A 57,671-nucleotide genomic window follows, 5' to 3' on the forward strand; every position below is an offset into this window, starting at 1 on the left:
ATGACGAGCTTGCACAACACCAACTTCAAGATGTCAGTGTTTTATTGGCACAAGGCGGTCAATTTGGCACAGTTAATGGCAAGCAAAGTGTTGAGAAAGGTCAGGTTATCATTGGTGAAAATGGTCTGAGCGCATATGAGGCAACTGGTGAAGTCATTATCGAGTTGGCATCATTTGCTGATGTAGATAAAGTTGCAGCAGCACACGGGCTAACATTGAAGCAAGCCTACAAAACATTTTATGTTGTCACGTCATCAGAGTCTAACCTAACGGCAGTTGTGAATACATTACGTAAGCAAGGTACTGTTATATCAGCTGACTTAGGCTTAATTGACTTGGGTACTAAGGTTAATTAATTCATTAAGAAGGCTCAGAAGCTTGGCTTTTGAGCCTTCTTAATTGTACGCAAGCACTCGTTTAATCGTATTACCTTCTTCACTTTTCTTTATTCGCGTTCGTTCTAACTTAAAAAGTATATTATTAAAGCGTGTTAGTTGATCGCAACGCAACCACAGTGATAACTTAACTGACGGAGTAATGTTACCTTGGTACTATGCACCTAGATAAGGGGGGCTAGGTAGCAATGGAGTGTGATGATATAAGCCGTGAGTGTTAACGCTAACTGGCAATTAAATAAAACTCAGGCTAATCCCGCGAAACAAAAATAACTGAGTACCTTAATACTCAGCCGATTAGATCAACATGTTTTAATTACTACCCCTGCTGTTTCTAACACCGTTTTTGCATCAGCCCGTTCAATGACTTTTAAAAGGGTTGTTTGAATCGTTTCATCTTTTCTTGCATCTGTTTTACTGGAAAATTTTTGTGCTTGTGGCTGCGCCCCTTCTTCTGCAATAAACTCGACAATGACTTCGTTTGCACAGTCACTCGATGCGCCATAATAAGCGAGTGAGATTTGTGGGTAGCCTTGAAATCCATTTTTAACTCTTTTAGCGATACGTTTTGTTGATTTATCTAAATTCATAGCGGGTATCCGAAAGTGAGATTTGTGCTGATAATATCATGACCCTAAAGTAACAGCACTGAGTAAAATAGAGTCATCATTTAACGTGAGTCATTTACGAATAGCAAGGCTAATCATTATCAACGAGTATTTTGCTATTTTTCGAAGTTGTTGACATTTTTGGGTCCTTAACGACAAAATAGACTGCAAAGGCTGCACAAATAAAGCCTGCGATACCATAAATGTCGAATGTTTCACCAAATGCTAACCAAGCTTGTAATGCCGTAACTGGCGGGACCAAGTAAAACACTGATGCGACACTTTCAGACTCTCCCTGCTTAACCATATACAACAGCAGTAATATTGCCGCGACCGATAGCACCAATACTAACCAAGCAAGTGTTGCTATAAATTCGATGGTCCACTGCACTTGCATTGTTTCAAATTGCACGGCCCATGGAATAAATAAGCAGCTTGCAGCAATGTATTGGACCAATGTGGCGCCAACCAAATCGACATTTTTACAAAATCGCTTTTGGTATAAAGTACCCAAAGTGATTCCGGTTAATGCTAATAGACTCATACCGATAGCAAATTGACTCTGTGCAGCATCTTGCCATTGAATGTTGCCTTGTAATACTAAAGTGATCCCGACAAAACCCAGTAATAATCCAGTCCATTGAACAACAGAAAAATGCTTATGTGACAGCACTAATAAAATGATAACGGTGAGAATAGGTTGAATACCGACTAAAAGTGCATTGAGTCCCGCAGGCATACCAAGTGAAATTGCTTGGAAAGAACCTCCTAAGTACAGGCCATGGATCAGTAAGCCAACAACACAGCTGTGTAGGAATGCACGTCCTTTAGGAATGTGCCTTTTTAATAGTGCGACTAAGGCAATGAAGAAGATAATATTGATGATCATGCGAATTGACAATAAGGTTGCTGGTTCTGCATAAACGAGACCAAACCGGGCCCCAATAAAGCCAGAAGCCCACAGTACAACAAACAAAACGGGTATAAATTTAATGAGCATATGAAACAACTGGCTTAAATAATTAACTTATCGTAACTTTAAATGGGCACAGATAAAATAAATAGGCACAGTTTTGAATGATTTTCAGGGTACAGGTAGTAAATTGGGTAACCCTAATCGCGGTCGGTTTAAGTATCAAAAAGTGGTTGAGTATATTAAAAACGAAATTGTACAGGGAAGTTTATCGTATGGTGAAAAGCTCCCGTCAATTCGGGGGCTAAGCCAATTACTTTGTGTGAGTAAGAATTCCATAATAAAAGCATATGATATGTTGGAAGCATTGGATGTTATATATAGCGTACCGCGATCGGGTTATCGAGTTAAAGAGCTCATTATTGAAGAGGTAGCCAATTTACCGCAGCCAAAAGAAGTCGATTTACTGTCTATTTCTAAAGAAGTGCTTAAGTACTCTACGCTCCGTCATAGCATGCCTGCAGGGTCAGCACATCCAAGTAGTGAGTTGCCAGCGGTTCGACAACTTTACGCTGAGATTGGGCGCCATAGTCGTCGCCAAACACACACACCAAGTTATTATCAACTGCCACCAGGGGATGATAACTTACTGAAACAGCTTTATAAAATAACTCAACAACAGGGCATTAACGTTAAGCCGGCAGACATTGTAGTAACCAATGGGGCACAACAAGCTATCAGTTTGGCACTTCGTGCGATCACTGAACCTGGTGATATTGTTGCGATAGAGACCCCATGCTACTTTGGTTTGTTACTAATGCTAGAGTCACTCGGCTTGAAAATCTTGGAGATCCCATGTGATACACACAACGGAATGGATGTCAGCGCTTTAGAGCGTGCGCTTAAGCAATGGCCTGTCAAGGCCGTGTTAGTAACCCCCAATTTTAGTAACCCGACAGGGTCATTAATGCCGCTTGCACAAAGAAAGCTGCTGCTAAGCGTATGTGGCAATACGCCGATCATTGAAGATGATGTGTTTGGTGAATTGACTTTCTCAGGTTCCTTGCCGAGTTTAAAAATGCTTGATAAGTATAATACGGTGATTTATGTAAGCTCCCTTTCGAAAACACTCGATTCTCGATTGCGCGTAGGGTGGGTCATATCTGCACAATATCAGACTTGCATTAGTAAGCGCTTGATCAGTGAAAGTATGGGAGGCCATAATTTAATTCAGTCCGCAGTGGCTGATTTTTTAGTCAGTGGTAAATACAAACAGCATCTCAAATGTGCAAGAAAACAATATCAAGAAAATTTACACGTATTTTGTACACGCTTAAGACAAGCGTTGGATCATCATCCACTATTGAATGGTTGCTATCAATTAACGCATCCGCAGGGGTCATTTTTGTGTTGGTTAACATTACCAGTACGAGTGTGTGCTTATCGTGTATATGAAGATGCTTTGCAACACGGCATAAGCATATTACCGGGTCGTTTATTTGCAACAAATCATCAGTTTGAGCATTGTATTCGCTTTAGTTTGGCCAACTTTCATGACACTATGCCATGGCGTAAAGCCATTACCGAATTAGCCGCAATTATTGTGAAACAGCTGAAATGAACGGCGATTAATCGCATTGCTGTGTATATTGGATACAATAAATGTTATTACAGCATCAATGTATTATAAATAACTCAAACAAGAACATAGAAACGTGCTAAAAATAACAATAATACTCGTATGTTCATCACTCCAAGGAATTCTACTATGATCAAACAAAGCCTACTTGCATTCGCGGTTATTACTGCACTAGCTGGATGCTCCAGTGAACGTAGTCAATCGCAAGCTAGTAATGTAGAAAGTTCGGCAAATCAAGTCGTCAGCAGAGTAAGCGTTGATAAAGTGGTTACGCAATACACCCGTAATTTTATACAACATCAACCAGCACTGGCGACCTCATTGAAATTGACTGATGATCTATATGGTTCATACGCCGACCGATTACCAGACTATTCAGTGGCGGGTATGCAAGCATTACAAATTGATATGAATAAGGCAGCAGAGCAGCTAAAGCAACTTCAGAGTAAAAACTTATCAGATAATGACAGGCTGCATGTCAGTGTTAACGAAGTTATTGCGCGTTATTATGCAGGGGATGCAAAGTTCAGTGGCGGTTACATCGATACATGGGGTGGGCACTTACCTTTTATAATTAATCAGTTAGCAGGCCCTTTGGTTGATATACCCAACATTTTGAAAGATCAGCATAGTGTAGCAACAGCGTCAGATGCAGCAGATTATATTAAGCGCTTATCGGCGTTTGCAATATTGACAGAACAAGTGAGAGAAAAAGTACTTGCGGATGCAAAAAAGGGCATAGTGTTACCTAAACCTTTATTTGAAAACACCTTTGGCTATTTGAATAATTTTACCGCCCCGAACGCGTCTGATCATCCATTAGTGAGTTCATTTGCGACAAAACTTGCAGCTGTTGACTCGATTGATAAACCTGCGCAGCAGGCTTTATTGGCAAAAGCGCAGCACATTGTTGAGCAAGAAATTTACCCGGCATTTAACAAAGTGGTTAAAACAATGCAGGTACTTGAACTAAAAGCGCCTACAGAGGTTGGTATTTGGGCACAGCCCAATGGTGCGGCTTTTTATCAGCATGAAATTACCTACCTTGCTGATTCGGATATGACTGCAGAGCAAATTCACGACATCGGCTTGCAAGAAGTTGCACGCATTACGCAGCGTATGGATGAAATACTTAAAGAAAATGGTTATAGCAAAGGCTCAGTGAGTGAGCGTATGCAACAGTTAAATGATGAACCACGTTTTTTATATGATGACACAGATGAAGGGCGTGAAAAGTTATTGACTTTCTTACATGGTGAAATTGAGACTATTAATGCCAAGGCACCAACGTTATTTTCAACTTTACCGCCACAAAAAGTAGAAGTAAGGCGTATCCCGAAAGCGGTAGAAGCGGGCGCTCCTGGTGGCTATTACAACGGCCCGTCACTTGATGGTAGTCGTCCTGGGGTATTTGCAATCAATCTAAAAGATATGAAAGCGGTTCCGAGCTTTGGCATGAAGACGTTAACTTACCATGAAGCTGTACCGGGTCATCACTTTCAAATCGCTCTGAACATGCTGCAAACAGATATTGGTTTAATGCGACAAAATGCATCGTTTAATGGGTATATTGAAGGTTGGGCACTTTACTCTGAGTTAGTTGCCTATGAAATGGGCATGTATGAAAATGACCCTTTTGGTGACTTAGGACGATTGCAAGCAGAAGCGTATAGAGCAGCGCGCTTAGTTGTTGATACAGGGCTACACTACAAAAAGTGGACTCGCCAGCAATCGATTGAATACTTTGCGCAAGCAACCGGCTCTGCTATGAGCGATGTAACAGCGGCCATTGATCGCTATATTGCTTGGCCAGGACAAGCGTTGGGTTACAAGTTAGGGATGTTAAAGTTTGTTGAGTTGCGCAATAAAGCGAAAACGGCATTGGGTAGTCAATTTGACATCAAAGCGTTTCATGATTTAGTGCTATTAAAAGGCGCACGTCCGCTTGCAATTGTAGAAGCCGATGTCGACCAATGGATAAAAACGCTTGGCAATACTTAATACCCAGCGTGAATTTTATTAACGGGGGCTTTGCCCCCATTTTTATTTAAGGAAACCCAGTGAAACGACTTTCTTTATTTGCGTTATCAATGATTGCGTGCAACGTACAAGCAAATTTACAAGATGCTAGCAAAAGGGTCGCTGACTACGCGGTGGATACTTATCAGCAAACGCAAATACACACACTTGCGAACATGGTGTCATTTAAAACAGTCAATAAACAAGGTATTAAAGCGCCTGAAAATCCACAGTTTATTGGCTTTAAACAATTATTGAAAATGAAAGCTGCAGAACTTGGTTTAGATTATCAAGATCTGGGCTATACCGTATTAATTGGACTGGGGCAGCAGCGTGAGAAGGTGACCATTGTAACACATGGTGATGTGCAGCCAGCAGATGCAAAAAAATGGCAGAAAAGCCCTTATTTACTTGATATGACGTCACAGCCAGGCAAATTAATTGCCAGGGGCACCGAAGACGATAAAGGCCCTATTGCGACAGCGCTGTACGCAATGAAAGCAATAAAAGACAAAGGCATTGCGCTAGAAAACCGTTTGGAACTGATGATTTATTTGGCTGAAGAGTCGGATTGGGCACCGCTTAAAGCGTTTATGAAAACTTACCAACAGCCTAAATACGCTATAACAATCGACGCAAGCTACCCTGTTGTGGTTGCGGAAAAAGGCTGGAGTTTAGTGACTCCGACATTTAATGCTACATCCGCGCAGACAGGTATTTATGTATCACAATTAACGGGGGGCGCTTTTAAAAGTCAAATCCCAGAGGATGCGAGTGTTGTTTTGCATAATGCAAGCGAGGATGTGATCACACAGTTAAAAGCAAAGGCAATGCAGCTAAGCGCAGCTAAATTTGCGTTTAATGTGGTCGCAGATGGTATAAAAATTTCGAGTAAGGGGGTATCAGCCCACTCTTCAGAACCAGCTGCTGGTGTCAATGCGATAGCTTACTTAGCAGCGTTACTCTCAGAGGTTGAACTTGAAAAAAATAGCGATGGCCAAGCACTCACCTTTGTAGGACAACTCATCGGCTTAGATTTACATGGTAAGCAATTTGGTGATATAGCTTATGAGCATGACTTTATGGGGCCTATGACAGTGTCGCCCACACTCATTGAGCGCAGTGGTAATATTGTGGAAGTGGCTATTAATTTACGCCGACCTGTTGGCAAAGAGAAAGCAATATTGGCGCATCAAATTAGTACCGCGGTGACAAAATGGCAGCAACAACACGGTGTGACACTTGCGAATATGACGGTTGATATAGGCGAACCGATGTTGCTTGATAATGCCCCTCATGCACAAAAGTTACTCGATATATTTAAACATTATACCCAAGATGAAGATGCAGGGTTTGTATCAATAGGGGGGGGAACTAACGCCAAACTGTTTGATAATGCGGTGAGCTTTGGTCCATCCATGCCCGGTAAAAAATATACTGGTCATTCTGAGCATGAATATTTAACGGTGAAACAAATTAAGTTAAATCTACGTATGTATACAGCAATGATGATGGAGCTGGGGAATATGTAACTGACTGTTATGGCCAGTTAGCCTGAACGCGCTAACATCTGTAAAGTCAGCATGTTCTGTTAAAGTATGCTGACTTTTTTGTATCTGGTAAATTGATGATATATAACCTGTAATCGACTGTAATACCCAAAAAACGATTTACTTGCTAAAACCATAGTCAAGCATAGGGGCACTATGCATTAACCATAGCAGGAGCAAATTATGTCGGATTCAGCAAGTAATGAGCAAAAACCGTCTCAGCGGGTGTTAAAAGCGGTAATGGGTCAAGAGGAAGCACTTGGCCCATTTTCTAATTTACCGGGAGTGTGGAAAAATACGGGGCAATTTAGTGGTCATGGTTGGAATATGATAGCGCTACCGTTTCCTACTGGTGAACTTGATTATCGGCTTCTAAATAATCAGTATAATGAAACACTTACCTTCCAATTGGTGGATAAAAACGTCCCGAACCGAGGTATGAATGGTGACCAAGAAGTAGAAACAATCGATTATGTGCAACAAATAGAACAAATTGCAGCAGCTGATTTTCCTGATTCAGGGCTTGCTGGTGGATCTGGGCTTGCTATTCATCATGAACCGGGGCTGTGGCTGTATATGAAAAACCATACCACGGATGATCTCAATATCGCTCGATTATCAAGTATTCCCCATGGCGATTCGTTGATGGCGTTAGGCCAAAGTGCACAAAGTAAGACTGGGTTTGAAATCCCCAAGATTAGTGGTTTACCGATAGGAGTTGATGATAATTTAGAAGAAAATCCATATTTGATACCTTACTTACATTTTCATAAACATTTATTTGAAAATGTGTTCGACCCGACGCAGCCTAATGATTTGCTAAATAAAGCAATTTTGCCTTTTTTCCAACAAGGTAAAGTGGCTAATGTCACACAGTTGAAAGTAGACTCTAGGCTCGCCAGCGGTGGGGTCAATAATATTCCATTTGTGGTACGCCAAGCCAATGCCGATCAAGTTGAAGCAACACTTTGGATATATGAACTGACAGAAAAGCACCCAAATGGTGAGCCTAAAATGTTACTGCAATATTCACAAATTGTTATGCTTGATTTCTTTGAGAGACGGGATGGTCAAGGCTTAATCAAATGGCCACATGTGAGCATTAATACGCTTGAAAAACAGCCAACAAGTTAACTTGCTGAATACAGAGTGCCTCAGTATGGTTGTGGAACACGATTAAGTGAGTCATAGCTTTGTTTTTTGGTACTCATATTGAACATGGTTTTCAAACACCGAATTCTGTAGTTTTTATATAGCAAGGTGTCGCTATGAATTTCCTGATAGGCTTATACTTTTTTTGCATCTGCTACCTCTGCCGAGAGGTCTGGATGCAGGTGACTTAAAACGTTAAACTAATTGAGTTTGAATACTTTTATTTAAGGCCGAAGATGACCAACAAGATGCAACCGAGTAACCATGGCTTTGTTGATGATGTGTCAATTTTGATTGCGCAAGCAAAACAACGCACAGCAATTGCAGTAAATAATGAACTGACGCTACTGTATTGGCATGTTGGTCAGCGGATCAGCCAAGAGGTGCTTGCAGGAGAGCGGGCAGATTATGGCAAACAGGTTGTATCTACTTTATCTAAGTCGCTAACAGCACAATTTGGTAGAGGTTGGGAACAACGCAACTTAATGCAAATGGTTAAATTTTATGATGTTTTTAGAGAGTTATCAATTGTGCAGACAGTGTCTGCACAATTGAGCTGGAGCCATTTTGTTATTTTAAGTAACCTCAGGTTTGGATAAGGGTTTTGGAATAGGAAATATTTTGAAAACAAACTTGCGTACAATCAAATGATGATATTTTGTTCAATATCAAGGCGCTTTTATGCAGTAATAGCGGGCTATTACAAATGAAAGCAACGCCGAGAGTGAGAAAAATAGCTTTATTGGGCAAATTCACTTATCCAGAGCTGAGGTTAAGTAGCATTCATGACCCGATAAAGCGTGATTTCTATACTACGATGGCAATTTAAGAACGTTGGTCAACACGGACACTTGACGAACGAATTGGCGCTGTTATGTTTGAACGCACGGCCATAGCCAAAAAGCCGGATGATGCTATTGTGTCCACACTTGTTTATTGGTGGTGCACGCTAAGTTGATGCTTGAAATTTATTTGGTGTATGAGCGTCAACGTCATCGTTTAAAAATACGGGTATGAGCTTGTTCAGAATGCGTATGATTAATGGTAAGTTGAACGTATCTATCGTGGTGTCAGAACCACTCAAAAACACTGGAAAGTTAGATAAAAAACGGTGCTAATTTAGCACCGTTTTTTCAAGTATACAGCTCATTTGTAAGCGGAGGAATTATGACTTATTGCATCATAATTATGCTTTCCCATTTGGGTTGAGTGTTTTAGAAATCAAATAAATCAGTTGTTCCTTATGCGCAGCGCTGACCGTGTCACCTTTACGGCGCTTGATCATATCTTTAATTTCTTTCAGGTTGTAACGGGCCAGTGCTTGAATGCTTTGCTGGCTTGCACCTTGCTTGTCGTTATTGGCAATTTTTATTAAACGATTTACATATTCACGTTGTAGATTGCGTCTAAAACTATTAACGTCTTTTCTTGCATCGACTTTGAAAATCGCATTCGTCAATTCAGCAAATACTTCATCTAATTTAAATTCGTTACCATACAGTTCGGTATCTACAATACGTTTTAACACAACAGGGTGAAGCACATGATTGAGCACCGATTTTTGTGTGCGTAATGCCATATCATGAAACTTTGGATCTTCTGTTTTTGAGTAGTTAAAGAAGAAACGGCGTTGAGTTTGCAGGTGTTGTGCCAGCGCTTGATCGACAGAGAATGCATTTGGTGCGAACACAAAATTACTTAATGCTTGCATAGCACGTCGTTGTTCTTTTTCAGGCACTGGTGTGAATGGGGTCTTTGCATTTTTTTGACCCGCAAAATCACGTTCTACGTATACGCCGCCAATATAGCGAGAAATTACACCTACATTGTTGTGATATTCACGGTTTAGTAGCGCGTAGTCGGTCACTAAGCCTTGATAAGATTCACCTTCAACAATAGAGCGATTTAATAAATCGGAGACCAGTATATTTACTGTTTCTAAACGATCGGTGGCGTAGCCGATTGCGTCATTTGATAAGTCATAAATATTAACGCGTGGGTCGATGGCTTTGCCTGGTGCACGCATATCATCCGCATCGTTGCCAAACGCATTACCCAGTTCAGTTGAGCGCGCTAAGATTTTATTTAAGCGTTGTTGCTCTGCGTGCGCATTGTCTAGTGCACTAGAGTAACCATATTCAATGGCCCAGTTATCATATGGGCCAGCCATAGTGGTGTAGTACAACCCTTGCTTCTTTCCATGCGGGGCAAAGTTAATCGCCGGATATTCCATGACAGACCCAGTCAGTGGAAGGTTGTCACTTGGCATAATTGATTGCACTTTGTCTTTTGAATGCAATTGGCTTGAACGCATATTGTGGTTTAACCCAAGCGTATGACCCACTTCATGTAGCACCAAATAATGTAAGTACTCGCTGATAAAGCGTGCTTTATCAGCACTGCTCGCTGAAGAGGCATTTAAGGCTGCTTGTCCAAATTGTGCTGATTCGAACAATGCTGAGTGGTCATGATGGTCGTTAGATGTTGTTGCTTGTGTGCCACTGAATAAATCAAGTGTATCTAAACGGCGTCTAAAGCTTGATAGCTCAAGCATAATATCTGACCCTAGGATCTGGCCTGTTTTTGGGTTTGCAAAACTAGGACCATAGCCTGAAAAGCGCACTTTTGGAGACGATGTCCAACGCATTACATTGTAACGTAAATCTCCTGCATCCCATTTAGCATCATCAGGCTGTACCTTCACTACGATGGCGTTTTTAAATCCCGCTTTTTCAAATGCAGGGTTCCACGCTAATGCTGCCTGTTTGATTGTGTCTCGGTATTCTAGTGGTGTGGTGTTCTCAATCCACCAAACAATGGGCTCTATCGGTTCAGATACTGCGGCGTTTGGATCTTTTTTCTCTAAGTGCCAGCGATTAATGACATCACGATATGGGGTCGGGTCTTGAAGTGATGTCATATCATATTTTGTTTGACCAAAATAACCAATACGGGGGTCATCAAAACGGGCCTTGAAACTATTTTCCGGCATAGGGACTAGGCTGTGGCGCACATGAATATTAATACTTCGATCGTCAGTAAAGGCAAAATCCGCGCTAGTTGGTCTGGTAACCGTCGGTCTTACTGGGGCACCGTTATCATAAACATATTCAATGCTTAAATCGGTATTTTTAGGGTAGTTATGCAGTGCTAAATATTTTGTTTTATCTTTGCTTAACTTACCAAGTGTCCGGCGTTTTCCCGGTTTCTGCTTGGGGTTTTTAGATGGTTTTATTTGCTTAAGGGCTTCTGTCAAAAAAATACTTTTGGCATCAATGAGGATATCGCCGCTTTTTTCATCGTGTGCTTTAATCTTTACGCTGGCAACAATTGGGCGGTTAATATTTGCATCTTTGGCACCGCTAACTGCGTTGTTAGGATCAAAATAAAAATGTTGATTTTCAGCGCGAATTTCAATGCGATTAAAGACGCGATTGAATGTATAAACAGTGCCGCCGCGGTAGTTTCCTCTGAACCCAAAGTCACCAGAACCATCTAGTATTTGGGCAAAGTGTATAAACTCGCTGTTCAGTTGTGATTCGTTTAACTGTAGTAAAACGGCGCCTGATTTATTACTTTGAAATAAGGTAAAAAGACCTTCGTGCTTAGTATGGTTTTTAGTGAGGTCAGCAATCGTTTGCTGCTTCTTATTTTCAGCTTTTGTGGTTTGTTTGTCAGATGCATAAGCTGGCAGGCTGCATAGTGATGTGCTGATGCATGCAGCAATGCCAAGTGCGATCGTTTTTTTATGAAAAGTCATAGATATTCCTAACAGGTACAATATCTAGAATATAACGTGTTATGAGCCTAATAGGTGAGAAAGTACGGCGAAATTCATAAAAATAGGGTGAACTGGGAAGCTTGAATATTAACTAACCGGATAATGATGATCAGTGCTAGACCAATCATCATTAAGGGTGGGTTACATTGGGCTGTTCATTATTTAGTGGGGTTAAAATTTACCAGATGGCGGCCAGTTTGGATTATCTATTTCATCCTCACCCACAGCTGTATCTGCTTCCATGGCAATGGATTTCGGCACATTGTCTTTTGGGATCACCACCTCTACCAAGAAATTGGTATCTGGATTAGCACGAATTTCCTCCATAACATTGAGTAATTCTCCTAATTGACTGACTTTACGGCCTTGTCCACCAAAAGCATCGGTTAAATTGGCGATATTCCAACTTGGCAGCTCATTATAAGGGTACACTTCATCTAAGAGTGGGTCTTTATAATCGACTGGCGGTGTTCTAAAAGGATTTGGATTAACTAGGTATTGCTCAATACCATAAATGCCATTGGCAATAACAAATACCACCGTATTTTGTCCGTAGGCATGTTGATCTGCAACGGCCTGACACGTTTCATGAAATGCGCCATCGCCCACTACTACAATGGCGCGTTTGTCTGGATAAGCGCATTTAACCCCGGTGCCAGCTGGCACCGAGTAGCCAATAGATAGCCAAGAAGCTTGCGCTACAAACCCATTTTGACTTGGAATTTTTACACTTTGGGCACCGATAAGTGGAAAGCCAGCATCTACCACCATGATATCATCTGTGCAAAGCCATTGGCCTAAAGTATGGTAAAAATTATCATACCCGAGTGTGTTTTGAGCATGGTACTGGGTGGCTAAGAGGGGAGGCTGTTGTTTTAGTCGTAGGCCCGAAAATGGAGCGTTTTTTTGTATTTCGAGTTCAGAAAAAGCGACAATAAGTTGATCTAAATAGTCGCTAAGCTGTACTGATGGATAAAACTCAGCACCAACATGTACACCGTCATGGGCTGCCAAAATCGTTTTGTCGCTGCGTATGTCTTCATTACCTGTATCTTTTCCGGTGGTCCACGCGCCAATACCAATGAGTGCGCCTTCATCACCAACCAGTGTATCAATTTCTTCATTTTTAAGTGTGACACAGCCTTCAAACCAAGGATGAGTTTCAGCAATGACAGACTTACTCATTGCAGACGTCACGAAATGAATATGGTTTGCCGGCAGTGTATGGCTGGTGTTGATCACATCTAACAAAGCCAAAAACTTATCTTGTAGCCCATAACGTTGTAGCTCTACGCCAGCCCAAAAAATACTTTTTGGCCGTTTTAACATCATATTAATGGTTGCTTTTGCTGCATTAGCCGCTTCACTAATGGTGATTGTGGCATTCACACCACTGCTGAGTTTTCCTGTTGGTTTTACGCAGGGGGTTCGCCACACATCTTCAGCGACTTCAAAATAGATAGGTCGCTTTTGAGTGAGCATAGCGGTAATTGCAGAGTCTATTTGAAAAGGGGCTTGCTGTGCGTTAGTTATACGCTCAGCGGCTACCGTAATAGGCTTAAACATATGAATATCAACAAATTGATACCCGGTTGTATGTGAATAAAGTAAACCAGTTTGTTTTGATATTTGATCTTCTTTATTGGTTGGTGCGCCATTAATAAGTATGACCGGGACTTGTTCAACAAATGAGCCCGCGATGGTATTTAGTAAGCTAAAAGCACCAACGCTATAGGTAACATACAATGCACTGACACCTTTTAGCCTCGCATACGCATCAGCAGCAAATCCTGCACAAATCTCATTAGCATTACCGGAAATAGTAATTGGCGTTTCTTTATCGGCTAAAATAGTATCGAGCAAAGCGGCTGTATAATTACCTGCTACGCCAAACATTTGTTCAACACCAATTTCTTCGAGGCGATCTTTTAAATAATCAGCAACACAATATTCATTGATAACGTTATTCATTGCAGCTCCTTGAATTGGATCAAAAAAGGCGGCAAAAATACCGCCTGTTATCGAGGGAAGTTATGGTTTGTCAAAATAGGTTAAATTCACCCCTATTACCGTGTGTTCGTCGAGGTGTTTATCAATTGGCGCATCACTTGCTGAAAATTGACCATCAATGTATTGGTTGATCAGTTTTGCTGAATTTTCTTCATATACAGCTTTGATTGCGGTTGAAGGAGAAACATGTGTTGTGCTTTCATATGCTTCACTTAAAGGCGCCAGTCCAAATCCACGTTCAAGTACCAGATCCGTTGAGCGCAGTGCACCTTCAACCCAACCTTGATAATCAGAAAATGCTTCACCGCAGGTGAATAAGTTAGGAAGGGGCTCAATTAAATCTTCCATGACTTGTCTGTCGTTTGCGCCTACGGCCCATTGGTGTACACCGTAGCCAAATTGTTGGCTTACAGGAATATCAAAATTTACGCTGCCTTCCCAAATTCGTGCACTGGTTAGTATAGGCTCTGGCACATAGTGGGTATTGAAGATTTCTTTGAAGAACTTAGTTGCCTGTTGCACCACGGCAACTGAAGCGGGATACATGTCACTGGGGACACTCTCTACCGATTGTTCTTGTTTCGGGTTATGATAAAGTTCGCCTTTGTTTTGTAATGCACTCCAAAAGTTAATGTTTAAATAATCACAGTAAATGGTGAGTGCGGCGGGGCGTTCGTATTTTTGACTATTGATAGCATCAAGTTGATGTTGCACACTTTTACTGGGGTCGGTATCTCTTTCTTCATACATAAGTGCCGCTGCAAGCTCATCGTTTACCGCATAAAATGGATAAACAGATCCCGTGGGTAAGTCGGCAAAGTTGGGTCCAAACTCAACCGCAGGACGGCCTGTTATCCCTCGACCCCACCAAGCATTATCATAATATAGATTAATTTTCAGCAATGGCTGATTGGACGCGGTTTGCAGTGTATTCCAGAGTTTTTCACTGTGTTCTTTAGGCAATCGATTAAATGCATTTGATTTTACAAACAAGCGTTCTAACGCTAAGCGTGGTAATCCTAGAATAACTTTTTCAGCATGGACTTGACTGCGATGTTCGCCACCTTGTTCATCTATGTGGATATAGTGCAATATATATTTTCCAGATGCCTCGTCGTGATCAATTTCTTCAATACTGGTCTGTAAGTGAATGCGCTCAGTACCAATCTGATCAACGAGTGCGTTAGGTAATGTACTAAAGCCATCTTTAAAAGTTCTAAATTGTACATCTGCAGGAAAATCTTCTAACAATTGATAAGCGACACCAGCATTCATTTTCGATAAAAAAGTGCCGTTGAAGCCCAATACGCGATATAGCATGGTGATACATTCTTGGCTGTAACCCATATCTGAGAATAAGTCCCATAAAGTCCATTCATTCAGACCTTTATCTTGCCACTGACAATCTAAGCGAAATGCCTGCCAAAATTCAGGACCGCGTACTTCAGGGCGCGCATCAAAATGTGGATTAGCTTGTAAAATTCGGTTAAATACTACATTGATGATGTCTTTCGGATTAACGCCTTGTTCAGATGGCGCCAAATTGTACAACTCGGACCAAATAGCATAATTATCTTGCTGTGCATCTGTAACAGAGAAGCTCTCGCCACGAAAATATAGACGGTTGTTTCCATCACTGTTCATAGGAAAAGGAACTATTTGATCCTGTAGATCCAACGACAAAAAGAGTGCCATTAAATCATCCATTCCCTCGAATAAGAAGCGCATGCCGCCTTGCTCTTCTTTGACGGTAATGAACTCAGGTTGACCTTCTCCTGTATGTTGGTTTTTAAAGTTAATGAGATCGGAGTCTAAGCGACCCCCTGTTCTATCTGAGCGTTCGAATATCGCGAAGTCTTGTGTTTTATGTTCTTTTTCTAACCGCCACGCGCTATATAGACCTGACATACCAGCACCAACAACCGCCACCTTTACCGATTTCGGGATCGTTTTAGACTTTATCTCGTTACCAAATTTATAATGGGTCATGATAGTTCCTTATATGGATGAGAGGAGATAACACATTGATGTAGATAGCTCCTTGTTGTTAATTTTTGTCCAGTGTTTCTATTTTTTAGATTTGTAACTTTACCTTTTGTTTACAAATTTTTGAGCATATAAACTTTAGTTCATACTTAGCGAAAAAGTAATTACAGCAGGTTACATTTTTATATTCTTGCTTAGGCTATTGTTTTCTAATGAAATATATATTTTGATTTTAAATCAAGGTATTATGTTTTTCGGTATGTGTAGAAGTAGTGAGAATAATGAGCAGTCACATTGCTTTTATTATCCTAGTCATCGATTGATGATGAAGTTAATTACAGAAGGAAACACTCAATACAGATGGCTTCTTTGGTGATAAAACGTGCACTAAAGCAGTGTGTTTCGTTATACCTTAAATATGCAGCTAACATGCTGGTTTACTGCATCAAATAAGGGTAATTAATACATAGTTGGGCCGCCGACTCACTTTTCTTTTAATAAAACCAATTAGGTATTAAATGCTAAGGACTAAATATGAAACTATCACTTTATCAAGTTGATGCATTTGCGACTCAAGCTTTTGAAGGTAACCCTGCCGCTGTTATACCGTTGACAGATTGGCTAGATGATGTGCTATTACAAAAAATAGCGGAAGAAAATAACCTATCTGAAACGGCTTTTTTCGTTGCCCAAGGGGATAGTTATCAGTTGCGCTGGTTTACACCCATGGAAGAAGTTGATCTGTGTGGTCATGCTACATTGGCCACTGCACATGTATTGTTTACACATTTGGGATATGACCGTGAGCAGATTTGTTTTTTAACGCGCAGTGGTCCACTTCACGTTAGCAAGGCAACGGGTGGGTATTCAATGGAGTTCCCTGCGACTATGGTCCACCCAATTGATGCACCTGACGTTTTGTTAAAAGGGCTAGGTAATATGACACCTTGCCAAGTAAGATCTGGGTTTGACTATGTGGTTGTACTCGAGAATGAAGCAGCGGTGAACGCGTTGAACCCAGATTTTAGCGCATGGCAGCAGCTTGACAAACGAGGTGTTGTCGTCACAGCTAAAGGAGACCATGTGGATTTTGTGAGTCGCTGCTTTTTTCCTAAACTACGTGTAAACGAAGATCCTGTAACAGGCTCCGCACACTGTGAATTAGCACCTTTTTGGGCTGAATTCTTCAACAAGACAGAGCTTGTTGGTAAGCAGCTTTCTGCAAGGACAGGTGTTGTTGAGTGCAATGTGAAAGGAGAAAAAGTGGTACTGTCAGGTCAAGCCATCGATTATTTGCAAGGTGAAATTAGCGTTTGATGTCAATGTAAACGCTATGTTTGAGTGCTTTTAGAGTTTTAGTACACAATAAGACGAATGTTAATAAGGATAAATATGTTAAAGAAATGTATGTTACTTGGTGCGATGTTTGCTGGCACTTGTACAGGGCTTGACTATTCTTACATTTCATTGAGTACTAAACATACCTCTAGAGCCGATGCTTACCTTACTGTAGGTGCGTCGTTATATCAGCACAGCACTAAATTTGATATTTGGCCTTATTTAGACACGCGATACAGTGGTGCAGAGCAAGACCAGCTGCGTATTTATGTAAAATAAGTGAGTAGATGATTGGTGTTAAAGTTGATGAGGTTTTAGTGCTGTAGGGTGTCACCTTTTATCAGATAACAGTAGAAGCTGGGTTTAAGTAACCCAGCTTTTTTTATTGCAGTGTGGATATCTTATAGCGATTATTTAACACAGCCCCTAATACAACTGATATTATTTCGTTGCTTTATATTTTAGTGTGACATTTTGATAGGGGAATATGCCGCGAATACCAAAGTGCCACGTACCGCTCTGGGCATTGATTAAGGTACATTGTTCATTGCTGCCCCAAAGATATGGACGACAATCAAAGCTGAGAAAGTAAGGCTTTTTATTATGTCGAACATACAAGTCGGCTTCACCTTGTCCCTCAATATTCACTTCTAAAGTATTATACCCTTCAGGAAGTTCAATAGAAAAACGTTGCCACCATAACCAGCCATTGATATCTGTAAATTCTCCTTCAATGATATCTTGGGCAGGCGTCGTATTAAGTTCAATCACAATGGGATCGTGATCAGAAGAGCGATAAGCATGCTCTGAATACAAACTTGCCTTGTGCTTATCAGATTTATACTCAGTGTTATAGTCAAGTGCAGCTGGTTCATCTGCATTAATATGCCAATCAGATACGGCTATGACTTTATTCATAAGCTCTGTACTGGCAAAGGCATGGTCAAGGCTTCCTATTCGACCTTTATAAACATATGAATAGTCAGCTGTATTGCCATTTAACTGTTGTTTGATATTGGTATACCCTTGCTCAGTGAAGGTACGAATAGGATCTTCTTGGGCATAGGCATTAATATCACCTAAGATCAATGTATCAGGATCAGATATGCCCGTTGGTTCAGTTGAAACCCACGCTGAGAGTGCTTTTACTGCATTGATACGAGTAAGGTTCCAGCAACCTTGCCCATCATTTTGGTCTTGATCTAACCCTTCAGCACGGCTACAGCTCCCTTTGGATCTTAAATGTGTAATAACCACATTGAACGCTTCTTGACTGGCCAGCGACTCAAAAGTTTGCATGACAGGTGGACGGTTCCCGTAATCAAATGGTTCGGCTTCAGTAAATGACGGATTACCTATTTCTTTGACTTTATTACTTCGGTATATGAGTGCCGACATAATGGCATCGCCACCGACTTGTGCGGTGTTCAAATTGACATAAGCATATTGATTGGTGCTATCTTGTGCATTTAATGAAGAGGTTAAATCGGCCAGTGCACTGAGTTCATCAAAACCATCGTTCTCCATTTCTAAAATACCGATGATATCGGCATCTAGATCAAGCATAGCAGTGATTATTTTGGCTTTTTGACGGTCAAATTCTTCTTGAGTGTCGGCCCCTCTGGGCGTTGGAAATCCGCCACCTTGGCCGTCACCGTTAAAGTAATTTAAGACGTTAAAACTGGCAATACGCAAATCTCCCCGCTCGGCTACATGAGGAGCTTCAGTACGGAGATTCTGTTGTATAAAGTTCGGTTGCTGTACTGGGTGAATACGATACTGCCCGTACCCAAAGCCTAATACGCCTTGAATATTGTTGACTTTATCTCCTAGCCTCATAGTATTGTAAGCATCAAGCTCTGGAGTTGGATAGGGGATCACTTCTGGGTTTTGAGTTGAAATACCATCATCGAGGGTCAGCTCTTTTTGCTTATTTTGTACTTCTAATGCATTAGCTGGCTCACCGGGTAGGGCGAGTTGAGTTGCTTGATACAGTCGCTCACTGGCGAGCTTCACTTCACCATAACGTTTTAAACCATATGTATCATTTACAATGAGTTCATTGGTCACATTAACCAACATACCTTCGTATGCTTCTAGGCTTGGAAGTACTGGCATGGTGATATCCGTTGAAGATACCGGTGCTGTGCCACAATTGGCAATACCATTGACAGAATTAATTTGAGTTTGTCCGTATTCTTCGTGCACTTTCCCTGAAAGTTTGATTACATCTCCAGCAGTCACAGTGGAGCCAGTATAGGCTACAAATATTCCTTCTGAAGTGAGAGGATCATTATCATACTGAGTGGTTTCTTCTTGTATGAAAAAACCTTTGAGTTGGTCGTCCCCTTGCAGTGCTGTTGTAATAACACCCTGTATCTCAACATATTCTCCTAATAATGGGCTCTCATCGGTGTTACCTTGAATTGTACTTATGAGTACATTGTTTTCGTTACAAGTGAGCGTCGGCGGTTCTGGTGGTTGTTCATTATTATGTTTGCCAATATTAGAAAAGTCATCTTTTGCCAATGCTGTCCATTGTTCAGAAGGAATAAACGCGTCGCTATCGTCACTATCACCTTGTGAAATACTGCTAATGCGTATTAAAGTGCGATCTTTAGTGCTCACACCTGAATCAGACCAGCTACTACCAGGATCAACCCCTTTTTGGCCTAAGCTATCGATTGTATTACCTGCATTACTCAGTATTACGGCATCATCACCATTGTACCAACTGCCACCTGAGAGTAGTTGTGCTTTATTCGCAAGTTCTGCCGTTGCGCTAGTGTGTGCAATAACAAAGGTGGTATTTGCTGCTATAGAGCCTTCAAGGTTGATGGTTCTGCCTGCGGTCGTTTTACCATTGAAGTAATAAGAGAGTGCATAACCGTCTAAGTTAATAGTATCTGTGCCAGTATTATAAAGCTCAATAGCCTTATTATTACTACTGCCTTCTATATATTCAGAGATAATGAGTTGTGCATGTGCTGGTACGCATACTGCTGAAATGAGTGATGCTAAAATCGCTTTTTTTAACATTTTCTTATTGTTCCCGTGTTAGATTTATTATTTTGAATAGAAAATTTAGCGTAGATATTCTACTTTAATTTTGTTTCTAAAATGTGTCAAATGTTTTTATTTTGTTGTATTTTTGGTTGGGAGCCTTGTTTTTTAGCATGGGATTAGAAACGTTTGGTCGGGCTGTGTTGGTATAGTCGCTGCCGAATAAGGTTGGTATGTATGGATTAGAGTGAAATTGTAGGCTCTTACTTTTGAGTAAATTTGTCTATTTTAAGTATGTGCTGGTAAGTGAATAACTTTACATGGATAGTAAGTACACAATAGTGAAGCTTGAGTGTCGCAAGTGAGCATCACGACATTTAAGTCGTGATTATATTCGTTAGCAAATAAACCTTTACGATTGAGCTGTAATTTTAGCTGAGATAATCCCTTTTTTGTTCTCATATCGGTTATATTAACCGGGTAGACTGATGCTCTAATGCGCTTCTAAGAGAAAAATAGTCACCGGTAGATACGGCCAATTTATGGATTAATTTCAGGAGATGGTTTTACTCACTTTGTCTATTTTTTCAATGGCTTGTTCCAATTGTTGAGTGGTTATATATGGTGCAGGGCCTAATCTCAACTGATCCCCACGACTATCGCATTGCACGCCTTGAGTAGCTAATGCACTGACCCACTGAGCCGCTACTGGGGTTGTCAGGGCTAAAAAACCGGCATTGTGAGTTAGTGAGTGAGACGAAAATTCAAAGTGTGCATTCAGCTTTGGCTGTGATTTAATACCGTTGGCTAAATACAAAATTTGTTGTTGACTAACAGCCCTTAATTTTGAAGGGGTTAGCTGCTGCTGAGCAAAAAAATCAAATACGGCAGCGGCGCGGTAGTGACTCGTTGGATCGTAAGTTGAACCATCAAATGCGCTACTACCCACCCCATATCGTACCTCACCCGGCGATTGCTCTAGCAGGCTAAACTCTGCAAACCACCCAGTAATGATAGGGCTTCCTTGATGACTTGGTGGTATGCGCAACATGCAGTTTCCTTCACCGGCTTGGCAGTATTTATATCCGCCAGAGACAATAAATGCATGCTCTAAGTCCCACTCTTTTAGGCTAAATGGTACGACATTGAGCGCATGATATGCATCGACTAAACAAGGAACCGTGAGCGTATGGGCGTAACGTGCAACATGGCCTATGTCATTGAATATCTCGCTGGTACCGTAAAATACAGCGGAAAGCATGACCGCGTCAGTGTGTTGATCAATTTCCTCAATAAGTCGTTCAGCCAATGTTTCACTCGGTTGAACAGGTACATTCACTATCTTTATATTGAGATCTTTTAGGCGATTCAGTTGTCGTCGCATAGAATGGAATTCACCATCAGTGGTAACAATTTTGATAGGGCGTTTTCGTGGTGTTTTAAAGCATGATAGATCAGATAGGAACCTGAGTAATAGCTCATGAGTGGATGCGCCCAATGTAATTTGGGCAGTGGGATCATCGAGTAAAGATGCATAAAACGCTTTCACTTGAGCTGCTTTTTTAAAAGCCAGCTGCCATTTATCGTCTATGTGCTCAGCAGCGTGTTGGTAACACTCTAAGACCCCTTGCTTGGCAACGTTTGGCCACGCTTGATGAGAATGACCTGATAAGAGGATTCGTTTGTCAACTTTAAAATCACTGTAGTGCGGCTGCAGTAATTTGGCGAATTCTGTTGTCATTATTTTACTCCAATAAAAGCAGTTATAGGTGAGTACGTAACTCAAAGAGCTCAGGAAAAAAACTGATATCAAGTGCTTTTTTTAAAAAGCTTACCCCTGATGAGCCTCCCGTGCCTATTTTATTTCCAATAATACGTTGAACCGTATACATATGCTTAAAACGCCACTGCTGGAAGCTATCTTCAATATCCACTAATTTCTCGGCAAGCTCATATAAGTGAAAGTACTGCTCCGCGTTTTGGTAAACCGTTAACCAGGCATTTAAAACACTTTTGTTTGCTTGATACGGCAGGCTAAAGTCTCTCTCTAGTACCGCCTTATCGATTGGTAACCCGTGGGATTTGAGTGCAAGCAATGCTTCATCGTATAAACTTGGTTGATTGAGAATGTATTGCAGTTCTTGATGCACTTGAGGGTTACTTTCGTGTACTTTTAGTAGCTCAGCGTTTTTATTGCCTAACAAAAATTCGATCTTGCGGTAACCATAAGATTGAAACCCCGAAGAGTGACCGAGTGTATCGCGAAATTTTAAATAATCTACAGGGGTTAACGTCGATAGAATTCCCCAAGACTGAGTGAGCTGGCTAAGTATTTGTTTTACTCGTGCGATTACTTTAAAGGCATGTCCAAAATCGCCACTTTTGATATTTTCTACCGCTTCATTGAGCTCATGTCCTGCGAGTTTAATCCATAACTCACTGGCCTGATGGATGACGATAAATAGCATTTCATCGTGCTGGTTAGAAAGAGGGTGCTGAGCATTCAGTACTTTTTCTAAATTTAAATAATCACCGTATGACATGTCATCTTTAAAGTCAGTATGAATGTTGTCTTCAATTGCTCGATAGTTGGTTTGACCTTCAGGGTCAGTGGGCTTATTGCTGTACGGACAACTCATTGCTTTTCCTGTTTTATTTGGTGCTACTAATTGGTTATTTTAGTTTTTTCTAGTGCAGAATAACAAGCAATGACCATTTCAACAAAATACACGTGATTTGAGAAAAGATGAGCTATCCATATTTATCATTTTGACATGGCGAAATATGAATATAAAACCGGTAATAGGCCATACTGTTAGAATGAGTATGGCCTACTTTTTAAGTTAGTATGCAGTAAGTTGGTAGTCACTTCCGTCTTTGGCCGTATACTGTTTAACACTGGAAGTGTTACATAACGCATGTTGAACACCGGTTAAAAAGCTCACCCAAAGACGTTTTAACTGTGGCTGAACATGTTGATTATCTAACGCACTTAATGCTGTTTCGAATTGAATATCATCGATATGCGCGACATCACTTTTACCTGTATTTCCACAGCGGTTAAATGTGAGTTCAACGTGTAATCCATCTGCTTTTTTCAGTAAAATAGCGGTTGGATCATCTTTATGTCCACATAAAGCAACAAATTGACAGGGCTGTTTTAGCCCACAATGAGTCCCATCTGCGAAGAAAGCCATTAGATGATTGTAGTAAACAACGTAATGCGTGGTTTGCATATGTGAGCCGTAATCTAATGGGCAATGTTCATCTAAAAATCGTTTTGCTAGTTCTAGTTTTTGACAACCTTGTACAGAATTGTCGATGGGTGAACGGGTAAGTGCTGTCATGGTATGTTCCTCATTCTTCGAGTCAGATAAATATTGTGAGAGTGGACAAATTCAGTGTAGAAGAATATTTTTTATAATTTGACAAAAAGAATTTTACAGTGTGAATTTTACAAATAATGCTAAGGTTAATGTCTATGCAATGTAACTGAGGTCAAATAAAAACAATGAAAAATAACCAAAGTTTGATGCGGAAATCTCATTTTACGGGAACAAAAATTCGTAATTTGCGAAAACGAAATAATTTAACGCTTGAAGATTTATCGGCACGCTGTATTAGAATTGATGCAGGTTCAGCACCCTCGGTTTCATATTTATCAATGATTGAAAGAGGAAAGCGAACCCCGAGTATGGACATGTTAGACAATTTAGCGGAGGTGTTTCAAAAGCCCATTGATTGGTTTTTAGACAATGATCCTGAACCCAACACAATCGCGCCGATTAAGGGGAATCACGGTGGAATTGAAGGTATGGCGTTAGAGCCTAATTTTTTATTCTCTAATGAGATACTACAAATTGCTATCCCTGAGATGCTGTCGCAAACGGGGATAAGTGGCCGTCAATTTGCTCATTTATTGATACGTGCACATCAAGAGCACCATCAAAATCATTTCCCTGATTTAGAGCGTGCTGCCGAAGAAGTGGGAAAGAAAAACCTCTATTTAAATGCCAACGATTTACTCACCATTGCCAAGGAAAAAGGTTTAAATATCAAGTGGTTTGATAACGCACCAAAAAATTTATTAAATCAAGAGAGGACGGTAGATGACGTATTGGTAACATCCTATTTCACACCACCAAATACTGTAAATCTAAATACACTATTGCATCAGCGAGAGAGCCGTTTAAAGTATGATCTGGCTGTTCATATTGGTCATGCCGTGTTACATAACTTGGAAGGCTTACACTGTGTATTAAAAATAGGTGGCAGCGATGTTGAAGTACAGACTGAGCTGAGTACACCTAATGCACAAGATACACTGAATGCATGGCGAGATTTTGAATCTAGTTTTTTTGCAGGGGCTTTGTTGTGTCCTAAGGCCCCATTTCGTCAATTACTCGATAGCTGTGGATATGAGATTAAAGTGCATGAACAGCTTAATATTTCAGCATCTGTTGTAATGCGCAGAATGACGGTGGTGTCGTCTTATCCTCATTGGCATTATTTTGATGCTTATCAACCAGGCAAATTAAAAGCGGTGTACCGAGGTAATGGGATCCCATTACCATGGGGTAACATGCGTGTTGTCGAAGACCCTTGCCAACATTGGGCGGTGTTTCGTAAGTTTACTGATGACTCAGGGGGGAGTAGTGCGCAATTGTCTGTTTTAATGGTAGCAGGCGAGCCGAAATTATATTGTTGCGAGTCTATACAGGTACATGATTTAGCTGGAAGTCCTCATATTTTATGTGCTGGTATTGATCTCACTCCTGCAATTGCAGCGCAAGGCTTTGATGCCCCCGAGATAATACGTCAATTGCAGCAATTATGTATTAAACATGGGGGATCAAGTGTTGTGCCTCACGTATTAAAAACACAACTTATGAGTGTTGCTAGAATCTTAAACATAAATTGGATAGAGCGTGGAATTGAAAATGAAGTAAGAGTTATTTGTACTCGCGGTAATACGTGTCCTAGAGAGCCAAGCTGTTATAAGGCTTAGCTTGAATGGATGTACCTTATATAGTACCTTGTTTTGGTTTTAGTTATAAAGGACATTAAATGAAAGGCTCAATAGTACGGTTAACTTCAAGCTGTGATGGGGTGAGTGAGATTTTTTCAGAAATAGATAAATTGATGCACTCATTGTACCCAAGCGAACTCAACATATTGTTGTCCGTCGATGAAGTTGACCAGAGTAATAGTGAGTTGTGTGGAATTTATATTGAAGGGGAGTTAGCCGCATGTGGTGCTGTTATTTTCAAGCAGGAAGACAATGCTAAATATGGGGAGTTTAAGCGAATTTATGTCAAGCCTCAGTTTAGAGGTTTGGGTCTCTCAAAAAGAATACTATCACACTTGATTTCGCTGGTAACAGAGCGGGGTTTAAATAAAATTATGCTTGAGACTGGGGTTAAACAATATGAAGCAATCGCATTGTATCGTTACTTTGGTTTTTACGAGCGGGATAGTTACGGAGCATATAAACCAGATCCGGAATCTATGTTTATGCAGTTGTATGTGGCGGATAAACCAATTTTGGCACAAACATAATTGTATTAAAAATCAAGTATTTTAATTTAAATACTTAAATATCTAACTTTTTGTCACGCAAAATGATTTTTATCATTTTCTTTTAGCTATAAAAATTGTGATTCATGATTCAATATAAAACGCTCTGTTTTAGGGCTTTTACATTGCTATTTTTACTAACTTTAGTAATAGTACCTTTAGGTACAAACTTACGATTCCTTATTTAAAAGCGAGGTGTTTTACATGAAAACGGTTCTTATCACAGGAGCAAACCGTGGCATCGGATTTGCTTTAACCACGTTGTATTTACGTGCAGGATGGCAAGTGCTTGCGACATGTAGAGACCCTAAAAGTGCTGAAGCGCTTCAATCGCTTACGCTTCGCTACCGTTCGTTAACTATTTTTACTTTAGATATAACCAATTACGCACAAGTAACTCAGTTGGCTTTGCAACTACAAGGCCAACCAATTGACGTTTTGTTAAATAATGCCGGAATTTACGGCCCTCAGAATTATGGCTTTGGCCATTGTGACACACAGGCGTGGCAAGATGTTTTTGAAACAAACGTAATTGCACCGATTAAACTAGCAGAAGCATTTGTGGCACATATTAAAAGCAGTGAGTTAAAAGTCATTGCAGCTATTTCTTCAAAAGTAGGCAGTCATACTGAAAATACAAAGGGTGGGGGTTATATATATCGTAGCTCTAAAGCTGCACTCAATTCAGCGATAAAAAGTTTATCGAATGATCTTTTACCGGAAGGGATCAAAACGGTGTCATTGCACCCTGGCTGGGTAAAAACCTCAATGGGTGGCCCTAACGCTTTGATTGAGGCTGATGAATCAGCGCAAGGGCTCAAGTATATTATAGATAACTTGCAAGATGCCCAAAGCGGTGGTTTTTATAGCTATACTGGTGACGAGATACCTTGGTAAGTATCTTTGCGGCTTTAGCTTATTAACCTTTGAGTCGCTGCGAGGTTAAATGCACTAATTAAAATTTAACCAGTGTAATTTGTAAACTGATTACGTCATCAAACCCCATATCATTGAAGTAGTGGCTATATGCGAATTGAACGCTTAAGCGAGCAGTAAATTTATATTTTATAAATGGTTTTACATAAGTTGAGTTTTCAAATTGATACAAGTCTTGTTCTGTACATTGCTCACAGCGTAATATTGTTCTGGAATATTAATATTAATTTAGTTCCATATATGGTAACATTCGACTGTTTTTTTGAAATGGAATAATTTAGATTTTAAGCTTTAAAGGATGATTTTTCATTACATTATTAAAGCTAAGCCCACTTTTTAATAGAACAATATCATTTAAATTATAAACTTAATCTTATGGAGATTTTTATGAGGCATATATGCCTTTTTTTCATGCTTTTTTTTAGTAGCTTTGCGTTTGCTAATTGCCAGGTTGAAGGTTCAACTAAAGCCCAAGTTAATATTTCCGATTGTCCTAGCTTTAAAGGGAATTATTCTTATATCGATGAAGCAATAAAAAGTGCAATCAATATTACAGATAATATATACATTCCAGCTGGTCACTTTAAACTTAAAGGTAGCGAGCCTCTTATACTTGCGAGTGGCAAGAAACTCTATGGTTCTGGTAAAAAGCAAACAGTCATTACTGTTGATGAAAACACCAGTAAGACAAAAGATGAAACTCCAACATCAATATTAGATGTTAGCGTAGGCGCATCTTTATCTGACCTAACTTTACGAATTGAGTGTAGTGATTTGCAAGATCCAGATTTTAGTCATACATGCATACTTAGAGAACATATTGCAGTGCAACTGAAATCCGATAATAATTCCGAAAATCGGAATATCTTGCTGGATAATATAGATATATTCGGTTTTAAATATGCGCTAAAAGGTGACTCGTTAGCAAACGCAAATGTTAAAGTAAGTCACTCAGCGTTTAATGGCAATACATTTGGTGTATCTCTATCAGGAGACGGGACCGGAACGGTACTATTCGATTTGTTTCGAACGCGAGATTCTATCGATTATGGGAATATATATGAAGATGTTTTGGTTGGTATAGACATTGATAATATACCCGACATCAAGTTATACCAAAGCGCCTCAGAATCAACAGAAGTGTCTGTTAGAATAAAAAATAGTAAAAATGTTTATTTTAAGAATTACTACGCTGAACACGTAAAAAATATAATGTTGGATTTACAAAACATTGATTTTATGCACCTCGATAGTAGCTTTTCCCAAGGCCCTGTAACCAAGCCAAAAAGTGGTACTTTTTTATCGGCTAAAAATGTTGACTTATTAAAGCTATCCGGTTCTACAGGACAAGAGTACTGGAAAACTTATTACTCACTTTGTAATACGACTGTGTATGGTATGCCATATCATGGAAATGGCCAAATTGTTTTAAGTGATGATTTAAAATGTACGATGGAATCACACATTGAATACCTTTTACAACCTAAAGATGCTACGCCCAATAAGTTTACATATTTAACACAATATAATCGTACGGAACAGCCTTTCTTGCTTAGAAAAAATAGCAAATACAATGTCGCTTATACATGCAACTCCTCAACGGGTATTAAGGTGGGTAGCATTGATTTTAAAACCAATAATGAGGCTAAATTTACATCAGGGGAAAGTGAATTAAAGGAAAAGTTATTTTCTTTGAACTCCGATTATCCTGATTCGAAGTTAGGGATAAAAAGCAACTGCTCCGGCAAAGCGGCTGTTTATTTAAAGCAAATAAGTAATAATGGACAATAGATAATGTATAACCTTGTAAATAATCATCTCAGATACAGCTTTGTGATATTTTTATTACTTTTCCCTCGTTTTATATATGCCGCAGAGGCACAATTAGTTTTAACTTGGTCACCTTCCACTATAGCCCCAGGCCAGCAAGCAACTTTAGCTTGGACAGCTCGTAACGTAAAAAGCTGTTTACTTGACGGTGTAAACCATGGTTTTGGTGGCGGATGGACTGGTACTTATCATGAAGGGTGGACATCAAACTACGAGTGTTTGACTCATGATGGGGACAAAGTTTCAACCTCCGCAACTTTGACAGTCAAAGAGCCTCCGCCAACCGTTTATTTAACTTGGTCACCTTCTGTTATCGAAGCAGGCCAAAAAGCGACATTATCTTGGAGTGGTAACAATGTAGAAAACTGCTTACTTGACGGTGTAAATCATGGATTTGGAGGTGGCTGGACTGGTACTTATTTTAATGATGTGACAGCCAACTATGTGTGTAAAGGCAAAGATGGAAGTACCGCACAAACCTCTGCGACTTTGACTGTCAAAGAGCCTCCACCAACCGTTTATTTGACTTGGTCACCTTCTGTTATCGAAGCAGGTCAAAAAGCGACATTATCTTGGAGTGGTAACAATGTAGAAAGCTGCTTACTTGACGGTGTGAATCATGGGTTTGTAGGTGGCTGGACTGGTACTTATTATAATGACCTGACAGCCAACTATGTGTGTCAAGGCAAAGACGGAAGTATCGCACAGATCTCAGCAACTTTGACGGTTAACCCACCTCCGGCTAAGCCCAGCGTTACATTATATTGGTCACCTTCAGTGATAGATTATGCTCAAGAAGCGACGCTTACTTGGCAATCTAGTAATGCAACTAGCTGTAAACTTGATAATGTTGATCACGGTTTATATGGTGGTAGGAGAGCAAATTATAACAAAGGACATACGTCAGAACTTGTTTGTTCTGGCCCTGGAGGTACAACCAGTACTACGGCCAAACTTATAGTGAAGCCTCAGGCCATACTTGAATGGGTTCCAAATCGAATTAAAGAAGGCGGATCAGCTAACCTTGCATGGAGTTCTAAAAATGCGATTAGTTGTCTATTGGATGGGGTCAATCATGGATTTGAAGGTGGTTGGGCTTCACATCCAACAGAAGGCAGAACATCTACTTACGAATGCCTAGGCCATGATAATACTAAAAAAACCGTAACAGCAACGCTTATCGTAGTGCCAAAAAGTCCAACTGATTTTGAGCTGATCAAACAGGCAAAATGGTTAAATGAACATGTAGAGCACGGTGGTAAAGGAGTATTTGCTTGGGAAAGCATTGCTGAAAATTGTCAATTGACAACAAAAAAACCGACTAATGACGTTTCCAGTGAAGAAGTTAATGGAACCGGCAAGAAGGAATTTTTAGGTCTTAAGGAAACAACTACAGTGACGTTAGAATGCAGCATTAATGGCGCAACGTCGAAGATTTCTAAAACTATAAATGTCGCACCCCCTACGAGTTTCCCCGTACCTAATGATTACGTGGTAGTTAATGGATTCACGACTACAGCAATAAAAGAAGCCGTACAAGGCGCTTTAAAGGAAACGAATAAAGTTATTTATTTTCCTGAAGGAAATTACACAATAGATGAAACTATAAATATTGCACAGTTCAAGAAAGAAACTAAAATAGTGGGTTCTGGCGTGGATAAAACTAAGATTGTTATAGATTCTGCAGTGGATGTGGCCTTCAAATTATCGAATTTTTCTGACGTTTCAGGAATTAGTTTTGAGGGGCAAATGGAAAGTGGAAGTATTGCATTAAAATTAGCTCGCGAAACACTCCGCGGACCAGCTGGAAACGGTAATCATGGTGGTAGATTTAATAATCTTTCGTTTAAAAATCTCGGTGAAGGTATTAATGCTGAGTATTCACTGTTCTCTGAGTTTAAGCATATTACTATGGATAATGTTACAGTTGGGCTAAATTTACATTCAAATGAATCTCCCTCGAATTGGAACAGCTTTAATGCTTCTGATGGGGCTTGGTACCATAATGTGGTAACGATTGACGATATTGAGGTAAACAATGCACATACGGCGTTGTCTCTCACGACGATGGCCACCAATGTTAAGAATGTGAAAGTAACTAATAGTAATACAGCTATAAAGTTTAACTGGAAAGAATCGACGAGTGGATTGTTTAATAATTCAGTTGAAGGCTTTGAGTCAATTGATAATGTGGTTGGTATTGATATTAACACTGCTGAATATTTAGATATTACGAATTCAACTATTTCTTCAAAAGACTCCGGTGTTGCTTTGAAGGCAGTTAGAGTTAGTAAAATTAACACTAATAATTTACGCATTGGGAGTAATCAAAGAATAGAAGCAGAAAATGCCTTTATTGAATTATCACAGAGCATAGCACTTGATACAGATTCAAGGTATAAGTTTAAGCTTTCTAAACCTTCCGAATCGGAAGGTAAAAGAGGACTCTATGTTAAAGTCGAACGTGCAGGGGGCGGCAAAACGCAATACCTATTTACGATAGATAATGCGTTAGATAAGTCGAAGGAGCACACTCTCCTTCCTTTTAGTGGTGATAATCGTGAACATACTGTTGTCATTATAAAAAACACTGAAACTGATGATTTTGATTTTGATTTTGATTTTGATTTAGAGATTAGATCGAAGCAACAGGCTATTTATAAGGTAACTTATATAATGCAGTAGACAGTGAAACTTATAGACACCATTTAAATACTAGGTGGTGTCTAGTGAGTAGCGATTTAGCCACACTCAATTCAGCGACAAAAAATTTATCGAATGATCTTTTACCGGAAGGGATCAAAACGGTGTCATTGCACCCTGGCTGGGTAAAAACCTCTATGGGTGGCCCTAACGCTTTGATTGAGGCTGATGAATCAGCGCAAGGGCTCAAGTATATTATAGATAACTTGCAAGATGCCCAAAGCGGTGGTTTTTATAGCTATACTGGTGACGAGATACCTTGGTAAGTATCTTTGCGGCTTTAGCTTATTAACCTTTGAGTCGCTGCGAGGTTAAATGCACTACTTAAAATTTAACCAGTGTAATTTGTAAACTGATTGCGTCATCAAACCCCATATCATTGAAGTAGTGGCTATATGCGAATTGAACGCTTAAGCGAGCAGTAAATTTATATTTTATAAATGGTTTTACATAAGTTGAGTTTTCAAATTGATACAAGTCTTGTTCTGTACATTGCTCGCAGCGTAATATTGTTCGGGTCAAATCGGTATACTGATACCCTCCCAATACACCGAACTGCAGCGCATTTTGATAAAGAAAACTGGTAAATACACCTGCTTCTACGTAGATAGCTTTTCCAAAAATACTAGACTCTTTTTCAGACAACTCGCCAGTGAATTCATTTCTTACAGACTCTGAAAAGGGGAGTTTATCTTCTATGTAAATGAAATCAATTCCTGCTGAAAATAGCCCGAAGGACTCGTATTGGCCACTATAAAAAGCGCCTAAACTAACGCCAAAGTCTTCTAACAATAAGCTTTGTTCAGGGTTATTCGTTTTATTATTTACGCTCAGGTAACTCGTTTTTAACCCGATATGATACTTATAAAAATCTAAATCGTTGGCTTGGGTTTTTACACTATGTGCGAGTAATAATATGAATATGGTAATTGAAAAGTATTTCATAGATTAAAGCTCCTTTAATTGAATTGGCAATCTCGTACTAAATGTACGGCATGCTTTTCGGTCCTATCACCATAAAAAATAATGCTATTTTGATATTGATAATGGAAGGTTTTTTCAGTCTCTTTACTATGTGGCGTTGCGCTCCAAACCTGTGTCATCGGTACATTTGCAAATGCAAAGGGGTTAAGCGCAGGTTCTTCACATTGGTTTTCTATGGTTCTTTGTAGCTCCTTAATATTAGGTAATCGCCAGGGGGTTTTGTTGTTTGTTTGTTCTTTATTTTGATTTGCATATTCGAGTGCTTCCTGCCAAGTTAGGAGTGAAGCTTCTCCTTCTGCGCAATTTTCACCACTTTGTCCAGCAACACAGGCTTGCCAGATAAGCCCTGTAAATGTATCAAATATCTCTCCAGTTACATCTCGTTTAAATCGAGCGATTGGTGCTGTGGGTGATACTATTGAGTTACAGCGTTGTTTAGGGGCAACTTGATTTCTTAATGAGGGGTCTAACTCACGTACTGTTGCTTCTGGCAATTTGTTTTCGAAGCGTTTACCTCTAACAAGCCGTATCATTTGTTTATTTGAACTAATCCCTCCGGCAACTGTGCCAAAGTTAAAGTTGATTGACCAGATACTATTTGTATCATCGGTATCAAGAGTGCTTGTCCAATAATTACCAACTTTGGTATTTGGAAAAGCGGATACATCAATAGCCGGTTGTACGGCGCTATAATCTACAAGGTCTTGTAATTCTATTTTTGAGGGCAGTCGCCAATCATTGTAACCACAAAGATTTTGGTTGTTGATGTAAGCAATATATTTTTGAGTATCACAGTTACCTAGGTTATTACATTCTCCTTGATCATAGGTCGAATACTCTGGGTGTTTAGGATCTGCATAGCTATAGGTTTGGTCTGATGCGTTAAAAAGGCCACTCGTAGGTTGTGTTTTAACTTCCCATGTTAAGTTGGTTAGGTTATCTCGAACACATTGCCATGTAGCAAAATCATTAGGTAAAACCTGACCATCGTTTGCTATTTTAGAATAATCAAAACTGGCAGCACCAAACCCGACTTTAATTAATCCAGTCGCATCGGCTAGGAAATCTCGGCCTACTTGGCAATCTTGTAAAAACGGGTCTTGTATGTTGCAAGAAGCTAAGTTTTCAGAGGTATATCCTGCGCTATATTGAATCCCTGTGTCATTTCCTTTTAGCACTATTTCGTCACAACTGCATGAACCATTGCACAAAGGTAGATCTGGAAGCTCAATAGTTTGAGGGGGTTCTGGTATATCGATATTAGGAAGGCTATTATCCGAATCGTCGGGTTTATAATTACAACCTATTAATGCAAAAAAAAGAATTAACAAAATAAATTTTATCATTCTATTTAACCAAAAATAACTCATTCTATTTTCGCTCATAGCTATCCTAATTTCGCTAAATTTGTAAAAGCTCTATTATTTATATAACTGCAAGAGATGAAGGGTGGTAGCAACATCTATTTTAGATGATGATTTTATTTTCATCAAAAAAACGGAAGTATTCACACATTATTCAGATAGAATTTTTGCAGTTCGCTATGTTAGCTCTATGCTTAGAATAATATATTTAGTTTCATATCATGCCACGATGAGCTGAATATAGCGTATTAGCTCATAGAAACAGAAACAAAAAGGAAATATTTATGGAGTCAGTAGACCCACTTTTAATTGCATTTCTACCGAAAGATATTCGTTCGATGTTTTTCCCATATGCGAGTGTTCAATTGGGGGCGTTATTGCTTAACTTGCTACTGGGGTTTGTACTTGCATCCATTATTGGTTACCACTTTCGTAAATATTCTTCGGCATTTTGTAATCGGCAGGACTTTTCAAGGTTATTTCCACTATTGATGTTAACCGTTATTTTGATTATTACGGTTGTTAAGGCATCGTTGGCCTTGGCGCTGGGTTTAGTTGGCGCCTTGTCAATTGTACGTTTTAGAACACCTATAAAAGAACCAGAAGAGCTTATCTACTTGTTTTTAAATATTGGAATTGCAGTTGCACTGGGGGCAGGGCAAACTTTAGCGGCTATTGTGGCATGTGTGGTTACGTTGGTACTAGTGACTTTAGCGAAGAAGCGTCATGCCAAATCGTATGAAGAGAATGGCTTATTTTTGTCTTTGAGTTATTTAAACCCTGAGTCTGGTACTTCAACAAACGTGTCTTTAGACGCTTTAAAGACGACCTTGGAAAGGTATTCCGTGCGCATGGAAATGCGGAGATATGATACTGATAATGATAGATTTGACGCAACATTTTTTATTTCAATCAAAAATGCAGAGCACGTTGACAAGTTAGTTGATGACTTGAAATCTCAGTATAATGGAATAAATGTGTCGTTATTAGAGCAGCATAACATTACAGGTGTATAGCGATGCGTTTAGATTCAACTCACGCGCGTACTTCAAAGGCTGAAAAGCTAGCACTAATAGGTGCGTTATGCGTTATTGTCATTTTATTATTGCCATCGGTGAATATGGTTAAAACGCTGCTGATTCAAAGTGGTTTTGTATCTTTACATCAAGACAGTAAAGAAAAAGCCATGCAGCTAGTCAGTGATGTAGTGCGAGCGCCTTTGAATTGGGCTATGGCTGATAGCGACCTCCCTGTGTTAAAAATAGACATTAAATACCAAGATTGGTTGTTGCTTGAGAAAGATCGGGATACTGCATTTACGCACGGGCAAATTCCAGAACAAAGAAGCGAGGTGGCTGGGAGTGTATTTTTTGAAAACAAGAAACTAAAAGCGACGATTAGGCTTCAAGGCGATATGTTAGATCATGTGGCGGCATATAATCGTTGGTCATTGCGTGTTGAATTGAAACAGAAGCAGGCTTTATTCTCGGCAAGGCGTTTTTCTTTATTGAGCTCTAATGTTCGAATACATCAAGGGCCCATGTTATTTTCTGAAACGTTAAAGCTGGCGGGCTTTGATATCATCACTCCGACGTATAGGCCTGTAAAAGTGGTAATTAATGGCCAGAACTGGGGTGTAATGATGTTTGAGCAAGCGTTTAGTCAAGATATGCTTGCAACAAATAACCGCACGGAGGGGATGATTGTTCGGTTAGATTTACATCAGCAAACAGCATCAGAAAATTTGCAATTGCAGCGGGTATTGAAGCCACGAGTTATCCAAAGAAATACGGTACTGAAAAATGCCAGCCTTAGCAAACAGCGACAAATAGCGTTGGCATTGCTGAGCGACTTTCTTGATGGCAGACGCACTGCGAGTGATGTTTTTGATGTAAAAAAGCTAGGGCAATATTTGGCGACAGTTGATGTATGGGGGGCATGGCATGCGTTAACGTGGAATAATTGGCGCTGGTATTACAATCCACATACAGCGAAGTTAGAGCCAATTCAAAGTGACGTAGCTGTTACTCCCGCTGAGCATCACTGGCTTATGCAGCCACCTTCAAATGACTTTTTGATCAGTAAACAAATGCTCGCAGACCCTCGCGTGAAACATGCCTATAACCAAGCATTACAAACATTAAAACAGCAATTTAGTCGTGGTGAGTTGTTGGCAAAACTGTCAGAACGCCAGCAGCATTTTATTCAACGCATTCACGCTAGTGCCCCGCTTGTAAATACATTTAATTTAGCATTGCTAGAAAAGCAATTACATTGTATTGAAAATGGGTATTTAGATGAGCCTTGTCAAAATATTCAACCGATGGATAGCGCGCTTCATCGACATATGACAAGTATGGTAGCGCAAAGAAGTTGGGACCTGGTGAGTGGTTTTACTAAATCCTCAGGGGTATCTGAGGTGACTATACGCAATCCGGATTCGCAGTCTCTTGAAATAAAGGGGATCAGTGGTGTAAATAAATTTGATTTACAGTTTCCACTCGAGAATATAAATGCGCAATTACCGGTAATGCTTACAGCCGGCTCTGAATTGACCTTTTCACTACCGCAGGAGTTAACACAGGTAGAAGTGACCGCGGGTTTAAGTGGTAAAAAGAAAGCACGGTTTACGTTTATAGAGAATATACAACCATTGAGCTTTATACCAAGACCAACACAGCACTTAAATCTTAAAAAGTATCCATTTATTGAAGTGGCAGAAGGGCACTGGAAAATTAAAACGGGTCATTGGACTATTGATGACTATATTGTCTCTACAGATGATATTGATTTAGTCATTGACGCAGGTACGCATTTGACGTTTACCGAAGGTTCGGGGCTTATGATATTTGGAGGAGTGATGTTAAAAGGAAAGCTTGAAGCACCTATTGTCATTACACGTGCTGAAAATGCCTCATATTGGGCCGGAATTTCAGTATTTAATAAAAATAGTCGCTTAGGCTCATCAATCACACATACTCAATTGAGTCATGCAAGTAGTCCTAAATTAGGTTTGTGGCAACCAAGAGGCTCAGCCTATTTTATTGGTGGGAAAGTTAATATAGATGGCTTAAAAATAAGTGACAATTACTCAGAGGATGCACTAAATATCATCAATGGCGATGTAACAATATCGAGGTTATCGATACGAAATGCCTTATCAGATGCATTCGATTGTGATTTTTGTACAGGAAGCGTGAGTAATTCGGCTTTCAATGATGTTGGGGCTCGTTCTGGGGGCGATGGAATTGATGTGAGTGGGTCTAACTTAAAGATAAGTGGTACGCATTTTACTAATATACGTGATAAAGCTATCTCGGCTGGGGAGCGAAGCCAATTAGCGGTATATGATAGTCAGTTTTCTCGGGTGAACTTTGCCTTAGTAGCAAAGGATGACTCAACGATTGTAGGAAGTAAATTAACGGTAATGAACGTAAATCACTATGCGTTAATGAGTTACAGCAAAAAACCATATTTTGGGCCTGCTAAAATGGATGTTTCAGAATTTACTTGTAAAGATGTAGGTTGTGGTCAAAAAATGGTGAGTCAAATTGGGAGTATGCTTAGTGTAAATGACAAGCAGATAACACCACAGCCTTTAAGTGTTAAAGGGTTGTATCAAACAGTTATGAAATCGGATAAGCCAAAATGACGCAACAAAATAGACGGTTTGAAGTTAAGATACCGATACCATTAAATCGGCTACATAATATTCAAGCATGGCTTAAAACACATTTACTTGGGTTTGAAGAGAGTTTTCCTGAGCGTTATGTTAACAGCCTTTATTTAGATGATGCTCATTTGGAGCGATATGAAGAGAACTTAAGTGGTATTAGTTTTCGCAAGAAAGTTCGAATTCGTTGGTATCATGATTTGGTACAGGCTGAGAAAGCAAAGCTAGAATTTAAACACCGAGAAGCAGGGAAAGGGTATAAAGTAACTTTTCCATTAGATTTTGACTTAGCAAATGGGCAAGGGAGGTGGCCGGACATATTGCGCGTGGCTCATAAGTCGCTGCCTCATCGAGGGCAACTGCTATGGGGGAATGAGCAGATGCCGATTTTAGTATGTCGTTATCAAAGACAATACTTTGAGTCAAAATGCCGGCGAATACGGGCGACATTTGATCAAGATATGCATGTGTTTGATCAACGGTATCATACTAGTCTGAATTTACGTAAGCAGATATCTTTAGGTGCTTATGTGTTGATGGAGCTCAAAACAGATGAGTTATATGAACGTCAGTTGTCGGCGTTGGTAGGGAGTTGTCCACTAAGACCTTCTCGACATTCAAAATACGTGAATGGCATACGCATGTTGACGTGGTATTAATAGAGCGCATATTTTTAGGGTATATGCTGAATTTAAATAGATAACTAAGGCTTTTTTGAGCCTTACCGGTTTCATTAATGAGTTTTGCTGGATTTTTTAAAAAAGTACTTTGAAACGAAGGTTACAACCAGAGTTATTACGTTGTAATTTAAATATAAGAAGATAAAGAACTTATATTTAAATATACATAGGCTAAAAAATCATAAGGGTAATGTTCTCTGCGGCTAAGAGTCTGTTTATACTTGATGAGTTATTTTCAACTACCTCATCGTGACAGATACCTATACATTTGCAATTGTTGTGAGAAAGATAAAATATTGGCACTAATGTGAATTGAGGCAAGGTGGGTTACGGGTGCCCTTGCTTTTTTTTTCGCCAATGATTGAATGATTTTCATACTTTTTTTACTCGCTCCGTGATAATTCGTATATTCACTTTCTTGGCTGATTAGCTGTAAATAAGCATCACGTACTTCGATTACACGGGAGGCTAACGGAGAGTTTAAGCGAGACAATGTTATTCTGGTATTATTTAGAGATTCATCCCAGTATGCAAGGGTATGTTTAGTGTGTCGGATCATTGGTTTCATCATCGGAATGACAACAGCAGGGCTAAACAAATTAAGGTTATAGTTTGTTATTGTATAAAGCTCATTTAACTGAGACACACTTGCTGTGGAAAAATCGGCAAGCTGCTTTGTTAGTAATAGGTCTAAAGTAGCTTGTAGTTGATCAACCTGATTTTGACTGGCAGTGATTAGCTCCTTTATTATTGGGTCTTTTCGAGTGTTCTTTGGGAGTTGAGACAGTACCTGAGAAATGGTGTCATCATGTGTAATTAATGATTTATAAAGCTCATTTAATGCTAAGGTTTTCCAGCGTGACGCGTTAGTTGATAAAAATGTTTTGAGTGGACTGACGCGTATATAGGCATTGTAAGATTGTACCGCTTCAATAAGGTGTGACACTTGCGCATAAGTTTGTAACTTTTTTAAAGTTTCATCAACTTGTATTGAATTGTTGGACAGTTTAGCTTGGTGTGCGGCCTGTTGTGCCTCAATTATTTGGCCTGCAGCTAAGAGTTGATTTGCATTATTTAATTGCTCTATGCTGCCTTGGATATTCGCGAGAGGTATTTTCCATTCATCACTACCGTAATTAACTAATTCAGATAGCACTTTATACTGAGCATTTAAGTCTCTATTTACTTGCGCATTTTGCAATTGAGTTTCAAGTTGCGCAATATGGTTTGGCTTACACCCAGTTATTCCTAGACATAGAGTCAATATCATCAACTTTATTATTTTTATCATCGAGGGTCCTTAATATTGAAACTACAAAATACCAATAACTTGCCATTTTTGCGATGAATAGTTCGATTTTACAGCCGCTTAATGCTTGATAGCAAGCATTCTTTGAGCTAGCCTTATAACTGATAAATATAATAACAAGTGATTTTTTGAACGGTGACCGAAGCAAGTTGTTTAGGGGACATCATTCATCACAGGAGCACGGAGCGGCAGATGTGAACTCTAGAACGATATTTAAGCAATGGACTAATAAATATTCGATAACAACCTCAGTATTGGTATTCCTTGTGTTTAGTGCGATATCACTATTTATATCTACGGGACGGGTGGGTATTGATATTTGGTATGCGAACATGGCTTTTGGACTACTACTTTCACTACAAAGCTACCACCATTGGATTAAGCATTGCTTAATCATTTTCAGTATTAACTTATTACTTTATGTATTAGTTGACAAGATTTCTATGGCCGCGATTATTACTATGCTCAGCAATATTATAGAAGCGGTGTTAATTGCGCTTTTAGTAAAGCAAGCAATGCTTAAAAAAGTCAATGGACATAATGTACTTGAGTTTACTTTTTTATTGTATAAAGTTGTTGTTATTCCGAGTGTATTAGGGGCTTTGTTTTTTGCCTGTTTAGAAGTTAATTTAGGAAACCAGCCTTGGTTTTCTGCTTTCAGTACAAAGTTAATAGCAACTGTTTTGGGCGCCGTTTCTATTTTTCCGTTAGGTTACTATATTTATTATACTAAAAATCAAGGTCAAACTCAATATGAACATAAGTCAATACTTCTTATTGGACTGACTACTGTAATTAATGTTGTTGCATTAAAGTATTTACCTTTTCCATACGCTTATACATCACTAGCACTGGTGCTTTCAGCATTATTTATGCCATTTAGTATGGTTTCTATTAATATATTAGTTAATAGTATTGTGAGTTTGTACTTCGTTTCAATTGGCCTCATCACGATCACTAAAGGTGAACACGCTGAAACTTTATTTCTACTGCCTATGCTGATCACCTATATTACGCCAGCACTGCTTTCAGCTGCGTTGACAAGTTATCGGCATACTTACGCTAAATTAACCTCAGCACATGCAACGATTAAACGAATGTATGATTATACGCCAGTTGCTATGCTTTCTATTGATAGTAAAGGCATTGTCAATGCGGTAAGTGAGCAGTGGTTAGATTTACTAGGTTACACAAGAGAAGATGTTTTAGGTCGAAGAGCGATTGATTTTTTAACACCTAACTCACGAGAGTACGCAATTAATTATGTTCTTCCTGAGTTTTTTAAATTGGGTAAAGTTGAAAATATTCGTTATCAAGTCCAGCATAAAAAAGGCATGAGTATTGATGTAGAGCTAACCAGTGTTATGGAGCCGAAGTCATTACACTTAGGAAAATACTTTAACTCTTTGGCTGTTATTAAAGACGTAACTACTGAAATCACTTTGACAAAGAAACTAGCACAAGACCGAGAGCTACTGGAAACAACATTGATGTCAATTGGTGATGGGGTTATTGCTACTGATGTGCATGGTTTAACTCGGTTTGTCAATCCGATAGCAGAAAGTTTACTCAGTGTACGTCGAGGTGAAATGCTGAAAAAACCAGCAGAAAATTATATACATTTAATAGATCGGCATAACTCCACCAGGTTACCGTGTCCGATCAGGCAAGTGCTAGATAGTCGGAAGAAATATACGTTTGAGCAAGATGCGATATTAGTGAGTAAGACGGGCGTACAATATAGTATCCAAGATACCACGACGCCAATCGTTAGTTCAAAAGGGGAGTTACAAGGTGTAGTAATGGTATTTCAGGATGTAACTGAGTTGGTTGCAAGTAATGATAGGATGGCTTACCTGGCTCAACATGACTCATTAACGGGTCTGCCAAATAGAACGTTAGCACTCGATCGCTTGCATCAAGCATGTAGTAAGCACACTAGGGTGCCACAAGCATTTGCTGTTGCTTTCGTAGATGTGGACAATTTCAAACAAATTAATGACACGCACGGTCATGATACTGGTGATGTCATTTTGCAGAACATCGGGAAAAAGCTAAATACTATTCTGAGATCGAGTGATACGGCTGCGCGCATCGGCGGCGACGAGTTTCTATTGTTACTACATGATGTTGTTGATAGGCAGGCAATTTCACAAGTGTATGAAAAGCTTAACACAGCAATATCTGAGCCGATTATAGTGAACAAAAAAGCGATTTCGGTTTCAGTAAGTATCGGGGTTTGTCTGTTTCCCGATGATGGGACAGCACCCGAATTGTTGCTGAAAAATTCAGATGAAGCAATGTACCATTCAAAATCGCAAGGTCGCAATAGGTTGAGCTTTTATAGTCAATCTGTAGATATCAAGACCTTTAATTATATGTCATTGAGTGACTTTATTTCAGATCCGAGTATTAATTTTAATGAAATATTTTATATTACACCTTTGATAAAAGCGGTTGATCACAGCATTCAAGGAGTAATTATTGGTTATGATTTCTCTAGTGTGTTACCCCAGTGTGAAAGTGCAGATGTATTTACTTTGGCACAAAAGCAAAGGGTGTTTTCTGAATTGAGCCGTAAGTGGTTTTTAGGGTTAAATAAAACATTATCGGGCATAAGGGGGGAGACACTAAAAGATATCACCATTCGAGTTGATGATAGGCACTTGGTCAGCTCAGAGTTTTATTTAGCGATAGAACAAACCTTGGAGTCTTTAAATATAGCGGTTGAGAAAATTGTGTTGAGCTTTAAAGAGTCTGTATTTTTCCATGATAATAAAATAACAATCAGTGCCATAAATAAATTAAAAAACCTTAATATTCGATTAGATGTAAGAGAGTTTGGAGTCAACAGTATATCGTTAGATTTTCTGAATATAGTCCCTTTAGACTCGGTCACGATTGGTGCTGGTTTAACCTCACAAATGGAGACTGAGCAGCATAATGAAGTACTTGCTTACACGCTGATAAAATTAGCTAAAAGTGTGAACTTAAAGTGCACGGCAGTCACTGTTGCAACATCATATCAAGCAACTTTATTAGAAGCGATGGGGTGTGACTATTTACTGGGGAGCTATTTTTATAAGCCTTTGCCTATCGAACAAATAAATAAACTTATTGATAAGCCATGTAATATAATGTTGGTTAGTTCAGATTACTAGCGCGTTTGTTTAAATCTTGAATTGTCACATATAGACTACATTGTGCCATGGGCTTCGAAAAATAGTACCCTTGAATTCGCTCAATATTCAATTCAGAACATATCGCTACTTGTTGTGCGGACTCAACACCTTCAGCCACGACAGAGATCCGCAATTGGTGCAGCATATGACTCAGCCCTTTGAGAATATGATAGTACCTAGGGAGTACGTGCACTTTATCAAGCAGCGATTTGTCTAGTTTCACTATATCTATTGGGAAGGTGAGTAAATGAGAAATCGATGAGTATCCGGTACCAAAATCATCTAAGGCAATTAAACATCCAAGTTCTTTGATTGCACTCACACTGTTATGGACAGAGTTGTCAGATTCTAGCAGTGCTGTTTCCGTGAGTTCAAAGACGATATTCTCACCTTTTGAGCTGTGTTTAGTTAAGCAATCCTGGATAAATGCAGGCAAATCATGATCGCGTAATTGTAACGGAGATAAATTGATGGTCATGATGATTTCATAACCTAATTTTTTGCTTATTGTGGTTTGTTCAATGATGGCTGTTTCAATAATCCAGCGACCTAAGCTATTAATGAGCCTAGACTCTTCTGCAATATTCATAAACTCTTGCGGGTTAGTTGCTATCTTCGCATTTGGCCATCGAATTAACGCTTCACATGAAATAACTTGACGAGTTTTTGTATCAACAATGGGTTGATAATGCATGGCCAAATCGCCGTGCTCATTGGCGTGACGTAATCCTATTTCGATACGATACTTTCGTTGGAAGTCTCTTTCCATATTATCTTCGAATAAACAGGCTTTATTTTTCCCAAGCTGTTTTGCTCGATACATGGCAATATCTGCATAGCGCATTAGGTCTTCAGCGGTATGCCCATTAAGGGGATGAAGTGCGATACCTATACTGCCTGTGACATGAATATGGCGTTGCTCAATTATAACGGGGTGAGTAACAAGTGTGAGAATACGCTGGGCAATACGTTCAATATACAAAGGCGAGCTAAAGGAAGTGAGAATAAATGCAAACTCATCACCACCAATGCGCGCCACAAGATCATTTTGCTTTAAAATACCTTTAAATCGTACTGCCATCTCTTGCAATAATGTGTTGCCAATATCATGGCCGAAGCTATCGTTTATATTTTTGAAGTTGTCTAAATCTAATTGCATTACTGCCAAGTTTGCACGGTAAGTTCGATTTGCAATAATTGACCGCTGCAGGGCTTCACCAAAATAATAACGGTTGTATAAACCAGTTAAATGGTCATTCTCTGCGAGTTCTTTCACTTGCTGATAGCTGTCAACAAGCTTTTTTTCTAATTCAAAGCGTTTCTTGGCTTGTAATAGAGCACGTTTTAGCTGACCTGCAGTGACCTCTGACTTTAACAAAAAGTCTTGTGCGCCGGCATCGATACTTTTGAGGATGATTGACTCGGAATGCTCATTGCTAATCATCACCACAGCCATTTTATTGAGCCAAGATCGACGCTTTAATTCAAGTAACATTTCAATGCCATTCATTTTAGGCATCATGTAGTCTAACAAAATAACATCAAAATTGTCATTTTCGATTAGGTTGAGTGCCTGCTCTGCAGTGTTGGCCTCAGTGAGCATGTAACCACTGTGTTCGGCACTAATGGAGCGTTGTATCGATTTTATATCAACGATATCATCATCAATGAGGAGTATATTCATGCAACACCTACGCTTTAGGAAGTTTCAGAATTCGCCAATAGCCATCAAGTACATCAATCACATCTAGAAATTGCGTGCTGATATCATCTTTTATAAAATACCCAGCGACATGTTTTTGATAGCTTTGGACTATATCTTGCTCATTGCTTGATGTCGTGAGCACGAATATAACGGAGTCACTTAGTTGTTCGTTGTCTCTAACCGCAGCTAAGAATTCAAGGCCATTCATACGTGGCATTTGTAAATCAAGTAAGATGATAAACGGCTTTTTAATTTTTTCCGTTTGGAGCAATTCAAGTGCATGAACGCCATCAATAGCACGAGTGATGGGGTTGAGAATTTTACGCTTTTTGAAACTGCGAACAATACTCATGTAATCAATATCGTCGTCTTCAACGAGTAAAACGTTAAGGTCATGATTCATGCGTGCACTCCAAAGGCAGTATGCTTAAGCACAGAGACTGAAGGCCATGAAATAATAAAAGATGTGCCCACGTCGTTATTGCGGATTGAAATATCCCCCCCGTAATTGCGTACTATCTTTTTACAGATAGAAAGTCCAATGCCAGAACCTTCTTGTTGATCTCTGGGCTTTAAGGTTTGAAACATTTCGAAAACTTTCGCATGATACTGCGAGTCTATTCCAGGTCCATCATCGCTGACTGTAATAGTATAAAATCCTCTATTTTCAGAAATATCAACATCAATACTACCGCTGTCGAGATGATGGTGTTTGATGGCATTACTGAGTAAATTTCGCAAAACAATCGTTATGGCATCTTTTTGCATTGAAATAGTTAAATCTTTACAAGTCACGTTAAAAGCATGGTCTACGCTCATCATCTCAAATTGCTCAAACACGAGCTCTTTAAGAGAAAACTCTTCGGTAATTCTTGGTGTTTGGTTGACTCGAGAATAAGTTAACATGTCGTTAAGGAGGCAAGTCATTCTATCAATTCTACTTTTGATTAGACTAAAATGTTCAATAGCGCCGGATGGTAATTCATCTTTGTAATCTTCATCTATCCATGATGCGAGTTTTGCAATGGCATTTAATGGGGCTCTTAAATCATGAGAAGCAATGTAAGCAAAATGGTCCAAATCTTGATTTGATTTCTTTAATTGCTTTATTAAATGTTCTCTTTCAGTAATGTCTGTGCAAATACCTAAAATATAGGGGCTGCCGTCTGTGCCTAAAAATCGTTTTTTCCGGGTGAGCAATGTTCTTACGCTATTGTCAGGGAAATTAATTGTTTCAATCGTTTCACTATAGCCATCGATAAGTGCTTTTTTATCCATAGCTAGAAATTGCTCTGCTTCATCAGGTTGGTAGTCTTCAACAGTGGTATAACCAATCACTTTATCCCTAGAGTTTTCCGGATACATAGAAAGAAAGGCGGCGTTGGCTTTCACGATTTTATAGTGTTCATCTTTGACAAATGCATAGCCCGGTATATTCTCAAATAAGAGGTCATTAAACTCGTTTTGGTCGTACGGCGTTATATCAAGTAGTGTGGATGTTAATTCTGTTTTTTCTTCCATACCTCAATTCCTTAGCGTTAAAAGAGTGTAGAATATCGAGTTTACGCGCCATATCTTTATGTATAGCCTGTTTTTATTAAAACTCAAAAATGTACGATGATAATTATGTGAAAATGCGACAGATGGCATGTTGTCGGAATGAACAGTAGATCAATAGCTAAAAGAGACTCGGAATGATAGCTATTTCTATTGTTTAGGAGTCATAAGTAATGGGTGTGTTTTTTGTAGTAAAAGACTTCGCTCGAATTACGTGAAGCAGGCTACTTAATAGAGTCAAGCAATGAAGCATATTGATAATAGGCCATTTGACTGAACCGTCTAAATTGCGGAAATGGAAAGTAGGGGACAGGTGTTTTATACATAGGTAAATTAGGGGGTTGGTATCCAGCAATTTGTTGTGCGAGCCGAAATGCAGCTTGTGCACTGAAGCTCACTCCAGCACCGCAATACCCTAGTATATAGCCAATGTTTTGATTAAAGTATACATGGGGCATGTCATCAAATGTGGCGGCTATAAATCCACTCCAATAGTAATCGTGGTTAATATTCTTAAGGCATGGAAAGCAAGCTGCTAGCCCTTTTTTAAGGCCATTCAAATATTTAGAGTCATGCTGTTGCGTCGCAAAAACAGCGCCGCGTCCACCAAATAGTATTCGGTTATCGGGTAAAAGGCGATAATAATACTTAAGTGTTCGGGTATCCATAGTGACTTGATGTGTTTTTAAACCTGTTTGAGCAAGCTCACTTTCTGTCAGCGCTCGGGTGACCATGATGCTGCTGAGAATTGGCAGATAACGATTATTGATGTCAGAATGTGTGAGCTTATTATTGTATGCGTTACCTGTATAGATAATATTCTTCGCGGTAATTGGGATGTCATTAATATAGAGCGTGTATGACTCATTTTGTTTTTTGGTATCTTGTACCAAACTATGCTCGTAAATTCTCACACCTGCGTTTAGTGCCATTTCTCTATACCCCAGTACCAATTTGAGTGGATTAACACCAAATCCATCGGTCAATCGCATTGCGCCGTAGGCTTGCACATTACGCATGTAGTGGTTTTGTAGTTGGGATGATGTTAAAAACTCGGCAGAATCTCCTAATTTTTGCATAAACAGGGCTTGCTCATTGAGGTTTTGCATTGCTTTGATATTATGCGCAACTTTTAGGTAGCCATTTTGTTGCTTGTCACATTGTATAGCGTGTTGATTTATTAGACTGGCAACGCGCGAGACTGCATTAGAATATTCACTATAAATATCTTTACATGTTTGTATTCCCCACTTTTTAGCAATGTGTGGGTAGCTCAATCGACCTGCTCCTTTCAAAACAAACCCCGCATTTCGGCCACTTGCACCAAAACCAACTTGATTGGCTTCTAGAATACAGCAGCTAATATTGTAGTGCGACGCTAAATAGTATGCGGTGAGTAAGCCACTAAAGCCGCCTCCAACAATGGCAACTTCAAATGTTTGTGGCGTTGTAGGAGGTGATAATGCATCAGGAAGAGATATCGTACTTGTCCAATAACTTTGCGCAAAAGGCTGACCTTGGCAATTGGCATGAGTGAGTGGATCATAATGCTTTGGCATAATTCTAGATACCAATTAAAACAGTAAAGTCATTTCAGCTGCTTGACATTGACATTGGTTACCGCAAATAGTGCAATAATAGTTGTCGACGAGACAATTCTCTAGCCATCTTTCATTGTGAACTGCGACAAGTTGTCCTCCTGCTTTTGTGAAGTACTTAATTGCCCCGTTACCTGGGCTTTGTTTCCACAAATGTGCAACACCCGCAAGGGCTCCTTGTTGGCGTAGTGCGTTTATTGATGCTTGGAGTAGTTTCGGTCCAATCCCTTGTCCTTGCGCAGTCGGTGAAACGGCAATACATTTAAAATAAGCCATTTGAGAGGGTAAAACCGGCCACTCTTTAGGGGTGCACCATTTATCAATTGTCCACTGTTGTGCTGAATAGCTGGTTCTAAAGCCAAGTAATTGCTCATTGTCATCGAGTGCGACGAAGCAGGCATTGATACCATGCTTGGTTCCCATATCACACATCTTTTCTAGTCCCAGCCGATCTAAATAGTTTTCTCCATGGACTAAGTTTGCCAATGTGATCACGTCTTCATAGTGTTTATGTGTGATTGGAGTAATGATCATAATTAGGACCCTTCAAACTGCATTTATTAACCATACTGCTAAATGAATAATAAATCTTTAATAAATTTATGATAATTTTGAGTTTTTTTAATTTTTAATTTTTATAACTGAATCAGCTGATTACACGACTTTTTAACAGTTCTGGTCCCTTTTGGTAGGTCTTTCTTACCATGCACAATGATATTGGCTTATTGACAGCGATGTCATTGTGTTAATAATGTAAATTGCTTGTATCTTTCTCAAGTTGGGTACATGCAAAACAACATGACAAAAGGGAAATAAAAAAATGCATAAATTAATTTTAACGGCTTTGGCTGTAAATATAGCGGTGGCAACAAATACGAACGCTATGACAATCAAGCCTGATCCACAAAATCCGACGGGTTATATTGTCTCTGGTACAGAATTAACCTCAGCTGAAAACAGACTAACAATCGATCCTATGTATGATGTTTGGGCGAAAGCGCTTGAAACGAGAAGCAATGATATCGTAGAAGCAATTGTGCCAAATCGGGCTGGGAATCCAGTGAATGTTAAACGTGTAGAACGCGTATTCCCGCAATCACAGTGGGACTTTTTAACCGCAATGGCAGCGCCTGAATACACATATACTCGATTTTTAAGAGCGATAGGTAAGTTCCCGGCATTTTGTGGAGATTACACAGATGGTAGAGATGCAGACAAAATATGTGAAAAGTCCATTGTAACTGCATTTGCCCACTTTGCTCAAGAAACTGGCGGCCATATAGCAAAAGATAATGTGTCAGATAACCCTCAAGGACTGGAAGAATGGCAGCAAGCACTTGTGCATGTCAGAGAGATGGGGTGGTCAGAAGGGCAGCCGGGTTATACTACCGGTTGTGGCCAAAATGATTGGCAAAATCAACGTTGGCCCTGCGCACAGGGTCAAGGTTACTTTGGACGAGGCGCAAAGCAGTTATCGTACCATTTTAACTACGGGGCCTTTTCTGAAGTGATGTATGACGGAGATGCAACCGTATTACTGAATAATCCAGGTTTGGTGGCTGATTCATGGCTAAACTTGGCTTCTGCGGTATGGTTTTTCTTAACCCCTCAAGCTCCAAAGCCTGCGATGTTGCATGTAATCGACCGAACTTGGACTCCTTCGCAAAGAGAGCTTGCTGCTGGAATTGGCTATGGGTTTGGTACTACCATCAATGTTATCAATGGCGGCATTGAATGCGGTGAACAAAATAAAAATAAAGGGCAGCCGGTCAATCGTATTCGTTATTGGGAAGGGTTAGCAAACCACTATAATATTTCTATCGAAGCGGATGAAGAAAACACCTGTTGGCAGCAAATGCCATATGGCAGCTTGAATTTAGATGGAGCGACGGATGTATTGTTTACTAACTGGGATGGAAACTGGACTTATCATGCCGATAGGCCTGGAGGCTTCTCGTTTGAATGTAAGCTCGTTGGATATCAAACTGCTTATTCTGCGTTAAAAGCAGGTGATTATAATAAGTGCGTTACTAATTATTATGGGTCGCATATAGGCTGGCCAGAAGTGCGAGTAGTGCCGCATATCGAGCCCCCAGTAGATGTTCCGCCTGTTGATGGTGTTGCAGCTTGGAACGTAAATAAAGTGTACCTAAAAGGTGATCAGGTCAGTCACGAAAAAGCAATTTATGAGGCTAAGTGGTGGACCAAAGGAAATATACCTGAGCGAAATAAAGGTCCTTGGAAGTTTATTAAAGCAATTCCTTAAGGCTGTAACATCAATAAGCCGATAACTTAGTATCGGCTTATTGAGATAGACATTAGTTTAAGAGGGTTTGAACTGTGTTATTACCTTCTTTATCGGTAAATTTAAATACGAAGTCATCTTTGCCATCAGAATTAATGTCGACCAGTAGGATATCATTGCTATTTTTTGGGAGTTTATGTTTTATTCTGGTGCGTTTTTTACTCAGTAAAGTGTCTTCTTTACCGTGAAAAATACTGAGTGTCCTGCTAGAGCTACGCAGAATTGCATCATGTTTTCCATCGCCGTTTACATCACCAATAAATAAAGAGATTATTCTATCGTCGCCGTTCATATTAATTTCCATTTCAACTTCTTTTTCTAAAGTCGGCTCTGGTGGGAAATATTGATTATGTTGCTGGTAAAATCCAACGTCAATATCTATGTCAGTACTGCCTCCGCCCAAAGCCATTGCCGCGATAGTGCCAAAACCAATATCAGCTTGTAGTTTTTGCAATTCAATTTTTCCATCACCATTAAAGTCGTGTTCAAACCTTAATTGCCCTGTCCCATTAGTTGTTGGTAATACCACTAAGCTTGTTTCGAATTGACCACCGGGCTTTCCCTGGTAAAGAGCATAACTGGTATCCACTTTTATAGCGTCCATACCTTTGGTACGCGGAGCCTGACGGGTTACTAAATCAACAAATCCATCATTATTGATGTCTTTTAATGCGTAAATTCTGCGTTTACCGCCGCCCTCTAATTGACCGAGTTGCACTGGGAGCGTTAAGTTTGATAATTGTTTGGCGTATCCAGTATCGGTTGTATACAGTACTTGTGCTTGATATCGGGTATGAAACAACAAATCGAGTTTACCATCCTGATTGATATCAATGACTTGAGGTGCAGGGTTTAATTCAATTTCTACTTCGAGTCGGCTACCATTAAAGTACCCCGATAAATCGGATTGTTTGGCAAACGAATGGGCATCGAATGTCCCTGTTTTTGACTGAATATATAGTGTGGAGTGACTAATACCGGGTAGCATGATATCACTTAATCCATCGTCATTGGCGTCTAAAACAAAATCTACTTTATTGAAATTCCTTACTTTTAAATGAGTAAAGAGGGATTGAGCCGAAATCAATGTTTTGTAGCTACCTTTGTGGCTACTAACGATACCATCAGGGGTTAACACCCAAGCCTGGGGGGGAGTATGATTTGCAGATGTTGCATAATCAAAACCAATGGCATGTTTTGGTATTGATAATTCATGACTGGTGTTATTTTTAACATCAATAACGGCAAGCTGTTTAGTTTCATTATTAAAGGCATAAAGTATTTCAGATTGCGTACTCACTAATGGCTTCGAGGTTTTTATTGCAATAGGTTGGGAGGCGAATAAGCTTGAGCTGATCAAGGCTGCAGTAGCGGTAAGTATTAAGCGTGTCATGATTCTCACTACGAAGATAATTATTGTTATTGTGTTTATAGTATTGGCTAAATTTCAACGGCAAACAATTCAATACTTGTAAGAAGCTGTTACAAAGCGAATTCGATTGTTTAGAAGTAAGCTCGCTGTAAAACTTAAAAAAAGTTACAATTACGTCTGAATTTTATTTTAGTTAGGGGTCTTCAGTGCACGCTGACCGTCAATCTGTTGAAGCTATTATTGCTAGCTTGATACACATGTTTTCACACCAGCAATATGCTGACAAAGTGATTGAGCAAACGCTTGCTCAGCATCCTTTTTGGGACTTAAAAAGTAAAGAACGTTATGTTACTGATGTTTATAATGTACTGCGATTTCGTCGTAAATTAGATTGCGCGCTGGGAAGTACTCAAAGTCAGAATGTAGAGTTCTATGCTTGGCAGCTTTGGGTAGCTATGAAACTACTCGATGGTGTGGTATTGCCTGAGTGGCCGGAAGTGGCCCGAGTTTCTAGCGAGCAACTCAAACAGAACTTGGCGCAAGCTACCGATGCACAACAATACTCATACCCCGATTGGCTTTGGCAAAAAGGCCTAGATGAGTTGGGCGAACAATGGACAACCGTCGCGCAAGCTCTAAATCAGTCGGCTAAAACTTATTTGCGTACCAATATTTTAAAGGTTGACAGCAATACGCTGAGACAGACGTTGAGCAAATCAAATATAGAGACCCAAGTGTTGCCGGAGGGCGGACTTGAAGTAACACAGTATGGTCCATTATTTAAGACCAACGCATTTCAAAGTGGATGGTTTGAAATGCAAGATGCGGGTTCACAAAAAGTAGCTTTGTTATTAGATGTGAAACCGGGACAACGGGTGGTCGATGCGTGCGCAGGTGCTGGTGGGAAAAGCTTACATATTGCAGCATTAATGCAAAACAAAGGTTATATATTGTCGATGGATATTCAGCAACATAAGTTAGATACGCTGAAAAAACGGGCAAAGCGAGCTGGCGTACACACGCTTGAAACTCGTTTAATTAAAAATAGTAAGACAATAAAGCGATTGAAAGAAAAGTTTGATCGTGTTTTGTTGGATGTACCCTGTTCGGGTATTGGTGTACTGCGTCGTAATCCAGATGCAAAATGGCATCTTAATAGTAATAGTGTAGATAATTTGATCGCATTACAAAGTGAAATATTACAGCGATACAGCCAAATGTGTAAAATTGGTGGGCGATTAGTATATGCCACTTGCTCTATATTACCGAGTGAGAACCAACTACAAGTAACCCAGTTTTTAGCTGAAAATAAAGCTTTTAAACTCATTGAAGAGCAGACTTTATTACCAGGGTATACTTCCGAATATGATGGGTTTTATATGGCCGCAATGGAACGAATTTCATAGCAGCCTTATTGTGTCATTAGTAGTATCGATGCGACGCTCGCGATTGAGCAGCGATTATTGAGCCACCGCACCTGTAGGTGGCTTTTGAGTAGCGTCCCCCAATTTTGAACCGCCAGTAACCATGCTGGATCAATATGCGCCACAACCGCTAAACATAGTGGCACAAGCAGTATTATGCCAAAAGGCTGTTCTTTGGTTGATTTTATCGGGATCACCACGGGTGTAAGAATGGTGATCAAAGGTATGTAACCCTTTGGGTTAAAAACATTGAGTAGCTAACCATACAAAAAACTTGGCACCTTGCTGTGTTTTAGTAGATCAGGGTTATTGCGCCAAAGTTTGACAGCGATGAACAATCAGTCGCTACCACATAACAAAAATAACGCAGGAGGCATAGAATGCGTTTGCTTGAGAAATCTACTAAGCCCAATCCCCACGGTGATCATTGCAAGTAAGAACCCAACAAGAATGCTCAATAAAAAGGGCTGGCTTTGTCTGTAACCAAAACGAGTAACAGATGTAAATAGGGATATGGGCCCAGACTTCCAAAAAGCACAAGAGTTGTGAGCACAAATGAGTATATAGCTTGTTGCATACTTGCTCCTAGCAATGTCCCTGTGGCAGAGCATGTTATGCAAAAAGTTCGGAGTCATATGCAGCAGTGAGTGAATATCTGTGCTAAATGGCGAGGTTAGGCAGTGGCTATAATAAGCATCTGTATATAAGACTTTAAACGAAGTGCAGTCATTCAATAATTATATTATTCATTTATTAACAATAGCTTAAGTATATTGGGATATGTCAAATAAGCCAATGATATTGACTTGCTTATTGTGAATTAACAGTCTCAATTTTTGAAAAATATCGTTCATTCTTTTTATAAAAAAATAGCTTCACACTGTTGCAGTACCAATAGTGGCGAGAACATTGGGAGAGTCGCTGCCATAGTGTACGAAAAGAATGTTTGGAAGTGGCATATGAAGAATGTAGGTGGTTTACTATTATTAGCGGCTATATGGGGCGGCTCTTTTTTGTTTATACGCATTGCGGTTCCAGCATTTGGGCCAGTGATGTTAATGGAATTTCGTGTATTATTGGGGGCTATTTTTTTATCTGCTGTGGGGATAACTTTAAAGCAGCAACCGCAGCTTTGGAAGAGGAAGAAGCACTACCTTATTTTAGGCTGGTTTAATTCTGCATTGCCTTTTTTGCTTTTTGCATATGCGGCGCAGACAATTGAAGTATCTACGCTGGCTATATTGAATGCTACGGCCCCTTTCTGGGGGGTATGTATTGGCTATATATTGTGTAAAGAGGGAGTCGCTAAAGCAAGCTTGTTTGGGTGTGTATTTGGCTTAATTGGGGTTTCGGTTTTAGTCGGGGTTGATCTTAATGATCAGCAAGATGTATCTTATTTACCGACCTTTGCCATACTTGGTGCAACTTTGAGTTACGCCATCGCGTCGCATTATACTAAAGCGTCGGCGAATGTGGGGGCATTAAACAATGCACATGGCAGTCTTTGGGGCGCTGCCATACTCATCATCCCATTTATATTCTTGTTTCCCTATAATATCAAGACTGACACGCAAGTTGTCTGGTCAGTACTCCTTCTTGGTCTTATCTGTACTGGCGCAGCCTATATTCTTTATTTTAAACTAATAAACTCTATGGGGGCACAGCCGGCTTTGTCGGTGACATTCTTGATCCCATTGTTTGGTGTGTTATGGGGATATTTAGTACTTGATGAAGCATTAACTATGTATACGTTCATTGGTGGCGCATTCATATTAGTGGGGGTTGGGTTAGTGACTGGATTATCTCAGCAGGTGTGCAAAGGTGTGATGTTTAAGCTGTGTTTTCGGTAAAACGATAAAAGGGCCTTGCGGCCCTTTGGTGAAGTATCGTTCAAGTTAGTGTGATAGCCTTAACCCCTTAAGGCTATCAACCAATTGTTTTGCAACTGTGTCAGTTTATCTCGTTAAGTTTCTAAGCTAGCGAGAGGAAAAACCCTGCAATTGCGGCGCTCATTAGGTTAGCCATTGACCCTGCTAAAACCGCCCTGAGCCCTAAGCGTGCGATATCCTTTCTTCGACTTGGCGCCATACCGCCGAGTCCGCCTAGTAAGATAGCAATCGATGATAAGTTAGCAAATCCACATAACGCGAATGTGACAATCGCCTGTGTATGTTCACTTAACGTATCTCGATAATTCATAAAGTCTAGGTAAGCAACAAATTCGTTAACTACCAACTTCTGGCCGATAAAACTACCGGCTGTTACAGCTTCATGCCACGGTACGCCGATTAACCAAGCGACGGGAGCAAAGATGTAACCTAAAATTTCTTGTAATGTTAATGTTGGGTGGTCAAACAAACTCCCAATGTTGCCCAATAACCCATTTAACAATGCGATTAAAGCCACAAATGCTAACAACATAGCGCCAACGTTTAATGCTAAATGCATACCGCTTGAGGCTCCGCCTGCAGCTGCATCAATGACATTAACTGGCTTGTCTTCATTTGCATTCACATCGGCTAAATTCTCTTTTGGCGTTTCAGTTTCTGGCACGATCATTTTAGCCATTAAGAAACCACCAGGCGCGGCCATGAAGCTGGCTGCAATTAAGTATTTTAACTCGACACCAATCGCCACATAACCCGCCATTACGGAACCTGCAACTGTGGCCAATCCGCCAACCATTACTGCAAACAATTCCGATTTTGTCATGCTCGGTATAAATGGTTTTACAATTAATGGGGCTTCAGTTTGACCCACAAATATATTAGCTGTAGCAGACAGTGATTCTGGACGTGATGTTTTCAGCAGTTTTTGCATGCCGCCGCCCAAAATCTTAATCATCCACTCCATAATGCCAATGTGGTATAACACCGCAACCAACGCAGAGAAGAAGACAATTACTGGTAATACTTGAACTGCAAAAATAAAACCAAGCGCTTCTTTATCGGCAAGAGAGCCGAAGAGAAATCCGATCCCATCATTTGCGTAGCCTATAACTGCAGATACACCAGATGAAATACTTGCTAATACGTTCTTGCCTGCTTCTACAAACAAGATAAATCCACCGATAAGTATTTGCATAGCAAATGCAATACCGACAGTTCTTTTGTTGATTGCACTACGGTCGGTTGAAAAACCATATGCAACGCTAAGCAGCATAAACATGCCGACCAAGCTCATTATTGTTGTCATGCCAGAAAGTCCCGTTTTATTCTTGCAGTAAATATTTTATTTTACTTTTAATTATATCAATCGCAACGCGATTCATACCGCCACGGGTAACTACCAAGTCAGCATTGTGCTTAGAAGGCTCAATAAACTGATAAAACATAGGTCTTACCGTCGCTTGGTACTGTTCAACCACTGACGGCAAGCTTCTACCGCGCTGCTCGATGTCTCGTTGCATTCGGCGTAGTAGACAAATATCTAATGGTGTATCAATAAACACCTTAATATCGAATTCTTCACTAAGTGCTGAATCACTAAGTAACAAAATACCTTCAATAATCAATATTTTTGCAGGTATTACAGTGCGAGTTTCGCTGCTGCGTGTATGTTGAGCATAGTCGTACGTCGGCACCTCTATAGATTCGCCTCGTCTTAGTTGCTCTAAATGTTGACGTAGTAAATCATGTTCAAACGCATCTGGATGGTCATAATTTGTTTGAGTTCTATGTTCAAACGGAAGATGCGATTGATCTTTGTAATAAGCGTCTTCTTCTATAATTGCAATGGCGCCTGATTCTAATTCATTAACCAATTCATTATAAATTGTTTGTGTAAAGAGAGATTTGCCAGACGCAGATGCGCCAGCAATAGCTATAATTGTTCGTGTCACTAAAGTTCACACCCAGCTGTCGTTAACGTTGGAAGATCACAATAGCAAAAAAGACACGATTAATCTCTTTTGCTTCGCTTAGGTTGCAAATTTAGCGACTTTATCAAAGACACAACAGGACTTTTGTCCTGTGAGACAAAACAAGACGCATCATGAAGTTTATGAATTTTGTTATGCTTTTATGACAGCGGACTTATGTCCTGTAAATTATTGCAGTGCAACAATAAAGTAGCAATCACTGAGAGCGTGACAAACATAGTGACGCATTTTAAATTTACTCAGTCAGTTTATTAAAGAGGTGAGATATGGCAAGAGCAATCATACTAATGGCAGATAGCCTAGGCGTGGGTGCTGCACCAGATGCAGAAAAATTTGGCGATGTAGGTTCAAATACACTTGCTCACCTTTTAAAAGCGTATAAACAAGAAACAGGTAAGGCACTGCCGTTACCTAACTTGACAAGGTTAGGGTTGGTTGACGCATGTGAAGCGGCTGGTAAGCAAACATGTGATGTTGCAGAGCGTCAGGCTCCTGAAGCCGCTTGGGGTTATGCAAAAGAGCTTTCAAGCGGTAAAGATACACCTTCTGGTCATTGGGAAATGGCGGGAGTTCCTGTGTTATTTGAGTGGGGGTATTTTCCAAATACCACGCCTTGTTTTCCGCAGACGTTTATTGATGAATTGTGTAAGCGAGCAAATATTCCAGGTATTTTAGGAAATTGCTACGCATCAGGCACAACTATTTTAGAGCAATTGGGTGAAGAGCATGTGAAAACGGGCATGCCAATTTGTTACACCTCAGTTGACAGCGTTTTTCAAATAGCCGCTCATGAGCAATCGTTCGGTCTTGACAAGCTTTATCAGGTATGTGACATCGCACGGGCACTGCTTGATGAAATGAATATAGGACGAGTGATAGCGCGGCCGTTTATAGGCACTTCGAGTGCCGACTTTATTCGTACTGGTAATCGTAGAGATTACTCAGTATTGCCTCCAGCTCCCACCTTACTAGATAAGTTGGCTGCAGATGGTGGTGAAGTGATCAGCATAGGTAAAATTGCAGATATTTATGCACATCAAGGAATTACTCAGAAGCATAAAGCACCTGGGTTGATGAATTTACTAGAAAAAACATCTGAATTAATGGATTCAGCGCCTGATCACAGTTTAATTTTTACAAATCTAGTGGACTTTGATGAAAAGTTTGGTCATCGACGTAAGCCGGTCGGATATGCCGA

At 39.8% G+C, this 57,671-nt stretch carries 43 protein-coding genes (2 of these 43 running past the window's edge); 22 read left to right on the top strand and 21 right to left on the bottom strand.

The window, feature by feature from the left end; genetic code table 11:
* On the top strand, positions 1 to 356 hold the 3' portion of the coding sequence (locus J8L98_RS02600) for a hypothetical protein (RefSeq protein ID WP_210995160.1). The gene continues 70 nt to the left of window position 1, outside the view; 356 of the gene's 426 nt are visible here — the last part of the coding sequence; its start codon lies off the left edge, out of view; it ends in the stop codon at positions 354 to 356.
* 341 nt (positions 357 to 697) lie between these two features.
* Here the strand turns inward: J8L98_RS02600 and J8L98_RS02605 are convergent, their stop codons facing one another.
* On the bottom strand, positions 698 to 985 hold the full coding sequence (locus J8L98_RS02605) for a hypothetical protein (protein WP_192509699.1): 288 nt from the start codon (positions 983 to 985) through the stop codon (positions 698 to 700).
* Between the two features lie 109 nt (positions 986 to 1,094).
* A complete protein-coding gene (locus J8L98_RS02610) occupies positions 1,095 to 2,003 on the bottom strand; it encodes a DMT family transporter (RefSeq protein ID WP_210995161.1) in 909 nt (302 codons plus the stop codon).
* Positions 2,004 to 2,076: 73 nt separating this feature from the next.
* Here J8L98_RS02610 and J8L98_RS02615 point away from each other — a divergent pair, with 73 nt between their 5' ends.
* The 5 genes from J8L98_RS02615 to J8L98_RS02635 all read left to right on the top strand — a co-directional run bounded on the left by J8L98_RS02615 (position 2,077) and on the right by J8L98_RS02635 (position 8,875).
* Positions 2,077 to 3,537 (top strand): PLP-dependent aminotransferase family protein, encoded by a 1,461-nt coding sequence (locus J8L98_RS02615; protein WP_247682403.1) that lies wholly within the window; start codon positions 2,077 to 2,079, stop codon positions 3,535 to 3,537.
* A gap of 147 nt (positions 3,538 to 3,684) precedes the next feature.
* Positions 3,685 to 5,556 (top strand): DUF885 domain-containing protein, encoded by a 1,872-nt coding sequence (locus J8L98_RS02620; protein WP_210995162.1) that lies wholly within the window; start codon positions 3,685 to 3,687, stop codon positions 5,554 to 5,556.
* 59 nt (positions 5,557 to 5,615) lie between these two features.
* Positions 5,616 to 7,106, top strand: a complete 1,491-nt coding sequence (locus tag J8L98_RS02625; protein WP_210995163.1) for a dipeptidase — start codon at positions 5,616 to 5,618, stop codon at positions 7,104 to 7,106.
* A 201-nt stretch (positions 7,107 to 7,307) separates the two neighbouring features.
* Positions 7,308 to 8,258 carry a heme-binding protein gene (locus J8L98_RS02630; RefSeq protein ID WP_210995164.1) on the top strand — a complete coding sequence of 317 codons (951 nt, stop codon included), beginning with the start codon at positions 7,308 to 7,310 and terminating at the stop codon, positions 8,256 to 8,258.
* A gap of 254 nt (positions 8,259 to 8,512) precedes the next feature.
* Entirely contained in the window at positions 8,513 to 8,875 is a 363-nt protein-coding gene (locus J8L98_RS02635; RefSeq protein WP_210995165.1) for a DUF1016 N-terminal domain-containing protein, read from the top strand.
* Positions 8,876 to 9,462: 587 nt separating this feature from the next.
* On the opposite strand, the gene J8L98_RS02640 is transcribed toward J8L98_RS02635, so the two are convergent.
* The 3 genes from J8L98_RS02640 to J8L98_RS02650 form a co-directional block, all read right to left on the bottom strand.
* Positions 9,463 to 12,036, bottom strand: a complete 2,574-nt coding sequence (locus tag J8L98_RS02640) for a zinc-dependent metalloprotease (RefSeq protein ID WP_210995166.1) — start codon at positions 12,034 to 12,036, stop codon at positions 9,463 to 9,465.
* Positions 12,037 to 12,228: 192 nt separating this feature from the next.
* A complete protein-coding gene (locus tag J8L98_RS02645) occupies positions 12,229 to 14,028 on the bottom strand; it encodes a thiamine pyrophosphate-binding protein (protein WP_192509711.1) in 1,800 nt (599 codons plus the stop codon).
* Between the two features lie 60 nt (positions 14,029 to 14,088).
* Complete coding sequence (locus tag J8L98_RS02650) at positions 14,089 to 16,056, bottom strand: FAD-dependent L-amino acid oxidase (RefSeq protein ID WP_210995167.1); 1,968 nt, start codon at positions 16,054 to 16,056, stop codon at positions 14,089 to 14,091.
* Positions 16,057 to 16,587: 531 nt separating this feature from the next.
* Here J8L98_RS02650 and J8L98_RS02655 point away from each other — a divergent pair.
* The gene (locus J8L98_RS02655; protein WP_210995168.1) at positions 16,588 to 17,370 is read left to right on the top strand and encodes a PhzF family phenazine biosynthesis protein; all 783 of its coding nucleotides are present in this window, start codon (positions 16,588 to 16,590) and stop codon (positions 17,368 to 17,370) included.
* 75 nt (positions 17,371 to 17,445) lie between these two features.
* Entirely contained in the window at positions 17,446 to 17,670 is a 225-nt protein-coding gene (locus J8L98_RS02660) for a hypothetical protein (protein WP_210995169.1), read from the top strand.
* A gap of 162 nt (positions 17,671 to 17,832) precedes the next feature.
* Here J8L98_RS02660 and J8L98_RS02665 read toward each other — a convergent pair whose 3' ends face one another.
* The 4 genes from J8L98_RS02665 to J8L98_RS02680 all read right to left on the bottom strand — a co-directional run bounded on the left by J8L98_RS02665 (position 17,833) and on the right by J8L98_RS02680 (position 23,741).
* Positions 17,833 to 20,430: an ExeM/NucH family extracellular endonuclease gene (locus J8L98_RS02665; RefSeq protein ID WP_210995170.1), complete on the bottom strand. Its 2,598-nt coding sequence runs from the start codon at positions 20,428 to 20,430 to the stop codon at positions 17,833 to 17,835.
* Between the two features lie 517 nt (positions 20,431 to 20,947).
* A complete protein-coding gene (locus J8L98_RS02670; RefSeq protein WP_210995171.1) occupies positions 20,948 to 22,135 on the bottom strand; it encodes a kynureninase in 1,188 nt (395 codons plus the stop codon).
* 22 nt (positions 22,136 to 22,157) lie between these two features.
* On the bottom strand, positions 22,158 to 23,033 hold the full coding sequence (gene kynA / locus J8L98_RS02675) for a tryptophan 2,3-dioxygenase (protein ID WP_210995172.1): 876 nt from the start codon (positions 23,031 to 23,033) through the stop codon (positions 22,158 to 22,160).
* Between the two features lie 204 nt (positions 23,034 to 23,237).
* Positions 23,238 to 23,741: a malate synthase gene (locus tag J8L98_RS02680; protein ID WP_192509718.1), complete on the bottom strand. Its 504-nt coding sequence runs from the start codon at positions 23,739 to 23,741 to the stop codon at positions 23,238 to 23,240.
* Between the two features lie 164 nt (positions 23,742 to 23,905).
* On the opposite strand from J8L98_RS02680, the gene J8L98_RS02685 reads away from it, so the two are divergent.
* The 6 genes from J8L98_RS02685 to J8L98_RS02710 all read left to right on the top strand — a co-directional run bounded on the left by J8L98_RS02685 (position 23,906) and on the right by J8L98_RS02710 (position 31,706).
* Positions 23,906 to 25,402 carry a DUF3612 domain-containing protein gene (locus J8L98_RS02685; protein WP_210995173.1) on the top strand — a complete coding sequence of 499 codons (1,497 nt, stop codon included), beginning with the start codon at positions 23,906 to 23,908 and terminating at the stop codon, positions 25,400 to 25,402.
* 59 nt (positions 25,403 to 25,461) lie between these two features.
* Positions 25,462 to 25,953, top strand: a complete 492-nt coding sequence (locus J8L98_RS02690) for a GNAT family N-acetyltransferase (protein ID WP_210995174.1) — start codon at positions 25,462 to 25,464, stop codon at positions 25,951 to 25,953.
* A 222-nt stretch (positions 25,954 to 26,175) separates the two neighbouring features.
* On the top strand, positions 26,176 to 26,868 hold the full coding sequence (locus J8L98_RS02695; RefSeq protein ID WP_210995175.1) for an SDR family oxidoreductase: 693 nt from the start codon (positions 26,176 to 26,178) through the stop codon (positions 26,866 to 26,868).
* A 426-nt stretch (positions 26,869 to 27,294) separates the two neighbouring features.
* Positions 27,295 to 28,698 carry a hypothetical protein gene (locus tag J8L98_RS02700; protein WP_210995176.1) on the top strand — a complete coding sequence of 468 codons (1,404 nt, stop codon included), beginning with the start codon at positions 27,295 to 27,297 and terminating at the stop codon, positions 28,696 to 28,698.
* Positions 28,699 to 28,701: 3 nt separating this feature from the next.
* The gene (locus J8L98_RS02705; RefSeq protein ID WP_210995177.1) at positions 28,702 to 31,422 is read left to right on the top strand and encodes a glycosyl hydrolase family 28-related protein; all 2,721 of its coding nucleotides are present in this window, start codon (positions 28,702 to 28,704) and stop codon (positions 31,420 to 31,422) included.
* A 44-nt stretch (positions 31,423 to 31,466) separates the two neighbouring features.
* Positions 31,467 to 31,706, top strand: a complete 240-nt coding sequence (locus tag J8L98_RS02710; protein ID WP_247682404.1) for a hypothetical protein — start codon at positions 31,467 to 31,469, stop codon at positions 31,704 to 31,706.
* A gap of 58 nt (positions 31,707 to 31,764) precedes the next feature.
* Here J8L98_RS02710 and J8L98_RS02715 read toward each other — a convergent pair whose 3' ends face one another.
* Positions 31,765 to 32,385 (bottom strand): hypothetical protein, encoded by a 621-nt coding sequence (locus J8L98_RS02715; RefSeq protein WP_210995178.1) that lies wholly within the window; start codon positions 32,383 to 32,385, stop codon positions 31,765 to 31,767.
* 14 nt (positions 32,386 to 32,399) lie between these two features.
* Positions 32,400 to 33,809 carry a DUF1566 domain-containing protein gene (locus tag J8L98_RS02720; RefSeq protein ID WP_210995179.1) on the bottom strand — a complete coding sequence of 470 codons (1,410 nt, stop codon included), beginning with the start codon at positions 33,807 to 33,809 and terminating at the stop codon, positions 32,400 to 32,402.
* Positions 33,810 to 34,072: 263 nt separating this feature from the next.
* Here J8L98_RS02720 and J8L98_RS02725 point away from each other — a divergent pair, with 263 nt between their 5' ends.
* Genes J8L98_RS02725 through J8L98_RS02735 form a run of 3 tightly spaced genes read left to right on the top strand, consistent with a single transcriptional unit; the run spans position 34,073 to position 38,120 of the window.
* Positions 34,073 to 34,804: a DUF4956 domain-containing protein gene (locus tag J8L98_RS02725; RefSeq protein WP_210995180.1), complete on the top strand. Its 732-nt coding sequence runs from the start codon at positions 34,073 to 34,075 to the stop codon at positions 34,802 to 34,804.
* A 2-nt stretch (positions 34,805 to 34,806) separates the two neighbouring features.
* Positions 34,807 to 37,440, top strand: a complete 2,634-nt coding sequence (locus J8L98_RS02730; RefSeq protein WP_210995181.1) for a CotH kinase family protein — start codon at positions 34,807 to 34,809, stop codon at positions 37,438 to 37,440.
* Positions 37,437 to 38,120 carry a polyphosphate polymerase domain-containing protein gene (locus J8L98_RS02735; protein ID WP_210995182.1) on the top strand — a complete coding sequence of 228 codons (684 nt, stop codon included), beginning with the start codon at positions 37,437 to 37,439 and terminating at the stop codon, positions 38,118 to 38,120. The genes J8L98_RS02730 and J8L98_RS02735 overlap by 4 nt, the downstream gene beginning before the upstream one ends.
* A 265-nt stretch (positions 38,121 to 38,385) precedes the next feature.
* On the opposite strand, the gene J8L98_RS02740 is transcribed toward J8L98_RS02735, so the two are convergent.
* The gene (locus J8L98_RS02740; RefSeq protein ID WP_210995183.1) at positions 38,386 to 39,432 is read right to left on the bottom strand and encodes a hypothetical protein; all 1,047 of its coding nucleotides are present in this window, start codon (positions 39,430 to 39,432) and stop codon (positions 38,386 to 38,388) included.
* A gap of 212 nt (positions 39,433 to 39,644) precedes the next feature.
* Between J8L98_RS02740 and J8L98_RS02745 the strand changes: the two genes are divergently transcribed.
* Positions 39,645 to 42,611: a diguanylate cyclase gene (locus J8L98_RS02745; RefSeq protein ID WP_210995184.1), complete on the top strand. Its 2,967-nt coding sequence runs from the start codon at positions 39,645 to 39,647 to the stop codon at positions 42,609 to 42,611.
* On the opposite strand, the gene J8L98_RS02750 is transcribed toward J8L98_RS02745, so the two are convergent.
* From J8L98_RS02750 to J8L98_RS02770, 5 genes are all read right to left on the bottom strand, one after another.
* A complete protein-coding gene (locus J8L98_RS02750) occupies positions 42,595 to 44,316 on the bottom strand; it encodes a GGDEF domain-containing response regulator (RefSeq protein WP_210995185.1) in 1,722 nt (573 codons plus the stop codon). The two genes, J8L98_RS02745 and J8L98_RS02750, sit on opposite strands and share 17 nt — an antisense overlap.
* A gap of 7 nt (positions 44,317 to 44,323) precedes the next feature.
* On the bottom strand, positions 44,324 to 44,740 hold the full coding sequence (locus tag J8L98_RS02755; RefSeq protein ID WP_210995186.1) for a response regulator: 417 nt from the start codon (positions 44,738 to 44,740) through the stop codon (positions 44,324 to 44,326).
* The gene (locus J8L98_RS02760; protein WP_210995187.1) at positions 44,737 to 45,858 is read right to left on the bottom strand and encodes a PAS domain-containing sensor histidine kinase; all 1,122 of its coding nucleotides are present in this window, start codon (positions 45,856 to 45,858) and stop codon (positions 44,737 to 44,739) included. Before J8L98_RS02760 ends, J8L98_RS02755 begins: the two co-directional genes overlap by 4 nt.
* 260 nt (positions 45,859 to 46,118) lie before the next feature.
* Entirely contained in the window at positions 46,119 to 47,453 is a 1,335-nt protein-coding gene (locus tag J8L98_RS02765; RefSeq protein WP_210995188.1) for an FAD-dependent oxidoreductase, read from the bottom strand.
* A gap of 15 nt (positions 47,454 to 47,468) precedes the next feature.
* On the bottom strand, positions 47,469 to 48,026 hold the full coding sequence (locus tag J8L98_RS02770; RefSeq protein ID WP_210995189.1) for a GNAT family N-acetyltransferase: 558 nt from the start codon (positions 48,024 to 48,026) through the stop codon (positions 47,469 to 47,471).
* Between the two features lie 286 nt (positions 48,027 to 48,312).
* On the opposite strand from J8L98_RS02770, the gene J8L98_RS02775 reads away from it, so the two are divergent.
* Complete coding sequence (locus J8L98_RS02775; protein ID WP_210995190.1) at positions 48,313 to 49,758, top strand: chitinase; 1,446 nt, start codon at positions 48,313 to 48,315, stop codon at positions 49,756 to 49,758.
* Between the two features lie 52 nt (positions 49,759 to 49,810).
* On the opposite strand, the gene J8L98_RS02780 is transcribed toward J8L98_RS02775, so the two are convergent.
* Positions 49,811 to 51,190 (bottom strand): VCBS repeat-containing protein, encoded by a 1,380-nt coding sequence (locus J8L98_RS02780; RefSeq protein ID WP_210995191.1) that lies wholly within the window; start codon positions 51,188 to 51,190, stop codon positions 49,811 to 49,813.
* A 185-nt stretch (positions 51,191 to 51,375) separates the two neighbouring features.
* Between J8L98_RS02780 and J8L98_RS02785 the strand changes: the two genes are divergently transcribed.
* Entirely contained in the window at positions 51,376 to 52,575 is a 1,200-nt protein-coding gene (locus tag J8L98_RS02785) for an RsmB/NOP family class I SAM-dependent RNA methyltransferase (protein WP_348771882.1), read from the top strand.
* A gap of 5 nt (positions 52,576 to 52,580) precedes the next feature.
* Here J8L98_RS02785 and J8L98_RS02790 read toward each other — a convergent pair whose 3' ends face one another.
* Positions 52,581 to 52,814: a hypothetical protein gene (locus J8L98_RS02790; protein WP_210995192.1), complete on the bottom strand. Its 234-nt coding sequence runs from the start codon at positions 52,812 to 52,814 to the stop codon at positions 52,581 to 52,583.
* A gap of 738 nt (positions 52,815 to 53,552) precedes the next feature.
* Between J8L98_RS02790 and J8L98_RS02795 the strand changes: the two genes are divergently transcribed.
* The gene (locus J8L98_RS02795) at positions 53,553 to 54,443 is read left to right on the top strand and encodes an EamA family transporter (protein ID WP_210995193.1); all 891 of its coding nucleotides are present in this window, start codon (positions 53,553 to 53,555) and stop codon (positions 54,441 to 54,443) included.
* Positions 54,444 to 54,564: 121 nt separating this feature from the next.
* Here the strand turns inward: J8L98_RS02795 and J8L98_RS02800 are convergent, their stop codons facing one another.
* Both J8L98_RS02800 and udk read right to left on the bottom strand, forming a co-directional pair.
* Positions 54,565 to 55,788 carry a NupC/NupG family nucleoside CNT transporter gene (locus J8L98_RS02800; RefSeq protein WP_192509738.1) on the bottom strand — a complete coding sequence of 408 codons (1,224 nt, stop codon included), beginning with the start codon at positions 55,786 to 55,788 and terminating at the stop codon, positions 54,565 to 54,567.
* Between the two features lie 16 nt (positions 55,789 to 55,804).
* The gene (udk, locus tag J8L98_RS02805) at positions 55,805 to 56,434 is read right to left on the bottom strand and encodes a uridine kinase (protein WP_192509739.1); all 630 of its coding nucleotides are present in this window, start codon (positions 56,432 to 56,434) and stop codon (positions 55,805 to 55,807) included.
* A 305-nt stretch (positions 56,435 to 56,739) separates the two neighbouring features.
* Here udk and J8L98_RS02810 point away from each other — a divergent pair, with 305 nt between their 5' ends.
* Positions 56,740 to 57,671, top strand: the 5' portion of a protein-coding gene (locus tag J8L98_RS02810; protein WP_192509740.1) for a phosphopentomutase. Its footprint extends 283 nt past the window's final position; the window shows 932 of its 1,215 coding nt (coding positions 1–932); it begins with the start codon at positions 56,740 to 56,742; its stop codon lies off the right edge, out of view.

Source organism: Pseudoalteromonas sp. MMG013, assembly GCF_018100885.1.
Lineage (GTDB): Bacteria > Pseudomonadota > Gammaproteobacteria > Enterobacterales > Alteromonadaceae > Pseudoalteromonas > Pseudoalteromonas aurantia.

Excerpts from the sequence above, each read along its gene's own strand:
- J8L98_RS02695 (WP_210995175.1), top strand. The coding sequence starts at position 26,176 with ATGAAAACGGTTCTTATCACAGGAGCAAACCGTGGCATCGGATTTGCT.
- J8L98_RS02705 (WP_210995177.1), top strand. The coding sequence starts at position 28,702 with ATGTATAACCTTGTAAATAATCATCTCAGATACAGCTTTGTGATATTT.
- J8L98_RS02645 (WP_192509711.1), bottom strand. The coding sequence starts at position 14,028 with ATGAATAACGTTATCAATGAATATTGTGTTGCTGATTATTTAAAAGAT.
- J8L98_RS02605 (WP_192509699.1), bottom strand. The coding sequence starts at position 985 with ATGAATTTAGATAAATCAACAAAACGTATCGCTAAAAGAGTTAAAAAT.
- J8L98_RS02665 (WP_210995170.1), bottom strand. The coding sequence starts at position 20,430 with ATGTTAAAAAAAGCGATTTTAGCATCACTCATTTCAGCAGTATGCGTA.
- J8L98_RS02670 (WP_210995171.1), bottom strand. The coding sequence starts at position 22,135 with ATGACAACAGAATTCGCCAAATTACTGCAGCCGCACTACAGTGATTTT.
- J8L98_RS02620 (WP_210995162.1), top strand. The coding sequence starts at position 3,685 with ATGATCAAACAAAGCCTACTTGCATTCGCGGTTATTACTGCACTAGCT.
- J8L98_RS02630 (WP_210995164.1), top strand. The coding sequence starts at position 7,308 with ATGTCGGATTCAGCAAGTAATGAGCAAAAACCGTCTCAGCGGGTGTTA.
- J8L98_RS02685 (WP_210995173.1), top strand. The coding sequence starts at position 23,906 with ATGAAAAATAACCAAAGTTTGATGCGGAAATCTCATTTTACGGGAACA.
- J8L98_RS02760 (WP_210995187.1), bottom strand. The coding sequence starts at position 45,858 with ATGGAAGAAAAAACAGAATTAACATCCACACTACTTGATATAACGCCG.
- J8L98_RS02800 (WP_192509738.1), bottom strand. The coding sequence starts at position 55,788 with ATGACAACAATAATGAGCTTGGTCGGCATGTTTATGCTGCTTAGCGTT.
- J8L98_RS02725 (WP_210995180.1), top strand. The coding sequence starts at position 34,073 with ATGGAGTCAGTAGACCCACTTTTAATTGCATTTCTACCGAAAGATATT.
- J8L98_RS02795 (WP_210995193.1), top strand. The coding sequence starts at position 53,553 with ATGAAGAATGTAGGTGGTTTACTATTATTAGCGGCTATATGGGGCGGC.
- J8L98_RS02735 (WP_210995182.1), top strand. The coding sequence starts at position 37,437 with ATGACGCAACAAAATAGACGGTTTGAAGTTAAGATACCGATACCATTA.
- J8L98_RS02740 (WP_210995183.1), bottom strand. The coding sequence starts at position 39,432 with ATGATAAAAATAATAAAGTTGATGATATTGACTCTATGTCTAGGAATA.
- J8L98_RS02750 (WP_210995185.1), bottom strand. The coding sequence starts at position 44,316 with ATGAATATACTCCTCATTGATGATGATATCGTTGATATAAAATCGATA.
- J8L98_RS02655 (WP_210995168.1), top strand. The coding sequence starts at position 16,588 with ATGAAACTATCACTTTATCAAGTTGATGCATTTGCGACTCAAGCTTTT.
- J8L98_RS02755 (WP_210995186.1), bottom strand. The coding sequence starts at position 44,740 with ATGAATCATGACCTTAACGTTTTACTCGTTGAAGACGACGATATTGAT.
- J8L98_RS02610 (WP_210995161.1), bottom strand. The coding sequence starts at position 2,003 with ATGCTCATTAAATTTATACCCGTTTTGTTTGTTGTACTGTGGGCTTCT.
- J8L98_RS02770 (WP_210995189.1), bottom strand. The coding sequence starts at position 48,026 with ATGATCATTACTCCAATCACACATAAACACTATGAAGACGTGATCACA.
- J8L98_RS02640 (WP_210995166.1), bottom strand. The coding sequence starts at position 12,036 with ATGACTTTTCATAAAAAAACGATCGCACTTGGCATTGCTGCATGCATC.
- J8L98_RS02765 (WP_210995188.1), bottom strand. The coding sequence starts at position 47,453 with ATGCCAAAGCATTATGATCCACTCACTCATGCCAATTGCCAAGGTCAG.
- J8L98_RS02775 (WP_210995190.1), top strand. The coding sequence starts at position 48,313 with ATGCATAAATTAATTTTAACGGCTTTGGCTGTAAATATAGCGGTGGCA.
- J8L98_RS02780 (WP_210995191.1), bottom strand. The coding sequence starts at position 51,190 with ATGACACGCTTAATACTTACCGCTACTGCAGCCTTGATCAGCTCAAGC.
- J8L98_RS02730 (WP_210995181.1), top strand. The coding sequence starts at position 34,807 with ATGCGTTTAGATTCAACTCACGCGCGTACTTCAAAGGCTGAAAAGCTA.
- J8L98_RS02690 (WP_210995174.1), top strand. The coding sequence starts at position 25,462 with ATGAAAGGCTCAATAGTACGGTTAACTTCAAGCTGTGATGGGGTGAGT.
- J8L98_RS02680 (WP_192509718.1), bottom strand. The coding sequence starts at position 23,741 with ATGACAGCACTTACCCGTTCACCCATCGACAATTCTGTACAAGGTTGT.
- kynA (WP_210995172.1), bottom strand. The coding sequence starts at position 23,033 with ATGAGTTGTCCGTACAGCAATAAGCCCACTGACCCTGAAGGTCAAACC.
- J8L98_RS02715 (WP_210995178.1), bottom strand. The coding sequence starts at position 32,385 with ATGAAATACTTTTCAATTACCATATTCATATTATTACTCGCACATAGT.
- J8L98_RS02660 (WP_210995169.1), top strand. The coding sequence starts at position 17,446 with ATGTTAAAGAAATGTATGTTACTTGGTGCGATGTTTGCTGGCACTTGT.
- J8L98_RS02650 (WP_210995167.1), bottom strand. The coding sequence starts at position 16,056 with ATGACCCATTATAAATTTGGTAACGAGATAAAGTCTAAAACGATCCCG.
- J8L98_RS02635 (WP_210995165.1), top strand. The coding sequence starts at position 8,513 with ATGACCAACAAGATGCAACCGAGTAACCATGGCTTTGTTGATGATGTG.
- J8L98_RS02700 (WP_210995176.1), top strand. The coding sequence starts at position 27,295 with ATGAGGCATATATGCCTTTTTTTCATGCTTTTTTTTAGTAGCTTTGCG.
- J8L98_RS02720 (WP_210995179.1), bottom strand. The coding sequence starts at position 33,809 with ATGAGCGAAAATAGAATGAGTTATTTTTGGTTAAATAGAATGATAAAA.